Raw genomic sequence first — 45,286 nt, 5'->3', positions numbered from 1 at the left:
ATCTCGCGCCCCGGAACAGACCCAGCATCAATCTCGCGCCCCGGAACAGACCCAGCATCAATCTCGCGCCCCGGAGCAGGCCCAGCACCGATCCCACACACCAGAGCAGACAGCCCAGCGCCTGCTGAGGTCGGCGATCCGCGACCCGCCAGCGCCGGGCGCAGCAGCCAAGAGCCGAGCCTCGACGTGGCGGTGCCGGGGATCGACGTCACCGCGTTGGCTCGGGAGGCTCGGGCGACGGCGAATCCTGTGGTCGGGCTGGTCAAGGTGCTGACCGCGGCGGTCGCGCGGGTGGATGCGGGCGCAGCCGATCACGTCCACCGCGGGTCGACTAGTCAGGACATCGTCGACACGGCCATGATGCTGGTCGGCCAGCGGACGTTGCGGTTGATCGCCGACGATCTCGATGCCACGGTGAACGCGCTTGGCGAGTTGGCGCGCGCGCACCGGGACACGACCATGCCCGGGCGCACCCTCACCGCGCACGCCGTGCCCACCACGTTCGGGCTCAAGGCCGCGACGTGGCGGCAAGTCGTGCTCGACGCCGCCAGTCGGGTGCGGCGCGTGCTCGACGGCGGGCTGCCCGTCTCACTCGGCGGTGCGGCCGGGACGCTCGCCGCCTACGCCGAGTACGGCGACGGCACCGATGACTACGCCGAACGCCTCGTCAACGCCTTCGCCGAGGAGACCGGCCTCGCCGCGCCGACGCTGCCGTGGCACGCAAATCGGACGCCGGTGGCCGACGTCGCCGGCGTTCTGGCGATGGCGGCGGTCGCGCTGGGGAAGTTCGCCGTCGACGTCCTCACCCTCACCCGCACCGAACTGGGTGAGGTCACCGAACCGGCCGGCGGAGGCTCGTCCGCCATGCCGCACAAGCGAAACCCGGTGCTGTCCGCGCTGATCCGCTCCGCCGCGCTGCAGGTGCCGGCGCTGGCCGCGGGCGTGACGCAGGCCGGGCTGGCCGAGGACGAACGGTCCGCCGGCGTCTGGCAAGCCGAGTGGCAACTGCTGCGCGAATGCCTGCGGCTGACCGGCGGCGCGGCGTACACGGCCGTCGAGCTGGCGCGCGGCCTCGTCGTACACCCGGACCGCATGGCGGCAAACCTCGCGCTCACGCACGGGCTGATCGTGTCCGAACGGCTCTCCGCCACTCTCGCACCGCTGCTCGGCAAGGCACGCGCGAAGGCGGTACTCGGCGACGCGTCCGCGCGGGCGATCGAGGAAAACCGCCCGCTGGACGCCATCCTCGCCGAATCAGCGGAGGTCACCGCGGTGCTGGACGCCTCGAAACTCGCTGATCTGCTCGACCCAGCGCACTACACGGGAGCCGCCGGGCGGCTGGTCGATCGAGCCCTCGAAGATGACTGAAGATGGTCCGCGAGAAAAACCAGAAATTGCGGCGCAAATGCTTCGGACAACAGCACGACCGAGGTGATTTCACAAAAAAGGGCGGCCGGGAGATCCCCGGCCGCCCTTTTCGCGGGAAAGCTCGTACCGATCAGGGGTGGTAGATCTCCTTGACCTCGGCGATCTGGTCGTCGCCACTCACCAGGATCTGGGCCAGCGCCGGGGAGGCCGCGCCGCCGAGCAGGGTTTGGCGCAGCTGGTCGGCGTCGCACCGGAAATTGCCGAGGCCCTTGTCGTCGATGGTGACCTGGTTGTCGTTCTGGCACAGGGTGGCCGCGCTCCACACGATGGCGCCGCCGGCCAGCGGGAGGCGGTAGGTCTTTTCGTCGACCCGGTCGTAGTGGCCGCCGTCGGGGCCGCCGGGCTGCAAGCTGACCAGCTGGAAGGTGGCCATGTTGACGCTGGTGTCGAAGCCGGTGAACTGCACCTTCTGGGTGGTGTTCGGGAACCGGCGCTGCTGAGGCGCCGGTGCCGCCGCCCCGTCCTGCCCGGCCGGCCGGGTCTCGATCATGTAGTCAGTGGCGCCCTTGCCGCAGACGGTGCCGTCGGGGTTGGCGGCGTCCGCCTGTCCGGCACAGGTCCAGTCGCCGAAGATGTCGAGCACGCGCTTGCCGGGGCCCTCGCCCTTGGTCGGGATTTCCTTGTAGTACTCGGTGATCACGTTGAACGCGGTGTCGCAGCCCGGGTTGCTGCCGGTGGTCGCCGTGTCGGCGAACAGGTCCAGCTGCGGGCCGCCGGGCGGGCTGACGTGCTTGCCGCTCAGCTTGCTGCAGTTGACGTTGCCGTTCGCGTCGGTGAAGTCGCCGCCCTTGGCGTTGGCGGAGCCGCCGGATCCGCCGGTGGCCGCGCCCTGCGGCGAGTGCTGGGCCGCGGCGTCCGCCGCGTTCTTCACCGGAGAACTGTTTCCGGCCGCGTTTCCGCTGCACGCGGAAAGAGCCGCGGTGGCGGCGATCGCCCCACCGATCATCGCCAGCCTGATCGCCTTCTTCGCGGTGAATCCCATTTCGCGCCCCTCTGGCAGCAATTGTTGAAGCTTTACCAAGAGAGACGCCTGGCGCCGGGCAGCGTTGCGGTGGGGCGCAACGCTGCCCGAAGGTACTTCCGGATCCGCGAGTGCAGATGCCCTAGTGCGCCAGGCCCGGACCGCGCTTCTCAGCGGCCTGGTCCTCAGCGGTGCCGGCACCACCGACCGGGGCGGACCGCTCAACGGTCGTCCCGGAAACGGCGTTGGTGTCGGCGGGCGTGACCGGGTCAGCGGCCTCCTCCGGGACCCGGACGCGGCGGCGCGCCGGCAGTACGGCGATCACCAGGCCGAGCGCGGCGATGCCGAGGTGCAGCCAGTTGTCCGAAGCCGTCAGGTCGAGCGGGTTGCCCGCGTTGGCGAACGGGTTGGCTGTGATCGTCCCGGCGATCATCAAGCCCCAGACGAACAGCACGCCGTAGCCGAGGAACAGCAGCCAGCCGAAAACGCGTGCGCGGCCGGAGCCGAACGCGAGCGCCAGGCCGAGCAGGCCGGTCACGACGTGCACGAGGTTGTTCATCGGGTTGGCGGAGAACCGCCAGAAACCGGCGTCGTGGTGGCCGGCGAAGTCGCCGAACCCGGTCCTGGTGAACCCCACGATGCCGAAGACCAGGAAAACCACAGCGACGAGGGCGGCCAGGACCTGCGCGGGCTGCAGGCCCTCCACCCGGATCCGGGCTCCATGCGCATGAACCATGACTCCAGTCCTTCCCGATGGTGAAGTGACTTCGAGGGGATACCCAGCCCACCCGGTGCGAAAACGCCGGTGCTTGCCCGCAGCCGCTCGGCGCGTCACCGGATTCACCCCGATCCGAGGGCTATCCCACAAAGTCACCCGATCCGGCGAACTCTGCCGGAGCGATCGGACAAGTCCGGTCATGCGCAAGGTGAACCTGCTCTTCCTCGTGGGGCTCTGCCTGGGGGCACTGACCGGGCTGACCGTGGTGGTGCTGAGGCCACCGGGCCACTCGCCGGTCGCCGTCGCCGAGATCGGCCGCGCCGCGGAAAAGCCGATTACCACTTCGGAAACACCGGAGGATCCGAAGAACCCGAGCAGCGCGTCGCTTGAGGCTCTGCTGCCGCAAGGGCACGTCAGCGCCCTCGTGTTCGACCGCGCGAAAGGCACCTTCGCGCTCTCCGTGAACGCGGACCGCGCCTATACGTCGGCGTCGCTCGTCAAGCTCCTCATCGCCCTCAATGCGCAGGAGAGCGGGGAATCGCGCGCCCTCATCGAGAAAATGCTCTCCCACAGCGACGACGCCATCGCCAGCCGGCTCTGGGTCGAAGGCGGCGAAACGTCGATCGTCACCAACGCGATCCAGCGAATGGGCCTCACCGGGACGCAGCCGCCGTCGAACCCGGGCCGTTGGGGCGACACGAAAATCACCGCCGCCGACGTCGTGCGGATCTACGACTACCTGCTCGACGAGGCCCCCGCGCCCGCCCGCGACCTCATCCTGAACGCATTGCACGACGCCACCGAGTACGGCAGCGACGGTTTCCGTCAGTATTTCGGCATCCCCGACGCCGTGGGCGGCCTGCCGTGGGCCGTCAAGCAGGGCTGGTCCTGTTGCGACCCGACGATGATGCTCCACACCACCGGTCTGGTCGGGAAAAACCGCTACCTGGTCGTCGTGCTGACCGAGCAGCCGAAGTCCGTCGGCTACGACGCCGCGAAGCAGCAGATCACCAACGTGGTCAAGAATCTCCTGCCACTACTGGGAAACTGACTCACTGCTCCATCGCCGACAGCCCGCCGCGCGCGCCCGTGACCGGCAGCGGCCACGGCCGCACCCCGCCGCTGACGTCGACGTGCCTGCCGACCGCCGCGGGGCTGGGGATGCGCTCGCCGATCCACGCCAGCAGGTCGGGCAGCTGGGATTTGAACGTGTTCATGTTGTGGCCCGCGTCCGGGATCTCCCACGAGAAGACCCGGACCGGCGCCTGCGCGGCCTGGTGGATCTGGCCGATCGCGAAGCTCTCGTACTTCTCCTGGCTCCCCGCGACCGCCAGGATCTCCACCGGCGACGGGTGCAGGCGGACGTTCACGCGCACGTTGTTCGCGTCGTCGATGTCACGGCGGCCGTGGAACAGGTCCTCGGTCTGGCCGTCGCTGTACTGGGCCTTGTCGTACCCGCCGACGCTCACGGCCTGGCCGAACCACTGCGGGTGGCGCGTCACCAGGTTCATCGCGCAGTAGCCACCGGACGACCAGCCCGCGATGGTCCACGCCTGCCGGTCCGGGTTGAGCCCGAGGCGCTGGATGGCCCACTCGCGCACGTCCGCGGAGAGGTAGGTGTCGTTGGGCGTGCCGTTGACCTCGTCGACGCATTCGGTGTCGTGCCCGATCTTCGGCTCGCCCGTGGGGTCCGGGACGACCACGACGGTCGGCGGCAGGGTGTGCTTCCTGATCGCCGCGTCGAGCTGGTCCGGCAGCTTGTAGATGGCGGCGACCTCGGGTCCGGACGGGTAGTTCGGGATCCATTCGATCGCGGGGAACCGCAGCGTGCGGTACGCCGGTTCGAAGTACTGCGGCGGCAGGTAGACGACGGCGTCACGGCTGAGCCCGGTCCGGCGGCCGGTGACCTTCATGTGCACGACGGTCCCCTTGCCGGCCTTCGCGTGCATCGCGCCGGCGTCGCGCAGCTGGTCGAGGTCCGCGCCGTTGTCGCCGCCCTCGGCGTCGGTGCCGTCGGAGGAGTACGCGCCGGTGCCGACCAGCGCGCCGACCGTCGGGAAGAAGCCGCCGATCAGGTTGCCCGTCATCGCGAGGCTGACCACCACGAGCAGCACGGCCGTCAGCACCGTCGCGCTGCGGCCGAGCTGCTTGCGCTTGCGCCAGCGGTCCCAGAACCACGGCACGGCGACGACCGCCAGCACGGCCAGCGCGGCGATGACGCCCAGCTCGACCGGTGAGTCCAGCCGGATGCTGCTCAAGTGCACGGGAAACCTCCAGGACGCGTGTCCGAAAGGCGGGACCCGCTGTACTAATAACACGTTTGGCGGACCCCCCTCGTTGTGATCAGGTGACTCGCGTCACAGGAAAACGAGAGCGGTCCGCCAAGCCGGTTTCAGTTGCCGAAAGCCCGCCGCAGCACGGTGATCGCCTGCGTGATGGCAGCCTCCGCGGCGCGCGTCCCACGCAATGCGTTGACCATAACGAAGTCGTGGATGACGGCCTGGCACCGAACCGCCGTCGCCGCGAGACCGGCCTGACGCAGCTCCGACGAGACCCGCAGCGGCGACGCGGTGATTTCCGGCTCCAGGTTAAGCGGACAGTTTAGTTGTACACAATCAAAGTGAGCCCTATGAGATCTAAGGCACTTGAGTTGCTCTCGCAGGCCTACAGCGGGGAAGATGAAGGGTTCCGGCAGCGGATGGAGGATCCCCATGACCAACCCGGACCACGGCGACACCGGTTCGCTGCTGCTCGACAACCAGCTCTGCTTCGGGCTGTACTCGGCGTCTCGAGCCGTGACGTCGCTCTACCGGACCCTGCTCGAACCGCTCGACCTCACGTACCCGCAGTACCTGGTCATGCTCGCGCTGTGGGAGCACGACCAGCAACAGGTGAAGGAACTCGGCGCCGCGCTGAACCTCGACTCCGGCACGCTCTCGCCGCTGCTCAAGCGGCTGGAAAAAGCCGGCCTCGTACGCCGTGACCGCCAGGCCGACGACGAGCGTTCCGTGCGCATCACCCTCACCGAGGACGGGGCCGCCCTGCGTGCGAAGGCCGAGGGGATCCCGCCGCACATCGGTGCCGCGATGGGCTTCGACAACCGGGCGCTGGGCCGGATGCGCGCCGCGATGGACCAGTTGACGGCGTCGGTGAACGCCTACCGGGAATCGTTCGGCCCGGCCTGATCCGACCCCCGCCCACCGTGGCTAGCATGGGTCGCGACGCGAGCGGTGAGGACAGCCATGATCGAACGTGACGAAGCCCTGCGAGCCGTGGAAGGCAGCCTCGACCGGCCGTCGGCGGCCCGGATCTACGACTACTTCATCGGCGGTTCGACGAACTGGGCGATCGACCGCGCGTTCGCGGAGAAGGTGCGCGCGCGGCTGCCGCTGATGGGCGACTACTGCCTGACCAGCCGGCAGTTCCTCGGCCGCGCTGTGCGCCAGTGCGTGCGGGCCGGCGTCCACCAGTTCGTCGACATCGGCTCCGGCCTGCCGACGGCGGGCAACGTGCACGAGGTCGCCGACCAGGAGCGCCCGCAGCAAGACGTCCACGTGCTCTACATCGACAACGAGCCCATCGCGCTGGCCCACTCCCAGATCCTGCTCGACGACACCGCCGACCCGGAACGGCACGAGGCGATCGCCGCGGACCTGTTGCAGCCCGAAGAGCTGTGGGACCGCGTGATGGACTCCGGCGTGATCGACGTCCGCCGCCCGATCGCCCTGATCGTCAACGCGGTCCTGCACTTCATCAAGGACGACCAGGACCCGGACGGCCTGCTGGAGTACTACCGGCACCGCCTCGCCCCCGGCTCGCTGCTGGTGCTCTCGCAGATGACCAACGAGAACCCGGTCGACGACGACGAGCGCCAGGCGCTGGCCGACCTGCTGGAGTACTACGAGTCCACCACCAACCCCGGCGTGCTGCGCACGATGGCCGAGTTCGAACGCTTCTTCGGCGGCTGGCCGCTGCTCAAGCCTGGGCTGGTCTACGCACCGGCGTGGCATCCGGACAAGGCGACGGTGTTCGCGAAGGCCCCTTCGGAGTCCCGCGTGATCGGCGGCGTGGCCCGTAAGCCGTCGCTCTGACCCGTCCCGATTCAATCCCGGGGTTGACGCGCGTCGTCCCGCGAGCTGGCACTTTGGTGTCCGACAGCGGGATCACGGGGAGAGGCACCAGGGATGAACAGCGCCACCAGCATCGTCATCGGGCTCGCCGTACTGGCTTGGGTGCTGTGGCGGCAGGTGCAGCAGCGGCTGGTGCGCGAGGACCGCAAGCCGACCGTCGTGCTGATCCTCGCGGTGCTCGGGGTCGTCGCGCTGGCCGCGTTCTTCAAGAGCGGCAGCCCGTCGGCCACGGCGATCGCGCTGTTGGCCGGAAGTCTCCTGGTCGCCGTGCTCTTCGGCGTCGTGCGGGTCTACACGGTGCGGCTGTGGCGCGCCGACAGCCAGCTCTGGCGCCAGGGCACCTGGCTGACCGTGGTGCTGTGGATCGCCGCCATCGCCATCCACCTCGGCCTCGACTTCGTGATCGACGCCAACAGCCCGGTGAAGGGCCTGGGCAACGCGTCGATCCTGCTCTACCTCGCCGTCACCCTCGGCGCGCAGCGGCTGGTGGTGCAGCAGCGGGCGAACCGCCAGGAGCAAACCGCGTGACGTCCCGCTAAGAAGCCTTACGCAGCAACTCAAGCGCCGCGTACACGGCTTCCAGCCCCAGCTCGACAGCGCGGCGCAGCACGGCGGGATCGCGTTCCAGTGCGCCCACGTCCGGGGAACCCGCCGGAGGGCGGACGCTCACCAGGCGCGGGTCCTCGCGGAGCAAACGCTCGTCTTCGAGATCGCGTTCGTACTGCTCGCGCCACGCGGTGATCGTGCCGGGCGCCTGGCGGCGCAGGAACCGCGGCACTACTACGTCCTGCACGCGCGGGGGCGGCACCGGGATCTCGTCCTCGCGGCGGGTCCGCAGCACCAGCACGTCGGTCGCGCCCTGGGCCAGCGCGGTCCGGAACGGCAGCGGCTCCGCGACCCCCGCGTCGACGAACCGGCGCCCGCCCATCGCGATCGGCGGGCCGGCCAGCACAGGCATGCAGGAGGAGGCGGCGAGCGCCGTCTTGATCGCGTCGACGTCGTCGATGAACGGGTACAGGTCGGTGGACTCGCCGGTGTCCGCGTCGGTGGCCAGCGGGTGGAACGAGACCGGATTGGCCAGGATCGCCGGGAAGTCCATCGGCTCCAGCACCGAGTAGACCTGGTGCACCAGGTACTCCAGGTCGATCACCGCGCGCCCGCGCAGGGTGTGCAGCGGGTTGATGATCCGCCGCATGACGGTCGGGTTCCACCAGGTCCGCACGCCCGTCTGGGATCGGCCGCAGAGCAGCCAGGCGCCGTTCAGCGCACCGGCCGAGGAGCCGTAGACGGCGTCGAACGCGGGGGTCGCGCCCAGTTCGTCGAGGGCCAGGACCATGCCGCTGGAGTAGGTGCCGCGGCTGCTGCCGCCCTCGATCGCCAGCGCGAGGCGGCGGGAATCCGTTCGCTGTCCCGGAACACTGCCCGTCGCCAGCCGTTCGGTGATCAGTTCGAGTACCGGGTGCACCATCCCATCCTGGTCGTTTCGCGCGATTCGTCGACCCGTTTTGCCCCACCCGGCCGGGTGACCTAGCTTGCACTCCGTTGCACTGCAACTAGTTGCATAGCACCCTGGGCGGCATGGCACTGGAGCACGCGATCCTCGTCTCGCTGTCCGAACGCTCGGGCTCGGGCTACGAGCTGGCGCGCCGCTTCGAGAAGTCCATCGGACTGTTCTGGAGTGCCACCCACCAGCAGATCTACCGCGTGCTGAAGCGGATGGAGGAGGCCGGCTGGGTGGCCGTGGACGTCGTCGCGCAGGAGGGCAGGCCGGACAAGAAGGTCTACACCGTCGGCGCGGCCGGGCGGGCCGAGCTGCGGCGCTGGCTGGCCGAGCCCGACCCGTCTTCGGGGCCGCAGGAGCTGGCCGTGAAGATCCGCGGCGCGTCCTTCGGGAACGCGCGCGCGGTCGCCGCCGAGATCACCCGCCACCGCGACGCGCACGCCGAACGCCTCGACGCCTACCGCCAGATCGAGAAGCGCGACTTCCCCTCGCCCGCGGCACTGCGCGGTCAGCCGCTGCACCAGTACCTCGTGCTGCGCGGCGGCATCCGCGTGGAAGCGGGCCAGGTGGAGTGGTTCGAGGAGATCCTGATGGCATTGCACCAAGACAAGGACCGCTCATGACGCCGTACCCGCACCTGCTCGCCCCGCTCGACCTGGGCTTCACGACGCTGCGCAACCGCGTGCTCATGGGCTCGATGCACACCGGGCTGGAGGACCGCGCGAAGCATTTCCCGGAATTGGCGGAGTATTACGCGGAACGCGCGCGCGGCGGCGTCGGGCTGATCGTCACCGGCGGGTTCGCGCCCAACCGGACAGGCTGGCTGCTGCCGTTCGCCTCGAAGCTGTCCACGCCGGCGGAAGCCCGGCAGCACCGGCAGCTGACCGCGCCCGTCCACGAGGCCGGCGGCAAGATCGCGCTGCAGATCCTGCACGCGGGCCGGTATTCCTACAACCCGCTGAGCGTCTCGGCGTCGAGCATCAAGGCGCCGATCAACCCGTTCCGGCCGCGCGCGCTGACCGGTTACGGCGTGCGCCGGCAGATCCGCGCCTTCGCCGACAGCGCCGCGCTCGCGCGTGAAGCCGGGTACGACGGTGTCGAGATCATGGGCAGCGAGGGTTACCTGATCAACCAGTTCCTGGCCGAGCGGACCAACAAGCGCACCGACGGCTGGGGCGGCACACCGGAGAAGCGGCGGCGGTTCGCGGTCGAGGTCGTGCGGCGGACGCGCGCGGCAGTGGGGCCGGACTTCATCATCATCTACCGGCTGTCCATGCTCGACCTGGTGCCGGGCGGGCAGAGCTGGGACGACGTGGTCGCGCTGGCGAAGGACGTCGAGGCCGCGGGCGCCACGATCATCAACACCGGCATCGGCTGGCACGAGGCGCGGGTGCCGACGATCGTCACGTCCGTGCCGCGCGCGGCGTTCACCTGGGTGACCGGGAAGCTCAAGCCGCACGTGTCGATCCCGGTCGTCACCTCGAACCGGATCAACATGCCGCAGGTCGCCGAGGAGGCGCTGGCGAGCGGTGACGCCGACCTGGTGTCGATGGCCCGGCCGTTCCTCGCCGACCCCGAGTGGATCCGCAAGGCCGAGACCGGGCGCGAGGACGAGATCAACACCTGCATCGCGTGCAACCAGGCCTGCCTGGACCACGCGTTCGCCCGCAAACCGGTGTCCTGCATGGTCAATCCGCGCGCGGGCCACGAGACCACGTTGACGCTGGCGCCCACGCGGCGCGCCAAGCACGTCGCGGTGGTCGGCGCCGGCCCGGCCGGGCTCGCGGCCGCGACGGCGCTCGGCGAGCGGGGCCACAGCGTCGAGCTGTTCGAGGCCGACGCCGAGGTCGGCGGCCAGTTCGGCATCGCGCGGCTGATCCCGGGCAAGGAGGAGTTCGCCGAGACCATCCGTTACTACCAGCGGCGGTTGGAGGTCACCGGCGTGAAGGTGCACCTGGGCACGCGGGTGACCGCGGCGGACCTGACCGGGTTCGACGAGGTGGTGCTCGCCACGGGCGTCACGCCGCGGGTGCCGTCGCTGCCGGGCATCGATCACCCGAAAGTGCTGTCCTACGTGGACGTCGTCCGGCACGGCCGTCCGGTCGGCGAGCGGGTCGCGGTGATCGGCGCGGGCGGCATCGGGGTGGACGTGAGCGAGTTCCTCACCCACACGTCCTCGCCCGCGCTCGACCGCGACGCGTGGATGGCCGAATGGGGCGTCACCGATCCGGAGCTGGCCGCGGGCGGGCTCGGCCCGGCGCGACCCGAGCCGTCACCACGGCAGGTCTACCTGCTGCAACGCAAAAAGGGGCCGATCGGCGCGGGGCTGGGCAAGACGTCCGGCTGGGTCCATCGGGCGGCGCTGAAGGCGAAGGGCGTCGAGCGGATTTCGGGCATCACCTACGAGCGGATCGACGACGCCGGGCTGCACGTCACCGTCGACGGGGCGCCGCGGCTGCTGGAGGTGGACACCGTGGTGGTCTGCGCCGGTCAGGAGCCCGTGCGGGACCTGGTGGCCGGGCTGGACGGGGTGCCCGTGCACCTGGTCGGCGGGGCCGACGTCGCCGCCGAGCTGGACGCGAAACGCGCCATCGACCAGGGGACACGGCTCGCGGCCACGCTGTGATCCGGTGGCTCGCACTGGCAGGATGGCCCCCGTGCGAGACGTATGCGTGATCGGGCTCGGGCTCATCGGCGGTTCGCTGCTGCGGGCCTCGGCGGCGAGCGGCAGGACGACGTGGGGCGCGGCGGTGTCCGAAGTGGACGCCGACGCCGCGAGCCGCGCCGGCTACGACGTGACCACCGACGTGGAGGCCGCGCTGCACCGGGCCGCGGCGGCCGACGCGGTGGTCGTGCTGGCCGTGCCGCTGCCCGCGGTCGAGAACCTGCTGCGGCTGGTCGCGCAGCACGCGGCGCACTGCCTGCTGACCGACGTCGTCAGCGTGAAGGGCCCGATGCTGGACGCCGTGCGGCGGCGGGCGCCGTACACGCGTTACGTGGGCGGGCACCCGATGACCGGCACGGCCGAGTCGGGCTGGCTGGCCGGCGAAGAGGCGCTGTTCCAGGGCGCGGCGTGGGTGGTCGGCGTCGAGGAGGACACGGACCTCGAGGCGTGGGCGGAGGTCACGCGGCTGGTGCTGGACGTCGGCGCGTTCGCCGTGCCGCTGCCCGCGGACTCGCACGACGAGGCGGTCGCCCGGATTTCGCACCTGCCGCACCTTTTCGCCGCGATCCTCGCGACGGTCGGCGCGCAGGGCGGCCCGCTGGCGATGTCGCTGGCCGCGGGCTCCTACCGCGACGGCACCCGCGTGGCCGGGTCTTCGCCCGAACTGGTCCGCGCCATGACGGAAGGCAACCGCGACGCCCTGCTCCCGATCGTCGACGAGGCCCTCGGCCGCCTCGGCGCGGCGCGCGGCTCGCTGGCCTCGACCGGCGGCCTGGCCGCGACGATCAACGCGGGCCACGAAGGCGCGCTGGCCCTCTCGGCCGCCCGCGACGCCGCCCGCTCCGGCGTCCGCATCAGCCTGACCGCCCCGGACGCGCGCGACGGCCTCATCGCCCTCGGCGAACGCGGCGGGCACATCACGTCCCTGGACGAGGACGTCGCCGTCGGCGAGGTCAACTGACCCACCCGTCGCGACCGATTTGCCTGGCGCCCGGGCTGTGTGACGATAAGGCTCCTCTGCATCCGGATTGGGGAGCGAAGCGATGGGCATCAACTTCGACGAGATCAAGAACAAGGCCCAGGACGCCCTGCGCGAGCACGGCGACAAGATCGAGGAGGGCCTCGACAAGGCCGCCGGCTTCGCGAAGTCCAAGGTCGAAGGACACGACTCCAAGATCGACGGCGGGGTCGAGAAGGCCAAGGACTTCCTGGACAAGTTCAGCGGCAAGCCCGGCGAGGGCGAGCAGCCGCCCGCCGCCCCGCCGCAGCCGTAGTCCGAGAGCCGGACGGGGCCAGCGAAACCCGGTCCCGCCCGGCCGGACCCCCGGAAGTCTCAGCCGTCGCCCAGCACCGCCCGGATCACGTGCCGCGCGTTCTCCGCCATCGCCGGGTTCCTCTCCCGGTAGTACGGCAGCGAGATCAACGCCTGTGAGAGCGTCCGGGCCCGACCGCGGTTCCAGGTCGGGTCGTCCACGCCGAGCGCCTCGCGGAAGGCCTCCCGTGCGTCGGCAGGCAACAGATTCCAGGCCGGGAACAGGTCGCAGGCCGGATCGCCCGTGCCCAGGCACCCGAAGTCGATCACCGCGCTCAGCCTGCCGCGGTCGATCAGCAGATTGCCCGGCATCAGGTCGGCGTGCAGCCAGACCGGCGGGCTGTCCTGGCCCGGGGCTCGCAACGCCTGCTTCCACACTTCGGCCGCGGCGTCGCAGTCGACGTCCTCCTGTGGGATCCCGCGCAGTTGCCGGATCGCCGCCCGGGTCGACTGGTCGAGCGCGACGAGTGGCCCGCCGCGGTAGGCCGCCGGCGCTCCCGGCAGCGTGATGCTCCGCATCTGGGCCACGAATCCGGCCAGATCCCCGGCCAGCCGCACGGGCTCGCGCAGGGCTCCGGCCTCGGGATTCTCCCCCGCCGGCCACCGGTGAACCGACCACGGCCACGGATAGCCCTCGGCGGGCGCCCCGGCCCCGAGTACCTCCGGGATGGCCGTGGGCAACCGGGGCGCGAGCCGGGGCAGCCACTCCTGCTCCAGCGCCGCGTCCTTGGCGCCCGCCTTCGTCAGCGGCAGCCGCACGACCATGCCCTCGCCCAGCCGATACACGGCGTTGACCGTGCCGCCAGAAGGAAACCGGGCCACCGGCAGCCCCGCCCACCGCGGGAACTGCCCGGCGATCAGGCTTCGTACGAGGTCCTCGTCCGGACCGCGGTGCAGCTGTCCTGTCGTCACGGGGCGCCATCCGATCGTCGGGCACCGCTGGGCGTCAACTGCTTTCCGCGCGGTTCAGGTGCGCCGGTGGTACGGCAGGAATCGCCGCACCAGCCGGGACGGGGTGCGTTCCACCAGGTCCGGGCCGCGGACCGCGTCGAAGGTCGTGCCCAGCTGGTCGACGACGCCGGAAAGCTGATCGCCGTCCGGCAGGGGGACCGACGCCGGCTCGCGTTGTTCGCGGACGGCCGCGCCCAGCTCGGCCAAGGCGGCCGTGAGCAGGGAGACGTCCTCGGGCGACGGTGGCGGCACGTCCCGGCCCAGGGTCACCCCGACCTCCGTGACGGCGTCCGTCACGCGTTCCAGCCCCGCGATCACCGGCCACCACGCCACGGCCTGCCGTCCCGCCGGCGAGGGCTCCACGATCACCTGCTGGAACGCCGTCCGCAGGTCCGAGAGCGCCCGGTAGGCGGCGCGGCGGGCACGCGAACGGGCCAGTCGCGCCTCCCCCGAAGACGCGACGACCAGCGCGCTGCGGACGTACGACGCGACCGTGTCGAAGGCGTCCGCGAGCCGCCCGCCGACCTGCGGACGGCGTGAGCCCGGCCAGAGCAGGTAGCCGATCACGAGCACGATCAGGCAGCCCGAGACCGTGTCGACCAGCCGCGCGAGCACCACCGTCCAGCTGCCGGTGTTCGCGAGGTCCATCTGCAGGATGATCAGCGGCGTCACGAAGGTGCCGAGCATGCCGTAATTGCGCACCTTCCCCACCGCGGCGCCGCCGGCGAACAGCGCGATCAACGCCACCAGCACCCAGCCGCGCGCGCCCACCGCGAGCACCACCGCCCCGAGCCCGACGCCCGCCACCGTGCCCAGCCCGCGCAGCACCGCGCGGCCGAAGACCGAACCGAAGTCCGGCTTCAGCACGACGCCGACCGTCAGCGTGATCCAGTACGTCCGCTCGAACGGCACCAGCAGCGCCACCACCTCGGCGACCGCCACGCACACCGTCAGCCGCAGCGCGGCGACCCAGGTCAGCGGGCCGGACACCAGCGAACTCGCCCACTCCCGCACCCGGCGGTACGGCGAAACAACCGCTCGGCGCTGCCGGTCGTCGCCCTTCTCGATGCGCGCGAGGCCCGCGTACAACGCCTTCAGCACCGGGTCGGCGTCTTCTTCCGGAGCCGACGGCGGGGGCGGCAACGGCTGGGTCGCCAGCACCGAAGCCGCGGCGCCCGTGAGGTACTCGATGACGTCTCCGGGCGGGCGGCGGCCCGCGTTCACCAGCGCGACCGAGGCCTCCACGGCGGGAGTGGTGGCGGACAGCTGGTTCAGCAGCTGCCGATACGCGGCGTCGCGGCCGGAGAGCCACGAACGGGCCGTCAGCAGGCGGTCGTACGCCGTGTTCATGGCCGTCGTGAGCTGGTTGCGGGCGGCGCGCGAGGTCGGCTCGTCGGTGGCCGACAGCATGGCGGCGAGCTCGATGTACACGTGCGCGACAGCCGTGCGCTCGGAGCTGGTGGCACGCACGGTCCACGTCACGAGCGCGACCAGCAGGCTCCAGGCCGCGCCCGCGCAGAAGTAGCCGAACAGCACCTCCACACGCAGGCCGGTCGCGTGCTGGGCGGTGCCGAGCACGCAGAACACGAACATCTGCAGCGCCGCCACCGACGCGTTGCTGCCGGCCGCGCTGATCAGCGCCGAGACGGCCGCGATCAGCACGACCGCCGGGATCGACCAGGCCGGCGAGCCGCCGGTCAGCAGGCCGACCAAGTAGCCCGCGGCGGCAGCGAGGGTCGCGCCGCCCAGCCGGCGGGCGCGGTAGCGGTACGGGCCCGAAGCCTCGGACAGCACCGCCGGCAGGGCACCCGTCGAAATCAGCGCGCCGACGGCGATGTCCCCCGCCGCGTACGCGACGGCCAGCGGCGTCGCCAGCGCGATCACCGCACGGGCCACCATGTTCCACGGAACGGGCACCGGTTTCGGGCGCAGGAGCTGGACCAGCCAGTGGGGTGCGGCGAAGTCTGGGCGCGTCACGCACCCATCTTGACCTACGCTGCTCGGAGCGCTTAATTATCTTTTGGTCAACAAGCTGTCGCTGGAGGTCGTCGATGCCGGGTCGCCGCTATTCGTTCGAGGTCAATCGGGTGAGCAAGGCCGCGCCGGCCGCGCTGTTCCGGCTGGAGAGCGATGGCTCACTCTGGTCGACCTGGGCCCGTCCGCTGATCGTCCAGTCCCGCTGGGTCAGCCGCGGCGCCGACGACGCGGGCGGCGTCGGCGCGATCCGCGAACTCGGCCTGTGGCCCGTGCTGGTGCGTGAGGAGACCCTTGAGTACGAGGCCGACCGGCGGCACGTCTACACCTTGACCGGACCGGCGCCGTTCAAGGACTACCGCGCGGAGCTGCTCCTGACCCCGAACGCCGCGGGCGGCACCGACCTGCGCTGGACGGGCTCGTTCACCGAGTCGCTGCCCGGCACCGGCCCGATCGCGCGCGCCACCCTGAGCGGCTTGATCGGGAGGCTCGCGACACAACTGGTCAAAGCGGCCGAGAACGGGCGTTGACGAGGGTGCGCTGAACCACACCGGACAACCCCGATCCGCGCCGGACGTCTCCTTAAAGTGTTCTATGGGAGGGAATCCGGCATGATGCGGCGTTGTCTGATTGTGGCGGCGGTGGGCCTTTTGGCACTGTCCGGCTGTTCGTCACCGGCCGCGCCGCCGAGCCAGCCGAACCCCGCGGCGGGCGCGGCCCCCACGCCGGCACCCGGCGGGCCCTACCCGTTCGGCACCGTGCAGGCGAAGGCGCCGGCCACAGTGGACGGCAAGGTCGGCGTGGTCCGCCGCATCACCACGGACAAGCCGTACGTCTTCATCACGATGGACGACGGCGCGGTGAAGGACCCGTCCGCGCTCGAGGAGATCCAGCACTCCGGCGGGCACCCGGTGCTGTTCCTGAACCAGCGTTACGTCAAGGGGCACGAGGCGTACTTCAAGTCCATTTTGGACTCCACCGGCGCGGTGCTCGGCGACCACACCGTCAACCACCCGAACCTCAAGGGCAAGCCGCTCGCCTTCCAGCAGAAGGAGATCTGCGAAGACGCGGACGACTTCAAGACCGGGCTCGGCGTCCGCCCCACGCTCTTCCGCCCGCCGTTCGGCAACTACGACGAGAACACCCTGAAGGCCGCGGCCCTGTGCGGCATGCGCGTCGCGGTCCTCTGGTCCGCCGCCGTGAACGACGGCCAGGTCCAGTTCCAGGTCGGCGACAAGCTCCGCCCCGGCGACATCGTCCTGATGCACTTCCGCAAGACGTTCAAAGAGGACTACGAGGCTTTCCTCGCGCGCGCCAGGAAGGACGGCCTGACCCCGGTTCCCCTCGCCGACTTCCTCGGCTGAGGGGCCGGTCAACCCGCGCCGAGGCAGACGAACGGCCGTCGCAGGGGGTCGATGGCGATGGCTTCGGCCAGCGCGAGCGCCGGGGGCGTGCCGTCGGCGAGGCGGCGGTGCAGGTCGGCCATCGTGTCGGCAGCCGCGCGGTCGCCGACCCGCGCGACGGCGCCGATCACCGTGCGCGAGCCGCCCGCCAGGAGCGTGCCCGCGAAGCCGAGGGCCTCCTCACCAGGGCGAATGTGGCTCATCGCCAGCTCGCAGGCGGCGAGCACCACGCTCTCGGGCGGGCGGGACAGCCGGGCCGTCTCGTGGGCGAACAGCGGACCGTCGACGAGTTCCAGCCGGGAGAACAGGGCGTTCGCGGGCTCGTGCGCGCCGTGCGCGACGAGGTGGGCCAGGCGGGTGCCGTCGAGAGCGGCGAGCACGGTCTGGCTGGTGGCGTCGGCGCCGTCGACCAGCCGCGCGTCCGGGTAGACCGAGCGCAGCTTGCTCACCTCGCCGACGGAGCCCGGCACGCCAGGCCCGCCGGCCAGCAGCACCGGGCCCGCCGTGGTCCGGCGCTTCGCCGTGATCCAGGCAGTCGCCGAGGGCGCGATTGACACGGCGCGTCCCCGCAACGAAGGCAACGCGCCCCACGGCAGCGCGTACAACTGTCCAATGGGGACGATCACGAGCTCGCGGTCGTCCAGCGTCTTGACCAGTGACGCCGAGATCAGCCGGTCGAGCTTGTCCGCGCGGACGCGCGCCGACGCGCCCACCGCCTCCGCCAACGGCGGCGGCAGCAGGTCGGGCGCGAGGGCGTCGAGGTCCGCGTGCAGCTGGGTCGCCGTCTCGACGATGTCGGCCAGCGGGCCGAGCTTGAGCAGCCGGAACGTGCCGCGGTCGACGACCACCGAGTAGAGCTGGCCGTTGTAGGGCACGAGGCTGACGAGCACGCGTTCGCCGAGCTGCTCCACGACCTCGTCGGGCGTCGCGACCGGGCGCGGGCGGCCCCACTGGCTCGTGTACCAGCCGAGCCGGCTCGCCTCCTGCTGGAGCTGGGCGTAGCGCTGTTCCAGTGCCTTGACGGGCTCGCCCTCGAGCCGGGCGCGCTGGATCATGCGCTGGATGTGGCGCATCTCGTTGATGTTCCGGGCCAGCGCCGGGTCCTCGATCACCGGGAGCGGCTCGTACCGGTACACCTGCGCACGGGTTCGCTCCAGCCAGGCGAACATGCGACGGGCGCCGGCCGCGTTGCGACGGGCTCGCCGCAGCACCAGCCGCATCGCGAGGCGGCCCAGCTCCTCGCCGTGCACGGCGGTGCCGCAGACCAGGTCGAGCCCGCCCATCCGGTCGCGGATCATGCCCAGCTCACGCAGGCCGGCGCGCGCCTGCGCCAGCGCCGAGCGCGGCCGGTCCGTGGCCACGGCGAGCTCGGCGCGGCACAGCCGGAGCAGCATTCGGTGGTCGATCGGCGTGGTCGCGCGCGGCTTCGGCACGCGGGCGAGCACGGCGACCGCCTCGTCGACCTCGTCGCGCCGCAGCAGCAGGCGGACGGCCAGCAGGCGCGCCACGGCGGCCTCGTCGCGCAGGCCGAGGCCGGCCAGCCGCTCCGCCAGCGACACCAGTTCCCTGGGCAGCCGCGGCGACGACTTCGCGCCGTCACCGGAGAGGATCTTGTGGACGTCGGCGCGCAGCCGGGCGAGGCCCGCGATCTCGGCCCACGTCCGGTTGCCGCGGCGCAGGAAGCGCCGGCGCGCGTCGGAGGCGAACTTGCGGGCCAGCGCGAAGTCGCCTTCGAGCAGCGCGGCGGCCGCCCGGGCGACCTCGGCCTCGGCGATGTGCTGGCCGGATCCGTTGTCCCGCAACGCAGGCAGCGCCTCGTCGAGGTGACGCGCCGCCTCCTCACCGAGGCCGGCGGTGAGCAGCGCGCGGGCCTGATCGAGCCGGATCAGCGGCAGCGAGCCGGGCGACTCCGTGGTCAGGATGCGGGCCGCCTGCTCGTAGCTGGACAGTGCCTGAGGGACGTCGCCGACGAGCTGCGCGTGGTCCCCCAGGTTCTGCCGGGTCTTGCCCTCGAGCCGGGGGTGACCGCGCTCGACGGCCAGCGCGAGCGCGTGGTTCAGGTCGGCCTGTGCGGCGTCCGGGTTGTTCATCGCCATGTGCACCAGCGCCCGGTTGTTGAGCACCGAGACCAGGATGAACCCGTCCTGGAATCCGGCCTCGACGCCGGGCAGCACGGTGTCGTAAGCCGCGAGCGACTCCCGGAATCTCCCGGCCCGCATGAGGATGACGCCCTGCTGGATGATGACGATCAGCCGCAGCTCGCCCCGGAGCCGTCCCTCGGGCAGCCGCTGCCGGGCCGTTTCGGCGGCGTCCAGGTGCGCCAGCCCGGCATCGGTCGAGGTCACCTCGGCCTCGGCCGCGGCCAGGCTGATGAGCACCCGGGTGTGCAGTTCCAGCAGCTCGGGTCCCGGCTCGGCGATCCGCGCGATCTGCGACAGCGCCTGGCGGAGCAGCCGCACCGCTTCGGCCGGACGCTGATCGGAAGCGGCCGCACGGCCCCGCGCGTAAAGATCGCTCGCCGCAGCGGTCACACGGTCGAGAACGGGTAGCGGCGCGGGCACGCGCTCTATGGGAGCACACCCCCGTCGCGCACCGTAACGCCCGTCCGGGTTCTCCGGTTTCCGGAGCACAACCGTGCTAGAGCACAACCGTCGGAGTCACCACCGTCCGGCGGCGTGGGCCCGCGCCGAGGTGAACCAGGATCTGGGTCGTGCCCTGCGGCACGCCCTCCAGCACGAACCGGCCGCCCTCGTCGGCGACGGTGGCGAACGTGCCCTGCTCGGCCACGCGCACCTCCACCTCGTACTCGCCGGCGGGCACCAGCCAGCCGTCGATCCGGTGCGTCTTGCCGATCTTGGTCAGGTTGATCATCACCGTCAGGTCGCTGACGGTGAAGGTGATCGTGCCCGTGGCCGTGCTGCGAACGCCGGCGAGTTCGTCGAGCCGCTCCCAGCGCGCGACCTCGACGTCCAGGTTCTCGAGTTCCAGCGCGAATTGGACCCGCTGCACCAGGTCTTCCGGTGGCGGGTCCAGCTCGTCGAGGAAACGATCGATGTCCGCGAGCAGGGTTTCATCGTCCGGCATCGCTCTGCCTCCTCCCGGCGTACCGATGTCGTTCATCGGTCGCCCCCTTCACCTGCGAGGAGGTCGCGCATCGAATCGAGGCAACGACCCCTGGTGGGTCCGACGCTGCCACGTGGCATGCGCATGGCTTCGGCGACCGCGCGGTACTCGGCGCGGCCGGCCAGCACGGTCAGCCGGAGCAACTCCTGACAGCGGGTGGGCAACCGGAGGAAGGCGCGCCAGACACGACGGTCGCGGTCGGCGCGGATCGCTTCCTCCTCGGGTGCGGGTTGGGTGCTCGGCAGGTTCTCGGCGACCTCGTCGCTCAGCGGCACAGGCTGGATCCGCCGGCCGAACGGGTGGGTCGCCTCGCGGCGGGTGGTGGTGATCAGCCACGCGGCCAGCGCGCGCGGGTCCCGCAGCTTGTCCAGCTGGCTGAACAGCGCGAGCCACACGGTCTGCACGACGTCTTCGGCGACCTGGCGGTCGAGGCCGTTCGCGCGCGCGACGTGCCAGACGAGCGGCGTCAGCTCGTCGACGAGTTTCGCCATCGCCTGCCGGTCACCGGCTCGAGCCGCCTCCATGCAGGCAGCGTGCAGCTCGGCGCCGGTCAGGCCTTCCCATGGCGGGTCTACCTCGGTGGTTTGCACGTCGGTCACCGTATCTGTCTCGCGGCGGAAGTCTCTTGACGTCCTCGGTGGTGTCGCAGGCCCTTCAGGGGGAAGGAGCGTGCAGGTTGCGCTGAGATACATCTGGTCGCTTACCCGTATCGATAGATTCGACTGTTTTCCACCGGCCGGCGCGGTGTGCCCGCGCCGGCCGACGTCCCCTCCCACTACTTCGGGCCTGCCCCCCGCAGGCCCGGCCGGGTGGTTCCTCCCCCGAGTCCACCCGGCAGACGGCGTCCGGCAGCCCCCTCGGCTCCCGGACACCGCCCGTCTTTCTTCCCCCGAGCTACTTGACCTTCGCGGGCTCGTCCATGGGCTCGTGGTTGCCGTCCGGCTCGACGCCGGTCCCCTCGGCCAGGTGCGGCGCCGCGCCAGTGGTAACCGGCGGAACGGTGGTGATCGGCTTGATCTCTTCGTTCGTTTCGGTAGGCATCGTGCTTTCCCCTTGTCCCTCGGCTGCTCCATAAGACGCATTCAGGGTGCACCCAGATACACGGAGAGGAACCTTTTTCCGGGAACTTTTCGAAATCGCTGGTCAGATGGGTGGCGCATTACTGCAGATGCCGACGATCTGTGACCGTCGGTAAACCCTCCGCGACCTTCACCAGCGCCTCGGCCCAGTCCCGGTAGCCCACCGGCCCGGGGTGGAACCGGTCGGCGGCGAAGGTCCCTTCGTGCAGCAGGGCCGGGTCCATCGCGACGTAGCCGATGCCCGGCAGCCTCGCCAATTCGGCCGCCGCGCGGTCCAGCGCTGCCGAACGCGCGGCGAGCAAATCCCGCAACGGCCGCGGCAGCGAGGGAAACCGAGCCATCGGCGGCACCCCGGCCACGAGAACGGGCACCGGCCCGACCCGCCGCCGCGCCTCGACGACGACTTCCAGGAGATCCCGCCGGAACCGGGTGGCGGAATGCAGCTCGATGGTGTCGTTCACGCCGAGGACGACCACGAGGAGGTCGGCGGGTTTCAGCCGGGGGACGAGGTCACGGCGGACTAGTCGCGCGTTCGCGCCCGTGCGCCCGAGCGCCTGCCACTGGACCCGACGGCCCAGCCGCCCGGCCAGCTGCCGCGCGAGCTGCCCGGTGAGCGCCTCTTCGTGGGTCGCCGCGCCGACCCCGTCCACCGTGGACTCACCAACCACGGCGAGCCGGAGAACGGCACCGGTCCCGACAACGCCCTCGACGGGACCGGCGGCCCCGGGCAGCCGGGGCGTGCTGCGCCGGACCCGCACCGCCTGCACCACCAGCAGCGGCGCGGCCAGGAGAAACGGAAGGAGTGCCATGTGATCGACCCTAGCCGCGGGTCCGGACGGTTCCGGCCACTCAGCCGGAGTTGTCCACAGGGGTGGTCGATTGTGGATAACCGGGCTCGCGGGGGCGGTTTTCGCGCTGCCGCCGGTTGGGGGTGAGAGAGACTGGGGGTGAGGGAGAGCGCGGGGTTGGTGGACGCGGGGATGGGTGACCACGCTGGGCGGAGGCGGCCTGGCCCGGTGCTGATCCGGGTGCGCCTGGCAGAGACCTGACGGGCCCGGCGGCTCCGGCGACTCGGGCAAGCTGGCGGCTTCCGCAGCTTCCGCAGCTTCCGCGGCTCCGGCAGACCCGACGACTCGGGGAAGCTGGCGGCCCGGCGGCTCCGGCGACCCGGGGAAGCTGGCGGCCTCGGCAGCTTCCGCGACTGCGCCAGACCCGACGACTCGAGCGAGCTGGTGGGCCTGGCGCCTCCGGCAGACTCGGCAGGCACGGCAGGCTTCGGCGGCCCCGCGACTCCGGCAGACCCGGCAACTCGAGCGAGCTGGCGACTCCGGCAGTCCTCGCGGCTCCGGCGGCTCCGGCGGCTTCGGCGGCTTCGGCGGCTTCGGCGGCTTCGGCGGCTTCGGCGGAGCACGGCATGACCTCAGGCAGGTCCGGCGCCAACCACACTAGGCCCACGCGGCGTCGGGCGAAGGTCGCGACCTTGCGGGAGGCCAAGCGGGTGTCGGCGAAGCCCGTGCCCTGCCTGTGGGAGGTCGCGGCGCGGTCGCAGCGCGCAGCGGCGATTGCCGAGCCACAACAACATCGAATGAACGCCACTCTGCCCGGGCAGCGCCCGGTGAACGTCACCGGGCCTCGGCGGCACCGGGCGACGATCACCGAACCCCGGCAACGTCGCCGAACCTCGGCAGCATCGGGCGGACGTCAACCAAGCCCGGGCGAAGGCGCCGCGCCCAGGGACCTACTTCCCCTTCTGACGCTCCGCATGCCAGCGGTCGTACAGGCCGGTGATCTCCTTCAGCGCGAACGACAGGAAGTCCTGCATCTCGGCCAGGCGTTTGCCCGCGGGGGTGTCCGCGCCGAGGGCGCCGATGCCCTCCTCCGCGGCGTCGCGCCACATCAGGAGGAAGCGGTCGCGCTTGAGGAACGTGGCGTACCAGAGGTCGTCGTACAGGCGGTAGTGGTCGCGGCGCTCGCCTGGTTCTCGGACCTTCGTCACCAGGCCGACCTGTTCCAGGTAGCGGACCGCGCCGGAGATCGCCGCCGGGCTCACCGAGAGCTGGGCGGCCAGGTCGGAGGCGGTCAGCTGGCCCTCATCGGTGGTCATCAGGGCCGCGAAGACCCGGGCGGCCATGCGCTGCATGCCGATCTGGGACAGGACCAGGCCCAGGCTCTCGACGTACCGCCGGACGGCGTCCTCGTCACGGTTCGTCTCAGGCGTCGTCATCCGGCCATCCTCTCTTATCGCCACAGCAAGATCAGTCTATCCAGACATTTTCTTAACTTCACAACTTCATGAAATCAGTGTAGCTTCCGACGCATGGGAAACGCCATCTCCATCGCCGGCCTGCGCAAGTCGTTCGGCCGGACACAGGCCCTCGACGGCCTCGATCTCCAGGTTCCCGTGGGGGAAGTACACGGTTTCCTCGGCCCGAACGGCGCCGGGAAGTCCACCACCGTCCGCGTTCTGCTCGGGCTGCTGCACGCCGACGCCGGCGAGGTCCGGCTGCTCGACGGCGACCCGTGGCAGGACGCCGCGAGCCTGCACCGCCGGCTGGCCTACGTGCCCGGCGACGTCAGCCTCTGGCCCAACCTCTCCGGCGGCGAGGTGATCGACCTGCTCGGCCGCCTGCGCGGCGGGCTCGACCAGCGCCGCCGCAAGGACCTCATCGACCGGTTCGACCTCGACCCGCGCAAGAAGGGCCGCACCTACTCGAAGGGCAACCGGCAGAAGGTCGCCATCGTCGCCGCACTGGCGTCCAATGTGGACCTTCTGCTGCTCGACGAGCCGACCTCAGGCCTCGACCCGTTGATGGAGGCCACCTTCCAGGAGGCGATCCAGGAAGATCGCGCGCAGGGGCGCACCGTGCTGCTCTCCAGCCACATCCTCGCCGAGGTGGAAGCCTTGTGCGACAAGGTGAGCATCATCCGCAACGGCCGCACGGTCGAGTCCGGCACGCTCGCCGAGCTGCGCCACCTCACCCGCACGTCCATCGTCGCGGAGCTGGCCGGGCCGCCGAACGGGCTGGCGAAGCTGGCCGACGTGCACGACCTCAAGGTCGACGGCAACCGCGTCCGCTTCGACGTCGAGACGCGCTCGCTGGACGACGCGCTGCGCCAGCTGACCAGCGTCGGCGTGCGGAGCCTGGTGAGCCAGCCTCCGACGCTCGAAGAGCTTTTCCTGCGCCACTACGCCGAAACGACCGTTGAGGCGGGAAAGTGACCGCCACCCTGGCCAACCTGAACCAGCCGGCCGCCGCGCGCGGCCACTCGCTGGTGGGCACCTGGCACCTCACCCGCCTCGCGCTGCGGCGCGACCGCGTGATCCTGCCGATCTGGATCGTCCTGCTCAGCATCGTGCCGGCGAGCACCGTGGGCACGTACGCCCAGTTCTACCCGACGGCCGCGAGCCGGGCCGCGCTCGCCGCCGGCGCCGTCGCGAACCCCTCGTTCGCGCTGGTCTACGGCCCGGCGTTCGACCTCGGCACCGCGGGCGGGTTCATCGCCTGGCGGATGGGCGGGCTCCTCGCGCTGCTGATCGGGCTGATGGCGGTCTTCACGGTCACGCGGCACACCCGCGCGGAGGAGGACTCCGGCCGCGCCGAGCTGCTCGCGTCCACTGTGGTCGGTCGGTACGCGGCGCTGACCTCGGCGGTCGCCGTCTCGGCCGGGGCGAGTCTGCTGATCGGCGTGATCCAGGTGGTCACGATGATCGGCGCGAAGCTGCCGGCCGCGGGCGCGCTGGCCTTCGGCGCCGGCATCGCGTTGGCGGGGTTGGTCTTCACGGCCGTCGCCGCCGTCGCCGTGCAGTTGGCCGAATACTCGCGCACCGCCAACGGCATCGGGACGGCCGTGGTCGGCGTCGCCTTCCTGCTGCGCGGCGCGGGCGACTCGACCTCGGACGCGCACTGGCTTTCCTGGCTCTCGCCGCTCGGCTGGCCGCAGCAGCTGCGGCCGTTCGCGGGCGAACGCTGGTGGGTGCTCGTGCTGCCGGTCGCGGCGACGCTGGTGATCGGCGCGGTGGGCTACGCGCTGTTGCCGCGCCGCGACTTCGGCGTCGGCCTGATCCCGCCGCGCCCCGGCCCGGCCGAAGCCGCGCCGTCGCTGCGTTCGCCGTTCGCGCTGGCCTGGCGGCTGCAGCGCGGCCCGCTGCTCGGCTGGGTGATCGGGCTCGCCGTCGGCGGCGCGGTCTTCGGCTCGATCGCCAGCGGCATCAGCGGGCTGGTCGGCGGGACCGAGCAGACGAAGGAGATCTTCGCGCGCCTCGGCGGCACCAGCGCGATCGTCGACGCCTTCCTCAGCACCATGGTCGGCCTGTTCGCCATGCTGGCTTCGCTCTACGGCATCCAGGCGACGCTGCGGATGCGCACCGAGGAGACGGCCGTCCGGCTGGAGCCGCTGCTCGCGACGCGGGTCGGCCGGCTGCGCTGGGCCGCGAGCCATCTGGTGTTCGCCTTCCTCGGCACCGCATTGCTGGTGCTGGTCGGCGGCGTCCTGCTCGGCCTGGCGAACGGCTTGCGCGCCGGCGACGTCGGCGGCTCGGTCGGCCACCTGTTGCTGGCGGTCCTCGTGCAGGTGCCCGCCGCGTGGGTGGTGATCGGGCTCGCCACGCTGATCTTCGGGCTGCTGCCGAAGTTCACCGGCGCGTCCTGGGCAGTGGGTGCGCTGGCGCTGCTGATCAGCCTGTTCGGGCCGGTAGTGAACGCGCCGCAGGCGGTGCTGGACGTCTCGCCGTTCCAGCACCCGCCGAAGCTGCCGGGCCAGGAGTTCACCGCGACGCCGTTGGTCTGGCTGCTGGTGGTCGCCGCCGCCGCGCTCGCCGCGGGCCTGGCCGGCTGGCGCCGCCGCGACGTCGGCTGAGCCACGGGGACAAAACGGCTCGGGTCACGAACGCGAAGAGATGTAGCCCGGCATGAACGCCGAAGACGGGCCGAGTGAGGTGGGCGGGCCGGAGATCGGGGCCGGCGGCGGCTGGGTGACCGAGACCGTGGCCGTTGTGGTGCTGGGCGGATTCGGCGGGAGCTGGGTGGTGACCGTGACGGGCGGCGGCGCGGGACTGGTGACGGTGACCGTGACGGGTACCGCGGGCGGCGAAGTGGACGTCACCGACGGAGTGGTGTTCGAGGAATCGGCTGGGCGCGGGGTGTTGCCGGCCACGAGCAGCGCGGAGACCAGCAGGCCCATCGCGAACCCGGCCAGCCCGGTCACGACGACCGCACCCCAGGTCGGGACCGTTTTCGACACGCGGCACCTCCCTCGCCGTGCGAAGTGCAGGTACGAGGACTAGTCGCGTTGATCTTATGCGCCGTTACGGACCGTGCAAGTTGAGTTCAACCTGCGCAAGTTTGTTGCGAGACAGGTAGCAGCTCTGCCAAGGTGCGGAGGTGGCCGAACATGGGGTGGCCGCCAAGGGCGGTGTGTTGCGGGTTCCCGACTTCCGACGGCTCTGGCTCGCCGACGCGCTGAGCCAGGTCGGCAGCCGGATCGATTTCCTCGCGGTCCCGCTGCTCGCGGCGACGACGTTGTCCGCGTCCGTGCTGGAGGTGTCGCTGCTGCGCACGTTCGCGACGCTGCCGTTCCTGTTGCTGGGGCTCCAGGTCGGCGCGTGGTGCGACCGGATGCGGCACCGGCCGGTGCTGATCGCCGCCGACCTCGGCCGGGCCGTGCTGTTCGGCTCGATCCCGGTCGCCGCGCTGTTCGGGGTGCTGACGCTCGGGCAGCTGTTCACCGTGGTCCTGCTGGCCGGGGTGCTGGGCGTGTTCTTCAACGTCGCGCACCAGACGTACGTGCCCCACCTGGTCGAGCCCGCCCTTCTCCCGGATGCCAACGCGCGCCTGCAGACGAACATGTCGGTCGCCGCCGTCACGGGCCCGGGCATCGGCGGCGTGGTGGTCCAGTTCGCCGGCAGCGCGGGCGCGATGGCCGTGGACGCCTTGTCCTACCTGTGGTCGGCACTGTGGCTGCGCCGGATCCGGACCCCCGACGTGCGCCAGGAGCCGGCCGAACGGCACCTGCGCCGCGAGATCGCCGAGGGCCTGAAAGCCGTTGCGGGCAACCGGATCCTGCTCGCGATCACCGTCCACGGCGCTGTCTCCAGCCTGTTCCAGTCCATGCAGATGGCGATCTCGGTGGTGTTCCTCAGCCGCGAGGTCGGCCTCTCGCCGGGCGCGATCGGACTGCTCAGCAGCACCACGCTCACCGGCGCGATCCTCGCGGGCTTCACCGCGCGCCGGCTTGGCGAGCGCTTCGGCGGCGCGCGGGTCCTGCTCGCGTCCACGGTGCTCTACGGCGGTTCACTCCCGCTCTTCGGCCTGACCGAGCCGGGCTGGGGGCTGCTCTGGTACTTCGCCGCGGGATTCGGCTCCGGCTTCGGGATCATCACGATGAACGTGTTCTGCGTGAGCTTCCGGCAGGCCGTCACGCCGCGGCGACTGCTCGGCCGGGTCGGCTCGGTCTCGCAGACGCTGATCTTCGGCGTCGCGCCGGTCGGCAGCCTGATCGGCGGGCTGGTCGCCGAGGCCGCGGGCATGCGGACCACGCTGCTCGTGGCGGGCGCCGGGGCGCTGGCCGCTTCGGCGATCCTGCTGGCCTCGCCGCTGCGCAAGCACCGGGACCTGCCGGTCTAGACGCAGCGCAGCCCGTCCACCAGCACCCGCACCAGGTGCCGGCTGTCCGGCGAGTAGCGCTCGACGGCCAGCGCGCCCACGATCAGCGCCCGCAGGTCCTCGCCGTCGATGTCCTTGCGGACGGCGCCGACGGACTGGGCGCGCTCCAGCAGCGCGGCCAGGTTCGTGCGGAACTCGGAACCCGCGTCGGCCTTGTACGCCGAGCCGCTGGTCTCGCCGAGCGCTTCGCAGATCGCGCGGTTGAGCGAGGCCTGCTTGATCACGCGCGTGAAGTAGTCGAAGAACGCTTCGCCCGGGTTTTCGGCGTCCGCCAGCTCGCGCGCTTCGGCGGCGAACTGCTCCAGCCGCTCCAGCACCACGGCCTGGAACAGTGCTTCCTTGCTGGGGAAATGCCGGTAGACGGTGCCCGCGCCGACCCCGGCGAGGCGGGCGATGTCGTCGAGCGGGACGGCCAGCCCGTCGGCCGCGAAGGCCTCCTCGGCGGCGGCCAGCACCCGGGCCCGGTTCCGGCGCGCGTCGGCGCGCAGCACTGGCTTGCTCACGGGCGTCCTCCTCGATCTCATTGACAAACGGAACGCTCACTCCGTATCGTCGGAAGCGGGTGCACCGTTCCGATTAAACCTCATTCTTCCCTGGAGAAGCCCTGATGACCCGGACCGTGTCCGAAATCTCGCAGCTTGTCGCCCAAGGCATGTCCGCCCTCGACGTCACGCCGATGGCCGACGTCTTCGCCGCCGACGCCGTTTACGAACTCCCCTTCCTGGGCCACCGCGTCGAAGGCCGTGACGCGATCCTCGCCGCGCTGGCCGCCGGCGGCGACCGTGCCCGCGCCCTCGGCCTGGCGAAAGTACAGGTCACCACGCGGGACAGCGCCGACGGCTTCGTCGTCGAACTCGTGGCCGAAGGCCGGAACCCGCACACCGGCGAGGACTACCGCTTCCCGTCGTCGGTCGGGCTGCTGACCGTCCAGGACGGGGAAGTCACCGTCTACCGCGACTTCCCCAACACCGACGCCGCGAAGACCATGATCGGCGCGAAGACCGTCTTCCAGCGATTCCTCGACGCCTCCGTGGAGAACCGCTGGGACGACCTCGCCGACCTCTACGCCGAGGACGTGGTGATCGAGCTGCCGTTCACGCCCGCGGGCGTGCCGCGGCTGACCAGCGGCCGCGAGGAACTGCGCGAGCGCTTCCGCGCGGCCGGGCAGGTGCGGCGGATGACCAAGGCCGACAACGTCGTGGTGCACGAAACCGCCGACCCCGAGGTGCTGGTGACCGAGTTCGACCTGCACGGCGAGTTCGACGGCGAACCGTTCACCTCGACCTACGCCATGGTGCTGACCGTCCGCGACGGCAAGATCGTGTACTCCCGCGACTACTCCGACACCGCCGCGGCGGCCGAGCGGATCGCCCGGTTCACGGCGTCGCGGACTGCGACGCCGGAGGGCTGAACAGCCGTTCGGCCGTGGTGGCCGTCCATTGCCACACGCCGGGCACCAGCAGGACGCCCACCACCACGAACACCGGGAAGACGAGCCGGGTTTCGACCTTCTTGCCGGTGCGGATCCGCATCGGCTTCGGGGGCCGGATCTCGTACCAGGTCTCGCCGGCGATCGGGAGCGGGAAGAGGAACGGGCAGCCCGACTCGGTGAGGGAATCGCCGAGGCAGTGCACGAAACACCCGGCGGCGACGGCGAAGCCCAGCCAGCCGGAGATCTGCTGGAGCTGGGCGGCGTGGTCCGGCGGCGCGGTGAAGTACCACCACGCCACGGCCGCGCCGCTCAGCGGCAGCAGCCAGTCGCCCAGTGCGCCCTCGGCCAGCAGGAGCCCGAAGACCACCACCCCGAACACGGCCCACGGACCGCCGGCCGCCGTGCCCGCCGCCGTCGCGGCGCCGAGGCCCGCGGCGAACAGCACGGTGTGTGAAAGATGGCGGTGCTTGCCGGTCACCTTCTCGTCGCGAGGGCCCTTGGTCAGCGCGTACACCGAAGCGGAGACGCGGCGCAGGAGCCAGGAGATCGCGCCGGTCAGCCAGCCGAAGATGCGTGACGCGCTGGCGCCGGGGTGGTCGAGGTCCGGCAGCAGGGCGAACCCGGCCGTGGTGGCCCCGAAGACCACCGCTTGGTGCACCGAGGCCGCTCCGACGGCTGGTGCGAGGGCCAGGCCCGCACACCAGCCGGTCAGGGCGTGTGTGCGCCCCATCATCGTGCTCATCCCCCAGGTCGACGACGGAATTCAGGTCCGCGGCGACCGTAGCGGGGATCAGGCGGGCGGCTCCTCCGACACGCTCAGGTGTTCGGCCACGCCCGTGAGTTCGATGACTCGGCTCACGGCGGAACTGGGCACCACCGCGAGCTCGACGTCCTGCTCACGGGCCTGCCGCTGGGCGTGCAGGACCACGTTCAGCGCCGAGGAGTCGAAGAAGGTGACCCCGGTCAGATCGGCCACCACGCGCTGCGAGCTCTTGTCCGCGATCAACCCGGCCAAGGCCTCTTGCAGCTGCGGGCTGGTGAGCAGGTCGAGCTCTCCGATGACCACCACCCTCGGCTCGTCGGCCCTGGTGTCCAGCGTGATGCCGAACCCGGGCGGGGTGGCGTTCTGGTCGGCTGCGGGCATGCAGTTTCTCCTAGTCAGGCGCTGCTGCTGCGCCGGTACGCGCCTGTTGTCTCAAGCGGCAACCGTGTCACGGTTCCAGGCATCTGGAGACTCAACCCTAACCCAGCCTGCGGGCGTGCCCGCGACGGCCGCCACCTGTCCCGGGGACCGGTACGCACAGGGCGGGCGTCGACGCCGAACGGCCCGGACACACGTCTGCCCGCGTGCCGGACCGGCACGCGGGGCGTAGGCGTTTCGGGGGTGGTCTAGTGCGTGGAGACCGTCTTGCGCTTCGCGCGACGCTGCCGCAGGAACAGCTCGCGGCGCTCGATTTCACCGAGGCCGCCCCAGATGCCGTACGGCTCCTGGACGGTCATCGCGTGCCGGCGGCACTGCGCCAGCACGGGACAGGTCTGGCAGATCGCCTTAGCCCGCGACTCGCGCCGCTCGCGGGCGGACCCGCGCTCGTTGTCGGTGTGGAAGAAGAGGCTGCTGTCCGCGCCGCGGCAGGACCCTTGCAGCTGCCACTCCCACTCTTCGGACACCACGTTGGGCAGCCGGCTCACGTCAGCCATCTCGTCCCCACTTTCACCGGGATCAGCTTCTCCGACCGCTTACATGCCCGCCGGTCGCGCGAATCAAACCCGGGTTTGGTTTGCTCACACCCCGGGCATCTCGTGGCCGGGCAGCAGGAGGACACGGCCGTTGTGCGCCGGAGAGAGGACAGCACGTGGAGGAGAACGCCCCGCTCGATCGGGAAGACGCCCAGCTCATCGAGGTCCGGACGGCGGCGATTCCGCACGTGGTGCCCACCCTGCGCACCATCGTGGCCGACATCGCGATGCGGCAGGACTTCGACCTGGACGCGGTCGAGGATCTGCGGATGGCCGTGGACGAAGCGTGCTCGATGCTGCTCCCGTCGGCCGCCGACGGGAAGCTGACCTGTGTGTTCTCGTGGATCGAGGGGCGCATCGAGGTCACCGTCTCGGTGCTGTCCGACGCGGCGGACCACGCGGACGCGACCGGTCTGTCCTGGCAGCTGCTCTCCGCGCTGGCCACCTCGGCCCGGCGCACCGTGACGCCGGTCGACGGCGGTTACCTTTCCCGGATCCAGCTCGTGCGGGAGAGCGAGGCGGCCCGCTCGTGACGAACCCCGCCGAAGGCGACGGGTCCACCGATGTGGCGTCGCTGTTCGACGAGCTGGCCGGGCTGCCGGACGGCTCGCCGCGCCGTGAGGAGATCCGGGACCAGCTCGTGCGCGAGCACCTGGAGCTGGCGCGCAACCTGGCCCGGAAGTTCCGCAACCGCGACGAGGCGATGGACGACCTCGTGCAGATCGCGACCGTCGGGCTGATCCACGCCGTCGACCGGTACGACCCCACGCAGGGCACCGACTTCCTGGCCTTCGCCGTGCCGACGATCTCCGGCGAGCTGCGCCACCACTTCCGCGACAACAGCTGGTCGGTGCGGGTGCCGCGGCGGCTCAAGGAGCTGAACGCGAACATCTCGGCCGCCCGCGAGGAGCTGACCGTGCGGCTCTCGCGCGCGCCGCGCCCGAGCGAGATCGCGCACCACCTCGGCGTGCCGATGGAGGACGTCTACGAGGGCCTGCGCGCGGGACAGGGCCGTTACGGCGCCTCGCTGGACAACCTGCTGGAGAACTCGGCCCACACGCGCTTCGGCGCGCCGGACTCGAACCTCGGGCAGGCGGAGCTGCGGGAGGCCCTGCGGCCCATGCTGGAGAGCCTGCCGGAGCGGGAGCGCAAGATCGTCGCGCTGCGCTTCGGCTCGGGGATGAGCCAGTCGGACATCGCCCGCCGGGTGGGGGTTTCGCAGATGCAGGTCTCGCGTTTGCTGGCGGCGACACTTAAGAAACTGCGGACGGGATTGGTCGAGACTGACATCACCGAAGGCACTTGATTCGACGGCCACCCGGCTGGGTAGTTAGCCGGTGCGAGAAACTGACGGACAGGTCGGGAGGTGTGGACGCCCATGACGACGTCGAGGATGCGGACGCGGGCCACGGCGGCACCCATCACCGTGCGCCTGGCGCTCCCGGACGACATCACCGCGCCCGCCATCGCCCGCAGCGTGGTCCGCGAAGCGCTCACTGACCTCGGGGTGGACGAGAACTCGCGGGACGACGTGCTGCTGGCGACCTCCGAGCTGGTGACCAACGCGTTCGAGCACGGCGAGCGGCCGGAGCGGCTCGAGCTGCGCTTCACCGACGGCCAGCTGGTGGTCTCCGTGTTCGACGCGGGCACCGAGTTGCCGCAGCTGAAGGAGCCGTCGCCGGCGGCGGCCCGCAGCCGTGGCCTGCAGCTGGTACACGCGCTGTCGCAGCTCTGGGGCTACGAGGCCTGCGACAGCGGCAAGTACGTGTGGGCGACGTTCGCCATCCCGAGTTTGTGAGTGGCGGCGCCGGAACGCTCGCGGGCGACCGGGCGGCCTAGGATCGCCGCCATGGAGACGCGCAAGATCAGCCGGCTCGGGCGTGAGGTTTCCGCCGTGGGGCTGGGCTGCTGGCAGCTGGGCGCCGACTGGGGCGCCGTGGACGAAGCCGACGCGATGGCGGTGCTGCACGCGGCCGCCGACGAGGGCGTGACGTTCTTCGACACCGCCGACGTCTACGGAGACGGCCGCAGCGAGACGCTGGTCGGCCGGTTCCGGGCGGAACGCTGCGACAGCGTCTTCGTCGCCACCAAGATGGGCCGCCGGCTCGAGCAGGTGCCGGAGAACTACGTCGCGAAGAACTTCCGCGAGTGGAACGACCGGTCCCGCCGGAACCTCGGGATGGACACCCTCGACCTGGTCCAGCTGCACTGCCCGCCGACGCCGGTGTACTCCTCGGACGCGGTTTACGACGCGCTGGACGAGCTGGTCGACGAGGGCCGGATCAAGGCGTACGGCGTCAGCGTCGAGACCTGCGACGAGGCGCTGGCCGCGCTCGCCCGGCCGAACGTGGCGTCGGTCCAGATCATCCTGAACTGCCTGCGGCTCAAGCCGTTGGAGCGGGTGCTGCCCGCCGCCGTGGAGACCGGCGCGGGGATCATCGCGCGGGTGCCGCTCGCCTCGGGGCTGCTGTCCGGCCGCTACTCCGCGAGCACCACCTTCGGCAGCGACGACCACCGAACCTTCAACCGTCACGGCGAGGCGTTCGACGTCGGCGAGACGTTCTCGGGCGTCCCGTTCGACGTCGGGCTGGAGGCCGTGGAACGGCTGCGCGGGCTGGTGCCGGAGGGGCAGACGGTCGCGCAGTTCGCGCTGCGCTGGATCCTCGACCAGCTGGGCGTCAGCGTGGTCATCCCGGGTGCGCGCAACCCGGAGCAGGCGCGCGGCAACACCGTCGCGGCCGGGCTGCCGCCGCTGCCGGAGGAGGCCGCCGCCGGCGTGCGCGCGACCTACGAAGAACTCATCCGCCCCCTCGTCCACGACAAGTGGTGAGCCGGTGAACCCCGAAGAACTGCTGACCACCACCCGCACCGTCCGCAAGCGGCTCGACCTCGAGCGGCCGGTGCCGATGGAGCTGATCGAACAGGCGCTGACCATCGCGCTGCAGGCGCCCAGCGGCTCGAACCGCCAGGAATGGCAGTGGATCGTGGTCACCGACGTCGATCAGCGCGCGGCCATCGGCGAGCTGTACCGGCGCGCGACGTACGCGTACATGGCGTCCTCGGGCTTCGCGGGCAAGCTGTTCGCCGACGACCCGACGCGCGCCCCCGTGCAGCAGCGCACCGGCGGCAGCATCGAATACCTCGCCGACCACATGGGCGACGTGCCGGTGCTGCTGATCCCGTGCCTGAAAACCGGGTCGGCGACGCTGCCGGACGGGAACCAGGCCGGGATGTGGGCTTCGCTGCTGCCCGCGGTGTGGAGCTACATGCTGGCCGCGCGCTCGCTCGGGCTCGGCACGGCGTGGACCACGCTGCACCTGAACCACGAGCGGGAGGCCGCGGAGATCCTCGGCCTGCCGGACGACGTCCACCAGGCCGCGCTGATCCCCACGGCGTACTACACCGGCGACACTTTCAAGCCGGCCGCGCGCCGTCCCCTCTCGGAGGTCCTGCACGTCGACCGGTGGTGATCACTCGACGGTCAGGGTCAGGCCCTGCACGCCCCAGTCGTTGGCCTGCGAGCCGGGCAGCCACACGTCGACGATGTCGTCCTTGATCCAGCTGCCGATGTCAGCGGCGTAACAGTGCCCGTAACCGGGGACGAAAAACCTTGTCCCCCAAGGGATGTTGCGTGCGTCCACGGCACAGAAGCCGGGGCCGGCGTTGTAGCCGAGCGCGGTCTGGGCGACGTCGTTGTACGAGGTCACCTTGTAGTTCAGCGTGGTGCCCTTGGCCATGGCGTACGGCGTGAGCTGGTTCGAGCCGTCCAGGCGGTAGGCCGTGGAGATCTGGCCGAGCGAGCCGGGGGTGTTGTCCTCCGCGGTCATCGCGTAGAGCTGGTAGTTCGCGTTCTGGCAGGGGCTGGCGTCGGTGACCAGGAAACTCGCCTGGCCCCAGTCGCTGATCCACTGCAGGGCCTGGCCGTTGCGGAACGCGCGGTAGGCGACCGCGCCGGGCACGCGGGCGAAGGTGAACGTGACCTTGCCGTCCGCGCCCAGCCCGCCGCTCACGCCGGTGGGCGCGGGCAGCCGTCCGCTCACGTCCACCGGGTCGACGAGCGGGCCGGGCCCGTGGCCGCCGGTGATGGGCCGTTCGGGGATCGGGCCGGTGTAGAAGTGCTGGCACGCGGGAAGATCGGCGGCCTGCGCGGTGGCGACGGGCACGGTGACCAGCGCGCCGAGCGTGAGCGCGACGGCACCGAAGACTCGGAAAAGGGATCTGACGGGCATGGTGAAAACCTCCAGGTGGACCGGGGTGGAGGAAACACGCGGCGGGGACTCGACGGTAGGCAGCCCGGGCGCGGCCCGTCAATCGGTCTAGACCATTTGGAGGCTCGGCATTACCGCAGGGCGGCGAAGTACCCTTCGAGCCGTTCGGCCAGCTCCACCGGACGGCTCAGCAGGACCATGTGGGAGCCGCTGATCTCGTCCGGCGTGATCCCCAGGCGCGCCTTCGCGACGTGCCGCTGCAGGTCCGGTGGGAAGAGCCGGTCTTCGCGGCAGAGCAGCGCCCGCGTGGGGAGGTCGGGCAGCGCGGCGAGCGGCCACGGGTCGTCCCACTCGGCGCTGCGCTGATCCCGTCCGCGGGCGATGTTCTCCTCCGCCAGCTCGGCCGGCACGTCGCCGAGGAACTGCTCGACGACGCTCAGCTTCTCACTCGGCGAGGTGTAGCCGGAGTTCTCCCACCACTGCCCGGGCGTCTCCCCCGGCGCGGGCACCATGCCGGCGACGAAAACGAGCAGCCGCGCGTCCAGCCGGTCGGCCACCAGCGGCGCGGTGAACCCGCCGTAGGAATGCGCGACCACCACGACATCCGCGCGCTCTCCGACCTCGGACACCACGGCGTCACGGAAGTCGGCCAGCTTCGCCGCGGGGTCCTCGATCGGCAGATCGGGCGCGACGACGTCGTGCCCCCGCCGCCGCAGCTCGGCACCGACCAGATGCCAGTCCCAGCCGCTGCCGCCGCCTCCGTGGATCAGCACGAATGTCGCCATCGGGCCAGCTTAGGCGGGGCAGCGCCGCAGCATGTCCGTCAGCGCGGTTTTCTCCGCCGTGGTCACGGTGAGGGCGTAGTAGTGCTTGACCGTGATCCAGTCCGTCGCGTAGGTGCACCAGAACGAGACCAGCGGCGGCTTCCACTCGTCCGGCGCCTTGTCGCTCTTCTGCTGGTTCAGGTTGTCCGTGACGGCGAACAGCTGCGGGCGAGTCAGGTCGTTCGCGAACTGCTCGCGCTTGTCCTGCGGCCAGTCGCGCGCACCGCTCGCCCAGGCCTGGCCGAGCGGGACCATGTGGTCGATGTCGACGTCGCCGGGCTTGGTCCAGGTCGCGCCGTCGTAGACGCTGAACCAGGTGCCGGACGTCGGGTTGCAGTCGGCGCCGGCCTTGATGTCCTTGCCGTCGCGGTTGAGGACCAGCTCGCGGGTGTTGCAGTTGTGCCCCTGGTTGTCCCAGTGCGGGAATTTCTCACGGGAGTAGCCGGTCATCGAGCCGCGGTCGGCGATCTTCAGCTCCGCCAGCTGTTTCGTCGCGTCGCCCGCACTGGCCGGCGGCGGCGAGGAGGGCTCCGCGTCGACGCCCCTTCCGGCGTACCAGAATCCCGCGATCGCGACGGCGAGAACCACGACGAGCAACAGGATCCGCTGGGTGGGGAGCTTCCGGGCCATGGCGCGCGAGGGGTCCTCTCGACGGGGGCGGGAGCGGCAGTATGCCGGGCCGCGCGGCGGCGTCGGCGCAGAAACTCCCGGCCGCCGCCGAACGTGTCCGGGGCCACCTGTCACGCAAACCGCGTGCCGAGCGACTACGAGGTGGGGACCCAGCTCGAAGGGAGCGTCGCCGATGTCCGGGCGGCTACGGAAGTGGAACACGCGGGTCGACGACTACCTGCAGCTGAAGGCCGCCGAGGGCGGGAACCTGGTCGCCATGACCCGCGTCGCGGCGGCCCTGCGCGAGCGCGGCGAGCTGGTCGAGGCCGAGTCCTGGTACCGCCGGGCGGCGCTGGGCGGCGACCGCGTCGCGATGACCGTGCTGGCCCACCTGCTCACCGACCGGGGCGCCCACGAAGAAGCCGAACGCTGGTACCACGAAGCCGCGCTGGCCGGTGATCCGCGCGGAATGGTCGGGCTGGGCCGTTCCTTCGAACGCCGCGGCCGGCTCGAGGACGCGGAGTACTGGCTGCGCGCGGCCGCCGAAACCGAGGAAACCGAGGCGATGGCCGCGCTCGGCCACCTGCTCGCCGAACGCGGCCGCGCCGACGAAGCCGAGGACTGGTGCCGCCGCGCGGCGAGCGCGGGCAACACCGCCGCGATGCTCGACGTCGGCCTCGTGCTGCGTGGGCGGGGCCGGCAGAGCGAGGCCGCGCGCTGGTGGCGTGAGGCCGTCGACGCGGGCGACCTCGCGGGCACCTGCCTGCTCGGCGGCCAGGCGGAGCGCTTCGGCCGCACCAAGGACGCGGAAGCGTGGTACCGCCAGGGCGCGACGGGCGGCAATGTCGAGGCGGCCGTCCGGCTGGGGCTGCTGCTGCACCGTCGCGGCGAGGTCGACGAGGCCGAAGCCTGGTACCTCGACGCGGCCGAGGCCGGTGACATCGCGGCGATGACGAACCTCGGCGTGCTGGCCCGCAACCGCGGCGACGACGGCGAGGCCGCGGCCTGGTACCGCAAGGCGGCCGAGCACGGCAGCGTCCCGGCGATGACGAACCTCGGCCACCTCGCCGAGGCGCGCGATGACCTCGCACAGGCCGAGAAGTTCTTCCGCGCCGCGGCGGAAACCGGCGACGTGCAGGGCATGCTCAGCCTGGCCCGGATGCTGCACGGCCGCGGCTCCGTCAACGAGGCCGAAACCTGGGTCGCCCGCGCCCAGGAAGCCCGCGCCGAACAAGCCCCGGGCGAACGCGACCGGGCCTGAGGCTGCCGTCCCCCACTCGGTGCGAATTCCCGCGGCCGGCCGCGCCGCTCGGCCACCGCGGCGTGAGTTCCCCTGACCAGGCAAGAAAAAGATCATTCGCGTACCCGCCCGGCCGGGTACCGCGGGCAGGCGTCCCGATCTATCAAGTGATCCTATTGTGTGACTCACTTCACAGATCTACGCTAGAGGCCTTGCTCCCACCACTGAGCGCACAGGGAAGAGCCGCGATGTCGTGGTCTCCGAAGAGCGCGGACGGGGTCGCGGCATTGTTCGAACGCCGCGTCGCCCCCGTGTACGACCTGGCCGAACAGGCCGGCGCCGTGGCCGACGCGTGTCACGGGATGGCCCAGCGCTTCCACCGCGGCGGGAAGCTGGTGGTCTTCGGCAACGGCGGGCCCAGCACCGACGCGCAGCACGTGGCCGTGGAGTTCGTGCACCCGGTGATCGTCGGCAAGCGGGCGCTGCCCGCGATCTCGCTGACCGCCGACGTCGCCACGCTCACCGGCGTGGCCAACCGCGTCGGGCTGGCCGAGGTCTTCGCGCACCAGATCCGGTTCCTCGCCGAGCCCGCGGACATCGCGCTCGGCATCTCCGCCGACGGCGAGTGCGAGAACGTCCGCCGCGGCCTCGAAACCGCCCGCGACCTCGGCCTGCTGACCATCGCGCTGACCGGCGGGGACGGCGGGGCCATCGCCGTCACCCCCGGGATCGGCCACGTGCTCGTCGCGCGGTCCGCCGACCCGCTGGTGGTCAAGGAAGTGCACGTGACGGCGTACCACATTCTGTGGGAGCTGGTGCACGTCTTCTTCGAACATCCCGGCGTGCTCGCACCGGAGGTGGCGTCTTGAACGCGCCTGACGCCGACAGAGCACCGGTCCCCGTCTGTCACGACGGGGTGTGCATCACGTGTTCCGACACCGCAGTCGAAGTGACCGTAGTCGAACTCCTGGACCTCGGGTTCGCAGTCGTGGATACCGGCTCCGGCCGGGAAGAGGTGAGCGTGGCACTGGTTTCGGCCGGTGTCGGCGACCGAATCCTGGTACACGCCGGCGAAGCCATCGCGCGTCTGGAGAACCCCTAGTCCGCTAGGAGATGAGCGCCATGACACGGGGAAAGCCCGTGGGCGCCAGTGGTCTCGAGGAGCTGTACCCGTTCCTGTACGCGGGTGCCAGTGACGTCGAGGCCGTGCTCACCCAGGTCCGTCAGTCCACAGTAGACAAGGCTCGCGAGATCATCGAGCTGCGCGCGAGCGTGCTCGAATCGGACGGCGAGCGGCTCTGGGCCTGCGCCCGCGACCTGGCCCGCGCGTTCGCGCGCGGCGGCAGGCTGCTGGTGTTCGGCAACGGCGGCAGCTCCACCGACGCGCAGGACCTCGCCAGCCTGTTCCTTTCCCCAGCCGGGGACGCGCGCCCGCTGCCCGCGTTCGGCCTCACCAACGACATCGCCGTGGTGACCGCGCTGAGCAACGACATCGGGTTCGACGTCGTGTTCGCCCGGCAGGTCGCCGCGTTCGGCCGCGCCGGCGACATCGCGGTCGGCCTGTCCACCAGCGGGAACTCGGCGAACCTGCTGGCCGCGTTCGACGAGGCCGCCCGCCGCGGCCTGCTCACCGTCGGCATCGCCGGCTACGACGGCGGGAAGATGGCCGAGCTGGACAGCATCGACCACCTCTTCGTCGTGCCGTCGCCTTCGGTGCACCGCATCCAGGAAGCCCAGACCACCCTTTACCACGCGCTGTGGGAGCTGACCCTCGGCGCGCTCGACGACCTCGAGGGGCCACAGCCGTGACGCATACTCAGGAAGAAGTGAAACCCATCCACATCCTGTGGATCAACGCCGGACTGTCGTGCGACGGCGATTCCGTCGCGCTGACCGCGGCCACCCAGCCCAGCATCGAGGAGATCGTCCTCGGGGCGCTGCCCGGCCTGCCGAAGATCGCGGTCCACTGGCCGCTGATCGACTTCGAGTGCGGGCCGGACAAGGGCGCGGACACCTTCATCGAATGGTTCTACAAGGCCGATCGTGGTGAGCTGGAACCGTTTGTGCTGGTCATCGAGGGCTCGATCCCGAACGAGGCGATCAAGTCCGAGGGCTACTGGTGCGGCTTCGGCAACAACCCGGAGACCGGCCAGCCGATGACCACCAGCGAGTGGCTGGACCGGCTGACGCCCAAGGCCCTCGCGGTCGTCGCGGCCGGGACCTGCGCGGCGTACGGCGGCATCCACGCCATGGAGGGCAACCCGACCGGCGCCATGGGCGTGCCCGATTACCTTGGCTGGGACTGGAAGTCCGGCGCCGGCATCCCGATCGTCTGCATCCCGGGCTGCCCGACGCACCCGGACAACTTCTCCGAAACACTGACCTACCTGCTCTACCAGGCGGCGGGCCAGGCCCCGATGATCCCGCTGGACGACCACCTCCGTCCACAGTGGCTCTTCGGTGCGACCGTGCACGAGGGGTGCGATCGAGCCGGGTACTACGAGCAGGGCCAGTTCGCCGACACCTACGACTCGCCGAAGTGCCTGGTGAAGCTGGGCTGCTGGGGCCCGGTGGTGAAGTGCAACGTGCCCAAGCGCGGCTGGATCAACGGCGTCGGCGGCTGCCCGAACGTCGGCGGCATCTGCATCGGCTGCACCATGCCGGGCTTCCCGGACAAGTTCATGCCGTTCATGGACGAGCCGCCGGGCGCGCACGTTTCCTCGCTGGCCAGCGGCGCGTACGGCTCGGTGATCCGGCGGCTGCGCAAGATCACCGAGCGCAAGGTCGACCTGGAGCCGAAGTGGCGGCACACGGGCAAGCAGCTCGAGACCGGCTACCGCTCCTCTTGGCGCTGAAGGGACTGGGGACATGACACAGACACAGAGCGGCAAGAACGTCAGCACCAAGGGCAAGACCGAACTCGTCGAGATGGCCTGGGACCCGATCACGCGCATCGTCGGCAGCCTCGGCATCTACACGAAGATCGACTGGGCGCAGAAGAAGGTGGTGGAGTGCCACAGCACGTCCTCGGTCTTCCGCGGCTACAGCATCTTCATGAAGGGCAAGGACCCGCGCGACGCGCACTTCATCACCAGCCGCATCTGCGGCATCTGCGGTGACAACCACGCCACCTGCTCGGTCTACAACCAGAACATGGCCTACGGCGTGCGCCCGCCACACCTCGGCGAGTGGATCATCAACCTCGGCGAGGCCGCCGAGTACATGTTCGACCACAACATCTTCCAGGAGAACCTGGTCGGCGTCGACTACTGCGAGAAGATGGTCGCCGAGACCAGCCCCGGGGTGCTGGAGCTGGCCAACCGCACCGAATCACCGCACGCCGAGCAGCACGGCTACCGCACCATCGGCGACATCATGCGCTCGCTGAACCCGCTGGAGGGCGAGTTCTACCGCGAGGCGCTGCAGGTCAGCCGGTCCACCAGGGAGATGTTCTGCCTGATGGAGGGCAGGCACGTGCATCCGTCCACTTTGTACCCCGGCGGCGTCGGGACCATCGCGACGGTGCAGCTGTTCACCGACTACCTGTCCCGGCTGATGCGCTACGTCGAGTTCATGAAGCGCTGCCTGCCGATGCACGACGACCTGTTCGACTTCTTCTACGAAGCCATCCCCGGCTACGAGGAGGTCGGCCGCCGCCGCATCCTGCTCGGCTGCTGGGGCAGCCTGAACAACCCGGAGTACTGCGACTTCACCTACGAGAACATGGAGGCCTGGGGCCGGAAGATGTTCGTCACGCCCGGGGTGGTCGTCGACGGCAAGCTGGTCACCACCAGCCTGCTCGACATCAACCTCGGCATCCGGATCCTGCTCGGCTCGTCCTTCTACGAGGACTGGGAGGGCATGGACAAGTTCGTCACGCACGACCCGCTCGGCAACCCGGTCGACTCGCGGCACCCGTGGAACCAGCACACGATCCCGCGGCCGCAGAAGCGCGACTTCGACGACAAGTACTCGTGGACGATGTCGCCGCGCTGGTTCGACGGCAAGGACCACCTCGCGCTCGACACCGGCGGCGGCCCCATCGCGCGGCTGTGGACCACGGCGCTGGCCGGCCTGGTCGACACCGACTACGTGAAGTCCACCGGGCACAGCGTGGTGATCAACCTGCCGCGCACCGCGCTCAAGCCCGAGGTCACCTTCGAGTGGAAGATCCCGAAGTGGAGCAACGCGCTGGAGCGCAACCGCGCGCGGACGTACTTCCAGGCCTACTCCGCCGCGGTCGCCCTGCACTTCGCCGAGCGCGCGCTGGCCGAGGTCCGCGGCGGCAACACCAAGACGTGGGAGCCGTTCAAGGTGCCCGACGAGGGCGTCTCGTGCGGGTTCACCGAGGCCGTGCGCGGCGTGCTCTCGCACCACATGGTGATCAAGGGCGGCAAGATCGCGAACTACCACCCGTACCCGCCGACGCCGTGGAACGGCAGTGTCCGCGACTCCTTCGGCACCCCCGGCCCGTACGAGGACGCCGTGCAGAACACGCCGATCTTCGAGGAGAACACGCAGGAGAACTTCAAGGGCATCGACATCATGCGCGCGGTCCGCAGCTTCGACCCGTGCCTGCCCTGCGGCGTGCACATGTACACCGGCAAGGGCAAGACGCTGGAACGCATCCACACCCCGCACGCGTTCGGCGGAGAGGTGGGCTGATGACCGACGTCGGGCAGGTCGGCGAGCGCATCGACCGGTTGCTCGGCGAGCTCTCCGGCGAGGACGCGGAGGTCGCCGAGGACCTGGTCCACACCCTGCTGGAGTTCTACGGCGAGGGGCTGGCCCGGATCGTCGACGCGGCCGGGCCGCAGCTGGTCGCGAAGTTCGCCGAAGACGAGCACATCGCCGGCCTGCTGGTCCTGCACGACCTGCACCCGAAGACGACGCTGGAGCGCGTCACCGAAGCGCTCGACAAGGTGCGGCCGTACCTCGGCTCGCACGCCGGTGACGTCGACATCGTCGGCATCACCGGCGAGGGCGTGCTCCAGCTGCAGCTGATGGGGACGTGCGACGGCTGCCCGTCCTCGACCGTCACGGCGAAGTACGCCATCGAGCGGGTGGTCCGCGAGGCGGCGCCGGAGATCTCCGACGTGGTCGTCGAGGGCGTGGTGCCCGAGCCGACCGGCCCTGGTGGACGGCCGCTGCTGCCGCTCGAAGCGCTGGAGTGCCCGGTCCCGGTGGAGCAGGCATGACGGGCGGCCTGCGCCGGTTCCTCCAGCCCGCCGTGCGGCCCGCGCCCGGCGAGCGGTGCGAGCTGTGCACGGAACCGGTCGGGGCCGGCCACGGGCACGTGATCGACCTGGAGTCGCGGGCGATCATGTGCACCTGCCGGGGCTGCTACCTGCTGTTCACGCACACCGGCGCGGGCGGCAAGCGGCACCGCGCGGTGCCGACGCGGTACCTGCACGCGCCGCGCTTCCCGGCGGGCTCGGCGCTGTGGGAGTCGGCGGGGGTGCCGGTGCGGATGGCGTTCCTGTTCCACAACTCGGTGCAGGAGCGCACCGTCGCGTTCTACCCGAGCCCGGCCGGCGCGACGGAATCCTTGCTGCCACTGGACACCTGGACCGAATTGCTCGCCACGCAACCGGCGTTCGCCTCGATCGCGCCCGACGTCGAGGCGCTGCTGATCAGCAAGCACGACTTCGGCTACGAGTGCTTCCTGGTGCCGATCGACGCCTGTTACGAGCTGGTCGGCCTGGTCCGGCTGCACTGGCGCGGCTTCGACGGCGGCGGCGCGGCCCACGAGGCGATCGACGGGTTCTTCGCGGACCTGCGCGAACGCAGCGAGGTCGTGGCCGATGGCTGAACTCACCTTCGACTGCATCGACGTGCAGCCCCTGAAGTATGCGGCCTCGCCCACGCTGGCGTTCACGCTGCGGGTCACCGAGCTGACCGCACAACCGGTGTACGCACTGGTGCTGCGGGTGCAGCTGCGGATCGAGCCGCAGCGGCGGCGGTACTCCGACGGGGAGTCCGAGCTGCTGACCGATCTGTTCGGCGACCCTTCGCGCTGGGGCGAGACGCTGAAGCCGTTCCAGTTCGCCGCCGTCTCCGCGGTGGTGCCGGGGTTCACCGGCACCACCGAGTTCGTGCTCGAGGTGCCGTGCAGCTACGACCTGGAAGTGGCCGCGGGCAAGTACTTCCACGCGCTGGCCGACGGGGTCGTCCCGCTCGCGCTGCTGTTCAGCGGCACCGTGTTCGGCAAGGGCGGCCCCGGGTTCTGGGTCGAGCCGGTGCCGTGGCACGTCGAGGCCGAGGTCCGGATGCCGATCACCGCGTGGGACGGGCTGATGGATCGGTACTTCCCGCACGTCGCCTGGCTCAAGCTGCACCGGGACACCATCGACGAGCTGCTGAAGTACAAGGCGCGCCACGCGATCCCGACCTGGGACGCGGCGATGGAGAAGCTGCTCGGCTCGGCCGGTGATCCGCCGTGACCGCCGTCGGGGACCAGGCCCGCGCGGTCGGCGACGCGGTGCTGTACGAGGGCTACCTGCTCTACCCGTACCGCGCGTCGGCGGGCAAGAACCGCGTCCGCTGGCAGTGGGGTGTGCTGATGCCGCCCTCTTACGCCGACGACGCGCGCGGCGAGTACGCGACTTCGCACACGGAGTGCCTGCTGGAACCGCGCTCGCACACGGTTTTGCACATCAAGCTGCGGTTTCTTCAGGCGCAGCAACGATTGGCGCACGACGGCGAGGAGTTCGTCCCGGCGATGACCGCCGCCGGCACCGAGTACACGACCTGGGACGAGGCCGTGGAGCGCGAGATCGACTTCGTGCTGCCCGCGGCCGAATTGCTCGCGCAACCCGTCGAGACGCCGTTCGCCGTGCCGGGCGGGGAGGAGCCCGAGGACGTCGGCGACGGCTGCTCGCTCGTCCGGCGTTCGCAGGAGCTGAGCGGGGTGCTGACCGCTCGGCTCGACTCGCTCGACGGCCCGTTCGGCGGCGCCCGGCTGCGGCTCGACCTGCGCAACACCAGCCCGTGGACCGCCGCGGACCCGACCCGGGAGACGGCGCTGCGGCACGCGCTGCTGGCCGCGCACCTGATCCTCTCGGTCGACTCCGGGCACTTCCTCTCGATGCTCGACCCGCCGGAGTGGGCGAAGCCGGCCGTCGAGTCCTGCGTGAACGAGCGCGTCTGGCCGGTCCTGATCGGGAGCACCACCCAGAGCCCGGTGATGCTCGCGTCGCCGATCATCCTGTACGACGACCCGGCGATCGCCGCCGAGAGCGCGGGCGAGCTGTTCGACGGCACCGAGATCGACGAAATCCTCACCCTGCGCACGATGACCCTCACCGACGAGGAGAAACGCGAGGCCAG

50 protein-coding genes (1 of these 50 running past the window's edge) are annotated in these 45,286 nt (G+C 71.0%); 30 read left to right on the top strand and 20 right to left on the bottom strand.

Annotated features, from left to right (window positions below):
* The first annotated feature begins 60 nt into the window (after window positions 1-60).
* On the top strand, window positions 61-1,368 hold the full coding sequence (locus tag BMY97_RS27840; protein WP_425425340.1) for a class-II fumarase/aspartase family protein: 1,308 nt from the start codon (window positions 61-63) through the stop codon (window positions 1,366-1,368).
* A gap of 130 nt (window positions 1,369-1,498) precedes the next feature.
* Here the strand turns inward: BMY97_RS27840 and BMY97_RS27835 are convergent, their stop codons facing one another.
* Together BMY97_RS27835 and BMY97_RS27830 are read right to left on the bottom strand one after the other, a co-directional pair.
* Complete coding sequence (locus BMY97_RS27835) at window positions 1,499-2,410, bottom strand: hypothetical protein (protein ID WP_091621895.1); 912 nt, start codon at window positions 2,408-2,410, stop codon at window positions 1,499-1,501.
* Window positions 2,411-2,531: 121 nt separating this feature from the next.
* Window positions 2,532-3,125: a DUF4383 domain-containing protein gene (locus BMY97_RS27830; RefSeq protein WP_091621892.1), complete on the bottom strand. Its 594-nt coding sequence runs from the start codon at window positions 3,123-3,125 to the stop codon at window positions 2,532-2,534.
* Between the two features lie 181 nt (window positions 3,126-3,306).
* On the opposite strand from BMY97_RS27830, the gene BMY97_RS27825 reads away from it, so the two are divergent.
* On the top strand, window positions 3,307-4,158 hold the full coding sequence (locus BMY97_RS27825) for a serine hydrolase (RefSeq protein ID WP_091621889.1): 852 nt from the start codon (window positions 3,307-3,309) through the stop codon (window positions 4,156-4,158).
* A gap of 1 nt (window position 4,159) precedes the next feature.
* Here BMY97_RS27825 and BMY97_RS27820 read toward each other — a convergent pair whose 3' ends face one another.
* Window positions 4,160-5,371, bottom strand: coding sequence for an alpha/beta hydrolase (locus BMY97_RS27820; RefSeq protein ID WP_091621887.1), 1,212 nt, complete (start codon window positions 5,369-5,371; stop codon window positions 4,160-4,162).
* Between the two features lie 447 nt (window positions 5,372-5,818).
* Between BMY97_RS27820 and BMY97_RS27810 the strand changes: the two genes are divergently transcribed.
* The 3 genes from BMY97_RS27810 to BMY97_RS27800 all read left to right on the top strand — a co-directional run bounded on the left by BMY97_RS27810 (window position 5,819) and on the right by BMY97_RS27800 (window position 7,765).
* Window positions 5,819-6,292, top strand: a complete 474-nt coding sequence (locus tag BMY97_RS27810; RefSeq protein ID WP_091621881.1) for a MarR family winged helix-turn-helix transcriptional regulator — start codon at window positions 5,819-5,821, stop codon at window positions 6,290-6,292.
* A gap of 57 nt (window positions 6,293-6,349) precedes the next feature.
* Window positions 6,350-7,198 carry an SAM-dependent methyltransferase gene (locus tag BMY97_RS27805; RefSeq protein ID WP_091621878.1) on the top strand — a complete coding sequence of 283 codons (849 nt, stop codon included), beginning with the start codon at window positions 6,350-6,352 and terminating at the stop codon, window positions 7,196-7,198.
* Window positions 7,199-7,291: 93 nt separating this feature from the next.
* The gene (locus BMY97_RS27800) at window positions 7,292-7,765 is read left to right on the top strand and encodes a DUF1453 family protein (RefSeq protein ID WP_091621876.1); all 474 of its coding nucleotides are present in this window, start codon (window positions 7,292-7,294) and stop codon (window positions 7,763-7,765) included.
* Between the two features lie 7 nt (window positions 7,766-7,772).
* Here BMY97_RS27800 and BMY97_RS27795 read toward each other — a convergent pair whose 3' ends face one another.
* Window positions 7,773-8,705, bottom strand: a complete 933-nt coding sequence (locus BMY97_RS27795; RefSeq protein WP_245787523.1) for a patatin-like phospholipase family protein — start codon at window positions 8,703-8,705, stop codon at window positions 7,773-7,775.
* Between the two features lie 110 nt (window positions 8,706-8,815).
* Between BMY97_RS27795 and BMY97_RS27790 the strand changes: the two genes are divergently transcribed.
* From BMY97_RS27790 to BMY97_RS27775, 4 genes are all read left to right on the top strand, one after another.
* The gene (locus BMY97_RS27790; protein WP_091621873.1) at window positions 8,816-9,361 is read left to right on the top strand and encodes a PadR family transcriptional regulator; all 546 of its coding nucleotides are present in this window, start codon (window positions 8,816-8,818) and stop codon (window positions 9,359-9,361) included.
* Window positions 9,358-11,364: an NADPH-dependent 2,4-dienoyl-CoA reductase gene (locus BMY97_RS27785; protein ID WP_091621870.1), complete on the top strand. Its 2,007-nt coding sequence runs from the start codon at window positions 9,358-9,360 to the stop codon at window positions 11,362-11,364. Before BMY97_RS27790 ends, BMY97_RS27785 begins: the two co-directional genes overlap by 4 nt.
* 22 nt (window positions 11,365-11,386) lie before the next feature.
* A complete protein-coding gene (locus BMY97_RS27780; protein WP_281246931.1) occupies window positions 11,387-12,364 on the top strand; it encodes a prephenate dehydrogenase in 978 nt (325 codons plus the stop codon).
* An 82-nt stretch (window positions 12,365-12,446) separates the two neighbouring features.
* Complete coding sequence (locus BMY97_RS27775; protein WP_091621865.1) at window positions 12,447-12,677, top strand: antitoxin; 231 nt, start codon at window positions 12,447-12,449, stop codon at window positions 12,675-12,677.
* Between the two features lie 59 nt (window positions 12,678-12,736).
* Here the strand turns inward: BMY97_RS27775 and BMY97_RS27770 are convergent, their stop codons facing one another.
* Together BMY97_RS27770 and BMY97_RS27765 are read right to left on the bottom strand one after the other, a co-directional pair.
* On the bottom strand, window positions 12,737-13,627 hold the full coding sequence (locus tag BMY97_RS27770) for an aminoglycoside phosphotransferase family protein (protein ID WP_091621861.1): 891 nt from the start codon (window positions 13,625-13,627) through the stop codon (window positions 12,737-12,739).
* A 54-nt stretch (window positions 13,628-13,681) separates the two neighbouring features.
* Window positions 13,682-15,643: an FUSC family protein gene (locus BMY97_RS27765; RefSeq protein WP_091621858.1), complete on the bottom strand. Its 1,962-nt coding sequence runs from the start codon at window positions 15,641-15,643 to the stop codon at window positions 13,682-13,684.
* Between the two features lie 74 nt (window positions 15,644-15,717).
* Here BMY97_RS27765 and BMY97_RS27760 point away from each other — a divergent pair, with 74 nt between their 5' ends.
* Both BMY97_RS27760 and BMY97_RS27755 read left to right on the top strand, forming a co-directional pair.
* Window positions 15,718-16,170 (top strand): SRPBCC family protein, encoded by a 453-nt coding sequence (locus BMY97_RS27760; RefSeq protein WP_091621855.1) that lies wholly within the window; start codon window positions 15,718-15,720, stop codon window positions 16,168-16,170.
* Between the two features lie 102 nt (window positions 16,171-16,272).
* Entirely contained in the window at window positions 16,273-17,004 is a 732-nt protein-coding gene (locus tag BMY97_RS27755; RefSeq protein ID WP_425425339.1) for a polysaccharide deacetylase family protein, read from the top strand.
* An 8-nt stretch (window positions 17,005-17,012) separates the two neighbouring features.
* Here the strand turns inward: BMY97_RS27755 and BMY97_RS27750 are convergent, their stop codons facing one another.
* The 6 genes from BMY97_RS27750 to BMY97_RS27730 form a co-directional block, all read right to left on the bottom strand.
* Window positions 17,013-19,574, bottom strand: coding sequence for a CHAT domain-containing protein (locus BMY97_RS27750; RefSeq protein ID WP_091621850.1), 2,562 nt, complete (start codon window positions 19,572-19,574; stop codon window positions 17,013-17,015).
* Between the two features lie 106 nt (window positions 19,575-19,680).
* Window positions 19,681-20,163 carry a hypothetical protein gene (locus tag BMY97_RS27745; RefSeq protein ID WP_091621848.1) on the bottom strand — a complete coding sequence of 161 codons (483 nt, stop codon included), beginning with the start codon at window positions 20,161-20,163 and terminating at the stop codon, window positions 19,681-19,683.
* A complete protein-coding gene (locus BMY97_RS27740) occupies window positions 20,160-20,765 on the bottom strand; it encodes an RNA polymerase sigma factor (protein ID WP_091621845.1) in 606 nt (201 codons plus the stop codon). Before BMY97_RS27740 ends, BMY97_RS27745 begins: the two co-directional genes overlap by 4 nt.
* A 295-nt stretch (window positions 20,766-21,060) precedes the next feature.
* Window positions 21,061-21,207, bottom strand: coding sequence for a hypothetical protein (locus BMY97_RS47255; RefSeq protein ID WP_177231581.1), 147 nt, complete (start codon window positions 21,205-21,207; stop codon window positions 21,061-21,063).
* Between the two features lie 118 nt (window positions 21,208-21,325).
* Window positions 21,326-22,054: an SGNH/GDSL hydrolase family protein gene (locus BMY97_RS27735; RefSeq protein ID WP_091621842.1), complete on the bottom strand. Its 729-nt coding sequence runs from the start codon at window positions 22,052-22,054 to the stop codon at window positions 21,326-21,328.
* 929 nt (window positions 22,055-22,983) lie between these two features.
* The gene (locus BMY97_RS27730) at window positions 22,984-23,469 is read right to left on the bottom strand and encodes a GbsR/MarR family transcriptional regulator (RefSeq protein WP_091621839.1); all 486 of its coding nucleotides are present in this window, start codon (window positions 23,467-23,469) and stop codon (window positions 22,984-22,986) included.
* Between the two features lie 93 nt (window positions 23,470-23,562).
* On the opposite strand from BMY97_RS27730, the gene BMY97_RS27725 reads away from it, so the two are divergent.
* Window positions 23,563-24,465, top strand: coding sequence for an ABC transporter ATP-binding protein (locus BMY97_RS27725; protein WP_091621837.1), 903 nt, complete (start codon window positions 23,563-23,565; stop codon window positions 24,463-24,465).
* Window positions 24,462-26,102 (top strand): ABC transporter permease, encoded by a 1,641-nt coding sequence (locus BMY97_RS27720; protein ID WP_143086310.1) that lies wholly within the window; start codon window positions 24,462-24,464, stop codon window positions 26,100-26,102. The genes BMY97_RS27725 and BMY97_RS27720 overlap by 4 nt, the downstream gene beginning before the upstream one ends.
* A gap of 24 nt (window positions 26,103-26,126) precedes the next feature.
* Here BMY97_RS27720 and BMY97_RS27715 read toward each other — a convergent pair whose 3' ends face one another.
* Window positions 26,127-26,486 carry a hypothetical protein gene (locus BMY97_RS27715; RefSeq protein WP_091621834.1) on the bottom strand — a complete coding sequence of 120 codons (360 nt, stop codon included), beginning with the start codon at window positions 26,484-26,486 and terminating at the stop codon, window positions 26,127-26,129.
* Window positions 26,487-26,626: 140 nt separating this feature from the next.
* Between BMY97_RS27715 and BMY97_RS27710 the strand changes: the two genes are divergently transcribed.
* Window positions 26,627-27,868: an MFS transporter gene (locus BMY97_RS27710; RefSeq protein WP_245787522.1), complete on the top strand. Its 1,242-nt coding sequence runs from the start codon at window positions 26,627-26,629 to the stop codon at window positions 27,866-27,868.
* Here BMY97_RS27710 and BMY97_RS27705 read toward each other — a convergent pair.
* Window positions 27,865-28,410 (bottom strand): TetR/AcrR family transcriptional regulator, encoded by a 546-nt coding sequence (locus BMY97_RS27705; RefSeq protein ID WP_091621831.1) that lies wholly within the window; start codon window positions 28,408-28,410, stop codon window positions 27,865-27,867. The two genes, BMY97_RS27710 and BMY97_RS27705, sit on opposite strands and share 4 nt — an antisense overlap.
* A 104-nt stretch (window positions 28,411-28,514) precedes the next feature.
* Here BMY97_RS27705 and BMY97_RS27700 point away from each other — a divergent pair, with 104 nt between their 5' ends.
* Window positions 28,515-29,318 carry a nuclear transport factor 2 family protein gene (locus BMY97_RS27700; protein ID WP_091621829.1) on the top strand — a complete coding sequence of 268 codons (804 nt, stop codon included), beginning with the start codon at window positions 28,515-28,517 and terminating at the stop codon, window positions 29,316-29,318.
* Here BMY97_RS27700 and BMY97_RS27695 read toward each other — a convergent pair.
* The 3 genes from BMY97_RS27695 to BMY97_RS27685 form a co-directional block, all read right to left on the bottom strand.
* A complete protein-coding gene (locus BMY97_RS27695; RefSeq protein ID WP_091621965.1) occupies window positions 29,284-30,069 on the bottom strand; it encodes a metal-dependent hydrolase in 786 nt (261 codons plus the stop codon). The two genes, BMY97_RS27700 and BMY97_RS27695, sit on opposite strands and share 35 nt — an antisense overlap.
* Before the next feature lie 60 nt (window positions 30,070-30,129).
* Window positions 30,130-30,483 (bottom strand): STAS domain-containing protein, encoded by a 354-nt coding sequence (locus BMY97_RS27690; RefSeq protein ID WP_091621826.1) that lies wholly within the window; start codon window positions 30,481-30,483, stop codon window positions 30,130-30,132.
* Between the two features lie 245 nt (window positions 30,484-30,728).
* A complete protein-coding gene (locus tag BMY97_RS27685) occupies window positions 30,729-31,037 on the bottom strand; it encodes a WhiB family transcriptional regulator (protein WP_091621823.1) in 309 nt (102 codons plus the stop codon).
* 155 nt (window positions 31,038-31,192) lie between these two features.
* Here BMY97_RS27685 and BMY97_RS27680 point away from each other — a divergent pair, with 155 nt between their 5' ends.
* From BMY97_RS27680 to BMY97_RS27660, 5 genes are all read left to right on the top strand, one after another.
* Window positions 31,193-31,609 (top strand): ATP-binding protein, encoded by a 417-nt coding sequence (locus BMY97_RS27680; protein ID WP_091621820.1) that lies wholly within the window; start codon window positions 31,193-31,195, stop codon window positions 31,607-31,609.
* Entirely contained in the window at window positions 31,606-32,382 is a 777-nt protein-coding gene (locus BMY97_RS27675; protein WP_091621818.1) for a SigB/SigF/SigG family RNA polymerase sigma factor, read from the top strand. The genes BMY97_RS27680 and BMY97_RS27675 overlap by 4 nt, the downstream gene beginning before the upstream one ends.
* A gap of 72 nt (window positions 32,383-32,454) precedes the next feature.
* Window positions 32,455-32,874, top strand: a complete 420-nt coding sequence (locus tag BMY97_RS27670; protein ID WP_091621815.1) for an ATP-binding protein — start codon at window positions 32,455-32,457, stop codon at window positions 32,872-32,874.
* A gap of 51 nt (window positions 32,875-32,925) precedes the next feature.
* Entirely contained in the window at window positions 32,926-33,906 is a 981-nt protein-coding gene (locus tag BMY97_RS27665) for an aldo/keto reductase (RefSeq protein ID WP_091621813.1), read from the top strand.
* A 4-nt stretch (window positions 33,907-33,910) separates the two neighbouring features.
* Window positions 33,911-34,546: a nitroreductase family protein gene (locus tag BMY97_RS27660; RefSeq protein ID WP_091621810.1), complete on the top strand. Its 636-nt coding sequence runs from the start codon at window positions 33,911-33,913 to the stop codon at window positions 34,544-34,546.
* Here BMY97_RS27660 and BMY97_RS27655 read toward each other — a convergent pair whose 3' ends face one another.
* From BMY97_RS27655 to BMY97_RS27645, 3 genes are all read right to left on the bottom strand, one after another.
* Window positions 34,547-35,305 carry a 3D domain-containing protein gene (locus BMY97_RS27655; RefSeq protein ID WP_091621807.1) on the bottom strand — a complete coding sequence of 253 codons (759 nt, stop codon included), beginning with the start codon at window positions 35,303-35,305 and terminating at the stop codon, window positions 34,547-34,549. It lies immediately after the preceding gene.
* A gap of 110 nt (window positions 35,306-35,415) precedes the next feature.
* Window positions 35,416-36,069 carry an alpha/beta fold hydrolase gene (locus BMY97_RS27650; protein WP_091621804.1) on the bottom strand — a complete coding sequence of 218 codons (654 nt, stop codon included), beginning with the start codon at window positions 36,067-36,069 and terminating at the stop codon, window positions 35,416-35,418.
* 9 nt (window positions 36,070-36,078) lie between these two features.
* On the bottom strand, window positions 36,079-36,738 hold the full coding sequence (locus BMY97_RS27645) for an HNH endonuclease family protein (RefSeq protein WP_091621802.1): 660 nt from the start codon (window positions 36,736-36,738) through the stop codon (window positions 36,079-36,081).
* Between the two features lie 172 nt (window positions 36,739-36,910).
* Between BMY97_RS27645 and BMY97_RS27640 the strand changes: the two genes are divergently transcribed.
* The 10 genes from BMY97_RS27640 to BMY97_RS27595 all read left to right on the top strand — a co-directional run.
* Window positions 36,911-37,978 carry an SEL1-like repeat protein gene (locus tag BMY97_RS27640; RefSeq protein WP_091621799.1) on the top strand — a complete coding sequence of 356 codons (1,068 nt, stop codon included), beginning with the start codon at window positions 36,911-36,913 and terminating at the stop codon, window positions 37,976-37,978.
* 227 nt (window positions 37,979-38,205) lie between these two features.
* Complete coding sequence (locus BMY97_RS27635) at window positions 38,206-38,826, top strand: D-sedoheptulose-7-phosphate isomerase (RefSeq protein WP_091621796.1); 621 nt, start codon at window positions 38,206-38,208, stop codon at window positions 38,824-38,826.
* Window positions 38,823-39,059 (top strand): HypC/HybG/HupF family hydrogenase formation chaperone, encoded by a 237-nt coding sequence (locus BMY97_RS27630; protein WP_245787521.1) that lies wholly within the window; start codon window positions 38,823-38,825, stop codon window positions 39,057-39,059. Before BMY97_RS27635 ends, BMY97_RS27630 begins: the two co-directional genes overlap by 4 nt.
* Window positions 39,060-39,079: 20 nt before the next feature.
* Window positions 39,080-39,766: a D-sedoheptulose-7-phosphate isomerase gene (locus BMY97_RS27625; protein WP_091621791.1), complete on the top strand. Its 687-nt coding sequence runs from the start codon at window positions 39,080-39,082 to the stop codon at window positions 39,764-39,766.
* A gap of 17 nt (window positions 39,767-39,783) precedes the next feature.
* Window positions 39,784-40,812, top strand: coding sequence for an NADH-quinone oxidoreductase subunit B family protein (locus tag BMY97_RS27620; protein WP_425425337.1), 1,029 nt, complete (start codon window positions 39,784-39,786; stop codon window positions 40,810-40,812).
* A gap of 13 nt (window positions 40,813-40,825) precedes the next feature.
* The gene (locus BMY97_RS27615; protein ID WP_091621786.1) at window positions 40,826-42,622 is read left to right on the top strand and encodes a nickel-dependent hydrogenase large subunit; all 1,797 of its coding nucleotides are present in this window, start codon (window positions 40,826-40,828) and stop codon (window positions 42,620-42,622) included.
* A complete protein-coding gene (locus BMY97_RS27610; RefSeq protein ID WP_091621783.1) occupies window positions 42,622-43,155 on the top strand; it encodes a NifU family protein in 534 nt (177 codons plus the stop codon). Before BMY97_RS27615 ends, BMY97_RS27610 begins: the two co-directional genes overlap by 1 nt.
* Complete coding sequence (locus BMY97_RS27605; protein WP_177231580.1) at window positions 43,152-43,769, top strand: DUF5947 family protein; 618 nt, start codon at window positions 43,152-43,154, stop codon at window positions 43,767-43,769. The genes BMY97_RS27610 and BMY97_RS27605 overlap by 4 nt, the downstream gene beginning before the upstream one ends.
* Window positions 43,762-44,400, top strand: a complete 639-nt coding sequence (locus BMY97_RS27600; RefSeq protein WP_091621780.1) for a DUF6084 family protein — start codon at window positions 43,762-43,764, stop codon at window positions 44,398-44,400. The genes BMY97_RS27605 and BMY97_RS27600 overlap by 8 nt, the downstream gene beginning before the upstream one ends.
* Window positions 44,397-45,286: the 5' portion of a hypothetical protein gene (locus BMY97_RS27595; RefSeq protein ID WP_091621778.1), read on the top strand. The gene runs 427 nt beyond the window's last position; the window shows 890 of its 1,317 coding nt (coding positions 1-890); the start codon lies at window positions 44,397-44,399; its stop codon lies beyond the right edge, outside the window. Before BMY97_RS27600 ends, BMY97_RS27595 begins: the two co-directional genes overlap by 4 nt.

It is taken from the genome of Amycolatopsis saalfeldensis, from assembly GCF_900110575.1.
Lineage (GTDB): Bacteria > Actinomycetota > Actinomycetes > Mycobacteriales > Pseudonocardiaceae > Amycolatopsis > Amycolatopsis saalfeldensis.
This window is presented reverse-complemented; position numbering and strand designations above follow the sequence as displayed.

What these genes read in the sequence shown, in the direction of transcription:
- BMY97_RS27835 (WP_091621895.1), bottom strand. Translation starts at nt 2,410, where the DNA reads ATGGGATTCACCGCGAAGAAGGCGATCAGGCTGGCGATGATCGGTGGG.
- BMY97_RS27830 (WP_091621892.1), bottom strand. Translation starts at nt 3,125, where the DNA reads ATGGTTCATGCGCATGGAGCCCGGATCCGGGTGGAGGGCCTGCAGCCC.
- BMY97_RS27825 (WP_091621889.1), top strand. Translation starts at nt 3,307, where the DNA reads ATGCGCAAGGTGAACCTGCTCTTCCTCGTGGGGCTCTGCCTGGGGGCA.
- BMY97_RS27810 (WP_091621881.1), top strand. Translation starts at nt 5,819, where the DNA reads ATGACCAACCCGGACCACGGCGACACCGGTTCGCTGCTGCTCGACAAC.
- BMY97_RS27805 (WP_091621878.1), top strand. Translation starts at nt 6,350, where the DNA reads ATGATCGAACGTGACGAAGCCCTGCGAGCCGTGGAAGGCAGCCTCGAC.
- BMY97_RS27800 (WP_091621876.1), top strand. Translation starts at nt 7,292, where the DNA reads ATGAACAGCGCCACCAGCATCGTCATCGGGCTCGCCGTACTGGCTTGG.
- BMY97_RS27795 (WP_245787523.1), bottom strand. Translation starts at nt 8,705, where the DNA reads ATGGTGCACCCGGTACTCGAACTGATCACCGAACGGCTGGCGACGGGC.
- BMY97_RS27790 (WP_091621873.1), top strand. Translation starts at nt 8,816, where the DNA reads ATGGCACTGGAGCACGCGATCCTCGTCTCGCTGTCCGAACGCTCGGGC.
- BMY97_RS27785 (WP_091621870.1), top strand. Translation starts at nt 9,358, where the DNA reads ATGACGCCGTACCCGCACCTGCTCGCCCCGCTCGACCTGGGCTTCACG.
- BMY97_RS27780 (WP_281246931.1), top strand. Translation starts at nt 11,387, where the DNA reads ATGGCCCCCGTGCGAGACGTATGCGTGATCGGGCTCGGGCTCATCGGC.
- BMY97_RS27775 (WP_091621865.1), top strand. Translation starts at nt 12,447, where the DNA reads ATGGGCATCAACTTCGACGAGATCAAGAACAAGGCCCAGGACGCCCTG.
- BMY97_RS27760 (WP_091621855.1), top strand. Translation starts at nt 15,718, where the DNA reads ATGCCGGGTCGCCGCTATTCGTTCGAGGTCAATCGGGTGAGCAAGGCC.
- BMY97_RS27745 (WP_091621848.1), bottom strand. Translation starts at nt 20,163, where the DNA reads ATGAACGACATCGGTACGCCGGGAGGAGGCAGAGCGATGCCGGACGAT.
- BMY97_RS47255 (WP_177231581.1), bottom strand. Translation starts at nt 21,207, where the DNA reads ATGCCTACCGAAACGAACGAAGAGATCAAGCCGATCACCACCGTTCCG.
- BMY97_RS27735 (WP_091621842.1), bottom strand. Translation starts at nt 22,054, where the DNA reads ATGGCACTCCTTCCGTTTCTCCTGGCCGCGCCGCTGCTGGTGGTGCAG.
- BMY97_RS27730 (WP_091621839.1), bottom strand. Translation starts at nt 23,469, where the DNA reads ATGACGACGCCTGAGACGAACCGTGACGAGGACGCCGTCCGGCGGTAC.
- BMY97_RS27725 (WP_091621837.1), top strand. Translation starts at nt 23,563, where the DNA reads ATGGGAAACGCCATCTCCATCGCCGGCCTGCGCAAGTCGTTCGGCCGG.
- BMY97_RS27700 (WP_091621829.1), top strand. Translation starts at nt 28,515, where the DNA reads ATGACCCGGACCGTGTCCGAAATCTCGCAGCTTGTCGCCCAAGGCATG.
- BMY97_RS27695 (WP_091621965.1), bottom strand. Translation starts at nt 30,069, where the DNA reads ATGGGGCGCACACACGCCCTGACCGGCTGGTGTGCGGGCCTGGCCCTC.
- BMY97_RS27690 (WP_091621826.1), bottom strand. Translation starts at nt 30,483, where the DNA reads ATGCCCGCAGCCGACCAGAACGCCACCCCGCCCGGGTTCGGCATCACG.
- BMY97_RS27685 (WP_091621823.1), bottom strand. Translation starts at nt 31,037, where the DNA reads ATGGCTGACGTGAGCCGGCTGCCCAACGTGGTGTCCGAAGAGTGGGAG.
- BMY97_RS27670 (WP_091621815.1), top strand. Translation starts at nt 32,455, where the DNA reads ATGACGACGTCGAGGATGCGGACGCGGGCCACGGCGGCACCCATCACC.
- BMY97_RS27665 (WP_091621813.1), top strand. Translation starts at nt 32,926, where the DNA reads ATGGAGACGCGCAAGATCAGCCGGCTCGGGCGTGAGGTTTCCGCCGTG.
- BMY97_RS27655 (WP_091621807.1), bottom strand. Translation starts at nt 35,305, where the DNA reads ATGCCCGTCAGATCCCTTTTCCGAGTCTTCGGTGCCGTCGCGCTCACG.
- BMY97_RS27650 (WP_091621804.1), bottom strand. Translation starts at nt 36,069, where the DNA reads ATGGCGACATTCGTGCTGATCCACGGAGGCGGCGGCAGCGGCTGGGAC.
- BMY97_RS27645 (WP_091621802.1), bottom strand. Translation starts at nt 36,738, where the DNA reads ATGGCCCGGAAGCTCCCCACCCAGCGGATCCTGTTGCTCGTCGTGGTT.
- BMY97_RS27640 (WP_091621799.1), top strand. Translation starts at nt 36,911, where the DNA reads ATGTCCGGGCGGCTACGGAAGTGGAACACGCGGGTCGACGACTACCTG.
- BMY97_RS27635 (WP_091621796.1), top strand. Translation starts at nt 38,206, where the DNA reads ATGTCGTGGTCTCCGAAGAGCGCGGACGGGGTCGCGGCATTGTTCGAA.
- BMY97_RS27625 (WP_091621791.1), top strand. Translation starts at nt 39,080, where the DNA reads ATGACACGGGGAAAGCCCGTGGGCGCCAGTGGTCTCGAGGAGCTGTAC.
- BMY97_RS27615 (WP_091621786.1), top strand. Translation starts at nt 40,826, where the DNA reads ATGACACAGACACAGAGCGGCAAGAACGTCAGCACCAAGGGCAAGACC.
- BMY97_RS27610 (WP_091621783.1), top strand. Translation starts at nt 42,622, where the DNA reads ATGACCGACGTCGGGCAGGTCGGCGAGCGCATCGACCGGTTGCTCGGC.
- BMY97_RS27605 (WP_177231580.1), top strand. Translation starts at nt 43,152, where the DNA reads ATGACGGGCGGCCTGCGCCGGTTCCTCCAGCCCGCCGTGCGGCCCGCG.
- BMY97_RS27600 (WP_091621780.1), top strand. Translation starts at nt 43,762, where the DNA reads ATGGCTGAACTCACCTTCGACTGCATCGACGTGCAGCCCCTGAAGTAT.